A 57,414-nucleotide genomic window follows, 5' to 3' on the forward strand; every position below is an offset into this window, starting at 1 on the left:
ACCGCGGCCTTCCCGTCCACAGCCGGTTGGAGTTTTGCCAACGGCCTGGGTTCGGTGAATGCCACGAACCTGTTGGCGGCCTGGAAGAAGTTCAACGCCCTGCCGTAATCACATTGAGAGCATGAGCTTTCGCACCCCTGGCGACATTCGTCGCCAGGGTTTTTTTGTGGCTGGGTCGGTTAAGCGCCGCCCTGCTTTTCCCCCTCTCCCCGTTGGGGAGAGAGCCTGCCCCGGACGTGATCCGGGGGTTGGGGTGAGGGGCTGCGGTTGCGTGAAGATCCAGAGCTTCATCGATGGTTCCTTTGAAATCCATCGCGAGGCTGCCCCCTCACCTCAGTCCTCTCCCCAGCGGGGAGAGGAAGAAAAGCGCGCAGCTCAATCCTCTTCTTCCTCTTCTGCACCATCGGCCTTCCAATAACCGGTGGCACGAATCCACTCCTTCGGCACACCACATTCTTCCGCCAGGTACTTGCGCATCCCGCGCACCCGCCGTGACTCCGTCGCAATCCAATAGAACGTATCGCCCGGCCACGTCGGCAATTCACGCAAGGCCCGCTCCAGCAAGTCGCTGCTCGCACCGTCGGCACCTTCACGCTCAAGCCAAGTCACCGTGAACCGCGCCTGCGAACCTAGCGACTGGCGATCGGCGGCTTCAGGAATTTCCGCCAGCACGTGCACCTGTTTGTCCGCGTGCATCTCCTCCAGCCAACGGCCCATTGCGGGCAAGGCGGTTTCGTCGCCGACGAGCACATAGCGATCGAAATCTCCCGCAGCGATGAACGAGCCACGTGGTCCAGCGATGGCAATGCGTTGTCCCGGCCGGGCTTGCTCTGCCCAGGTCGAGGCGGGGCCATCGCCGTGGATGACAAAGTCGATGATCAGCTCGTTGCGCTCGGCATCGTAGTCGCGCGGGGTGTAATCGCGCATGGGCGAACGAAGTGCTCCGGCGGGAAATTCCGGTCCGTTCGGCCCTAGTGTCGGCAGTACCAGTTCGCCGTTTGCGTTTGGAATAAACAGCTTTACGTGGTCGTCAGGCCCCGCGCTGTGAAAGCCGCGCAGTTCCTCACCGCCGAAAACAATGCGTTGCATGTGCGGGGTGATGCGTTTCACGCTGAGTACTTCAACGGTGCGGCGCATCAGTGTATGTCGCACCATGCGATGTTCGTGCTGGGTCATCGGTCAATCCAGATCAAGTAGTAGGTTCATGCCGGTGTAGTCCGCTGTGGCAACAGGCGATAGCCAAGATGTCCGGCGATGTCGTGCAGCACGGCCAGCGTGCGCTCAATGTCGGGTGGTGCTGTGGCGGGCGAAATATCAGGGGGCGCTATTTCGGCCAGTCCCATCTGTTCCAGCGTGTGCAGAAAGTCCTGTACCTGCGCCACCATGCGCCGGATATCGCTGGCTGCATGTGCGGCGCTCGACATGCGTGCTTGACGCAATTGCCAGCGGATGCGGCCATGTGGCTGCACGTGTGCGTCGATCAATCCACGCTGTTCCAATTCGCGCAGGAAGCGATACACCGTGCCGATGCTGGTGCCGGAATGATGTGCCTGCGCCGCTTGCAGCAAAGGCACCGCATCACGGGCTTCAGTCTGCTCCAGCAGCGCATGAAGAATGGCATTGCGCGACGTAGTCAGCGCCAGGCCCTGCGCCTTGCAGCGCTGTTGCCAGATCTTTAGCGCATCATCGGGATCAGGTTTCGGTGTCATCCGGGCGACCCGTGGCGATCTCCGCGGCGGCGCGTTCAAGAATGGCCGCAACACGCTGCGCTTCAGCCTTGTTCCAATCTCCCGCACGCATCAACACGGCGTGCTTGAGTACGTGCATCGCCTTGCGCACGGCCAGCGGCAGCGACAGCTTGGCGATCAGGCGGGCACCGTGCCTGGTGCGCTCGGTCATCGCCTCCACCGCAGCGCGGTTGGTATTGAGAAAGGCGCGGCCCTCGTCGGTAATCGCGTACTGCTTGCGCCCGCCTTGTTCGCTTTCTACCGAGGCGTGGCCGATTTCTTCGAGCATGGTCAGCGTGGGATACACCGCGCCGGGGCTGGGCGAATACTGGCCGTGGAACATGTCCTCGATGGTGCGGATCAGTTCGTAGCCGTGACGCGGCTGCTGCTCGATCAGGGCCAGCAGCAGCAGCTTCAGATCGCCGTGGCCGAGCAGGCGCCCGCCACCACGCCGCCCGCCGCCCTGCAAGCCGTTCCAATCGCTGAAAACATCACCATCGTGATGGTGGCCATGCCGTCCGCGCCGGCCGTGGAATTCGTAAGTGTCCCCGTCATAGCGGCTGCCCTCGTCCCAGCCCATGCCGTGCCTGTCATGGTGGCGGTGCATGAACCGGTGGAACAGGTGGTGCCTGTGCATGACATAACTCCGATATATCGAAATGCGTGCCGAAAAAGATATATCTAAATTATATCGTTTACAAGCCCTGCCCTCGCTGGCCGGGCTAGGCACGGCAAGCTCTGGGTTGGCAATGAGGGGGGTGGCCACGAAAACCGCGCCGACCCGGCACGGCGCCGGGCGGCAGAAAAGGGGTGGAACGGAGACGGAGGCCTTCCTCGCTGACGGAGGAATCGCCTCGCGCGCTTCTTACCTGGCGTTGGCGCAGACCATGACGGTCAGGGCTAGCCGCCATCGGTGCGATAACGCACCAGCGCATCGCCAAGCATGTCCTTCAGGGGATCCAGATAAGGCGCGAACTTCGTCCACTGGTCGAGGCCGTCGCGGAAGATCGGCTGGCGTACCTGTTCGGAGCTCGCGGTGCGCACACTGCGTGCGGTCTTGTGAAATTCCAGGCATGCCGGTTCGAACGGCAAGCCGCAAAAATCGAGTATGCGCCGCACATTGCTTTCCAGGTCATCGACCACGTCTTCGTGATACACACGCAGCACGCGGCCTGGCAGTACTTCATCCCAGTGCTGCATCAGGTCGAGATAGGTGCGGTAGTAACGCGCGATGTCCTCGATGCTATAGGTGAATTCCTGCCCGCTGGCGAACAGTTGCTTGAAGTTGCTGAAGCAGCAGGCCATCGGTTCGCGCCGCGCATCGATGATCTTTGCGTTGGGCAGCATCAGGTGGATCAGGCCAAGGTGCCGGAAGTTGTTCGGCATCTTGTCGATAAAGAAAGGCTTCCCGCCGCGATAGATACGCGTGTCATGCAGGTATTTTTCGCCCAGCCTGCGGAAGTCCTCCGGCTGCATCTCGGCCAGCACGCCCGGGTAGCGCGGATCGGCCAGGTTCGGATCGCGTCCTTGCAGATCGAGCACGATGCGGGGAATGTCGGCCAGTTCCTGCGTGCCTTCCACCAGCGAGTGCGAGGCAAGAATCTGTTCGAGCAAGGTGGATCCGGCGCGGGGCAAGCCGACGATAAAAATCGGGTCCGGGCTTGGATCGCCGGCATCCGCCCTGCTCGCCAAAAAGTCGCGGATGCAGATGTCGATCTGCCGCTGCGTATTGGTCTCGATGATCTCCGGGCGATAACGGCTCTCGGAACGCTTTAGCGCGTTGCCCTGCTGGTAATAGCGCCACGATTCGGCGTGGTCACCACGATCTTCGAATGCCTTGCCCAAGGCGAAACACAGGTGACAACGATCGACCAGCGGGGTGGCCGGCGTCGCTTCCTCGCTACACATGCGGGCGATTTCATCGTCCGAGAAGCGGTAGGTCTTGAGATTGGCCAGGCTCCAGTAGGCATCGCCAAAGTTGGGGCGTGCAGTGGTCGCCGCGCGATAGGCGTCGATGGCATCGGCCTGACGGCCCTGGGTCTTGAGCGAATGCGCAAGCGACAGATGCAGATCGGCCGCGCCGGGCAGCACCTGCAGAAGCTGCTGGTAGAGCGCGATGGCGCGATCGTGTTCGCCCAGTCCAACGCTGGCACTGGCGTACAGCGTGCGGTAGTCGAGATGATCGGGTTCAAACGCGAGCAGCTTCTCGATCTCCTCGCAGGCGCGCTTGTACAGGTGCCGCTCGAACAGCACGCACGCATAGTCGTAGCGCGCCGCGCGATAATCCGGCGCGATCTTCAGCACCGCTTCGAGCAGCAGGTCGGCGTCGTCAAGCACGTCGCGCGCCAGCCCGATCCGGGCGAGCAGGCGCATCGCCTCCACATCGTTGCCGGCCTTGAGCAGATAGGCGCGGATGATCTGCTCGGCAGGATCGAGTTCGCCATCCGAAAAATGGCTGGTCGCACGCACGACTTCGGGTGCCAGGCGCTTGAGCGTGGCGACATGCGAGGCGGCAGTCGCCGCGTTGGCGGTATCGCCGGTCATGCGGTAAAGACCTTCGAGCAGATTCCAGCTCGATGGCAGCGCCGGGTTGATGTTGACCGCGTGCAGCAGTGCGTCGATCGCGCGCGGCGCATCGCGCAGTACGACGTAGCAGTGGCCACGTTCTTCATGCAGACGGCTGTAACGGGGATGGTACTGTTCCATCTGCGCCAGCGTCTGCAAGGCGTCGTCGATCTGCCCCAGGTAACGCTGAGCACGCGCCATGAGATAGAGCGCCTCGTAATGACCCGGTTCCTCGGCCGCCAAGGCCTGGGCGGCTTGCAACGCCTGCGCGTGCAGGCCGTCCTGATGCAGTTGGCGTGTGCGCTGGAGTTCCTGCGCCACGGAGGTGGAAACGGGGTCGGCGGCCGCGCTGCTCATGGGTGATCAACAACCTTAAAAAAGAGGGTGGGCTTGCGCCCACCCGAATTCTACTGACCTGCCTGCGGAGAAGGCAGGTTAGAACTTGAAGCCGACCTTCACCCCCAGCACGCGCGGACGGATCGGCACTTCCGACTCGATGAACTGGGCCGAAGACGTGAACACGCTGGCGTGGTTATTGGTCAGGTTGGTGCCGTAGAGCGATACATCCCAGTTGTCCTTGGCGACGCCGATCGACGCGTCGACGGTGGTGTAGCCGGCCTGCAGGTAACGCAGTTCTACCGTGGTGACGTCGGTTACACCGGCTCCGCTCGGATAGGTGGCCGGCTGGTTGTACATCGAGCCGGTACGGTTGAAGCCGGCCTGCGCGAATGCCTTGAAGCCGCCGTTGAACGTCCAGTCATAACGCAGGCGCATGTTGTACTGCGAGCGGGGCGAGAACGCGGGCACGCTGCCAATGTTGCCGAACGGATTGGCGAACGGCGATACGTCGCCAACGGCTCCGGTTTCGACGATGCACGAGTTGTAGCCAGCGGATCCCGGAATATTGTTCACCAGACACGGCGAGTTGGTCTGCTTGGCATGGTTGAGCGAACCCGCGCCGATGATCGACAGGCCATCGGTAATCTTCCCTTGGAATTGCACCTCCAGGCCATCCACCTTGTAGTTCGGCCCATTGACCGCGAAGGTGGTGTTGCCCAGCACCAATGGGTTGAAGAACTGCATCTGTACGTTGTCCCAGCGCATGTCATACGCGGAGGCATTGAACAGCAGGCGGTCATCAAAGAATGTGGATTTGAAGCCGATTTCGTTGTTGGTCAGCGTATCGGGCGCATAGCTGATCGGCTTCTGGTACTGCGGCTCGCCGTCGAGTTTCGCCACTGCGGACGTCGTGCGGTTGAAGCCGCCCGGACGGAAGCCTTGCGAGAAGGTGTAATACAACATCATGTCCGGCGTGATGTGCCATTCCAGGTTCGCGCGGCTCTTAAAGCCGTGATACGTGGTGTGGTAATTCATCACCGTGTCATTGCCCACGTACGTACCGTTGGGCACGTCCACCTGGGCGGACGTCGTATAAAACTCGGTGCCGGTCTGCCACTCGGAGTAGTGGTAATAACGTGTGCCTGCGGTCGCGGTCAGGACATCCGGGATGATGTCATATGACATCGAGCCGAACGCGGCCTCCTGCTTGTAGCCACGCTCCGCGTTTTCGCCGAAAGCCGTGCCAGCGGGGAGTACGACACCCGGCGAGGACTCCGCGACGGCCACGCATGGATTACCGCCGGCAAGGGCGCTGGCGAGGTTTTGCGGTGTACAAGACGGAATCGTGTTGTAGTTGAACCGCATGTGGTCGTCGATATTGAAGTCTTCATAATACAGACCACCGATGACACGGAAGCGATCGTCTTCCGGCGTGCTCAGCCGCAACTCGTGGCTCTGGTGCGTGCTGCCTACTTGGTCGTTCCAATAACCGGCTGGCGAATAGCAAACCGGCTTGCCGGCGCTGGACAGTCCCGCCGAGGTGCCGGTGCATTGGTAATAAATGCCGCCTGCGCTGCGCGAGTAGTTGGTGTAGTCCTGCTGCTCGCTGATGCGGCGATTGGTATAGCCACCGGTGTACACCACCGAGAGGTCGCCGATTTCGCCGTTCAAAGTCCAGGCGCTGTTGGTGTCATGGTCGTTGTTCCAGGCCGGCACGAATGCGGTGATCTGGTTGACGCCAAGCGGTTGGCCGTCCGAACCGACCGGGTAAGTCGAAGATTGGCCCTTGGCGTCCAGATCCTGGTAGCTCTCGGCGAGCAGGAAGTTCCAGTCGTCATTGATCTTCCACAGTCCGGACAGGCGCGCACCCTGGGTATCGACGGGATTCCAGTCGTTCTGCGCCACGGAGTAATTGTTGAAAACCGAGGTACCGCCGGCGGCCACGTAAGGAGCCATCGCGCCGCCACCGTCGGTGGGCTGGCGGGTGAACGTGCTCGGCACGTTGTCGATGTAACCGCCCTGATGATCGTTGTAGATCACGCCGCGTACCGCAAACGTACCGGGAATGATCGGCAGGTTGAGCACTGCGTTGGCCGAATTGTTCGGGCCACCGCCAGCGGTCACGCCGGCGCTGGCTTCGGCGCTGCCGCTGACTCGGGTCAGATTCGGCTGATTGGTGATGTAGCGCACCGCACCGGCTTCGGCGCCACCACCGAACAGCGTGCCCTGCGGGCCTTCGAGCACTTCGACGCGGTCCATGTCGACCATATAGATGTCGAGATTGCGCGCAGGGAACTGCATCGACTGGTCGTCCAGATAGACGGCCACATTCGGGAACGGTGCGATGGTCGCGCTGGACTGGTTGCCGAGGAAACCGGTGCTGAGGCCGCGCATGTAGATGTTGCCCTGGCCTGGACCGTTTGCGGCAAAGGTCACGTTGGGCAGGTATTTGATGAGGTCGTCGAACGACGTGATGTTCAACTGCTGCAAGGTGCTGGCGGTGAACGCTTGCAGCGTGATCGGAACGTCCTGCATGTCCTGCGCCATGTGCTGCGCGGTTACCGTCACCGTACCAAGCGTGGACGCATTGGACGTATTCGGTGCGGCCGGCTGCGCCGCCGGTTGATTGGCTGCAGCAGGTTGATTGGAAGCCGGTTGAGTTACTGCAGTCGGCTGATTTGCTGGCGCGGGTTGCACAGCATCATCCGCGTAAGACACGCGGGTGACCGCAAGCGCGGCCAGCACCGCGCAAGTGATTGGATTGATCTTCAAGACTATTTCCCCCGGGGTGTGGTAGGTGCGCAACACCAGCACGACTGCCTGATGCTGTTTTAAGAAGCAGGCTAGGGGACAGCGATGAAACGCTTATGACGTCGTCTAGTCAACTTGCGCAGCTGTCTAATAGACATCGTGTTGCGTGCCGACTGTCCCTGAAACGGCGCGCGTACTTTTGTGTTTTCGCATGACAGCGTGATGTCGGGAAAACTTGTAATCGATGACATTCACTGCACGTCTTCGTGCACTTGCCTACGCACAACAAGAAGCTGCTGATCGCTCGTCGTGCCCGCGAAGAATGCTGCGCAAATAACGTGATTTTATGCGCTGGCGAGCTTCTACAGATGCTTATCGATATCAGCTACTTATCGATATCACTGCGATGCAGCGCGATCACGTTATGAAAAAAGCGACTTTGAAAATCCGCTGTCATCGCAGAAACAGAAGCATCGAATAGCAGGCGATCGTGTGCGCTTATCGTTTCGCAACGTTCAAGAATTTTTTGTTGCACATGCCCGCCTGCATAAATCCGCGCGACGGGCTTGCTGATGATTGAAACAATTAGAACGAACGCTGCCCGTTCACCCACACGTTGCGCACGATGGGCAAACCGTCTGCGACACGCATGCGCACCACATCGGCACGCTTGCCGGTCTTGAGTTCACCGCGATCTTCGAAGCCCAACGCCCTGGCGGGGCTGCTGCTCACCGTTGCCATCGCACGCGGCATCGACCAACCTGCTTGTGTGTGCAGCAGGAACGCGCCATGCAACAGGCTGGCCGGCACATAGTCGGAGGACAACATGTCCAGACGATCACTGCGCGCCAGCTCCAACGCAGAGACGTTACCCGAGTGCGAGCCGCCGCGTACCACGTTCGGTGCACCCATCACGGTGGTAAGGCCGCGGGCATGCGCTGCGTCTGCCGCTTCTTGCGTGGTGGGAAACTCCGAAATGGTCACGCCAATGCGCTTGGCGTGCTCCACCTGCTGTGCATCGGTATCGTCGTGGCTGGCCAGCACGATATCGCGGCCTTGCGACAGCGCGAGTACGGCGCTCTCGTGCCTGGCGCTGTAAAACGCCTGCTGCTCGGTACGACGCTTCACCACGTCGGCGAATTCGTCTTCGGTCCAGCTCATGTGATGCTTGCTGTAGTACTTGCGGTACTGTTGCAGATCACGGAACTGGCGCTGGCCAGGCGTGTGGTCCATCAGTGAAATCAACCGCACGCTGGTGTGATCCAGCAACGGCTCCAGGATCTCGAGCAGGCGCGGATAAGCCAGTTCGCAACGCAGATGGAACCAGTGATCGGCGCGCAATGCGCCGCTGCTCTGACCCGCAAGAATCGCGTCGTAGGTGCTGCGCAAGGTTTCGATGCGCACACTTTCTTCTTCCAGGTCGCCCACCGACAACGCGTCGAACACCGTGGTGATGCCGGCGGCGACGACCTGCGCATCGTGCGTCAGTACGGCGGGCAAGGATGGCCACAGCACACCGGCGCGCGGCATCAAGTGCTTTTCCAGATTATCGGTGTGCAGCTCGATCAAGCCGGGAATCACGTAATCCCCTTCACAGTCGATCGCGCCCGGCGCTTGCGTCGAACCTTCTTCAACCAGGCGGATCAGTCCGTTGCGGGCGATCAGCGTGCCGTGGATAACGCTATCGTCGAGCACGATGCGCGCATTGGTGAGTGCTAAATCGTTCATGGGTATCTCTGCGTAAAAGATTAGGCAGCTGGATCAGGCGGCTTCGAGGGCTTGCATCGGAAACAGACGGGTGGCGATCTGGTCGCGCATGTCTTCGTCATGGAAAATGCCGAGCACGGCGGAGCCGGCGGCGCGGGCTTCGGTCAACAGTTCCGCCACCACGGCACGGTTGTTGGCATCGAGCGACGCGGTGGGCTCATCCAGCAACAGAATCGGGCGCGGCACGATCAAGCCCCGGGCAATGTTCACCCGCTGCTGCTCCCCGCCGGAGAACGTACCCGGTGGGAGTGACCACAGGCGTTCCGGCACGTTCAGGCGATGCAGCATCTCACTCGCCCGCTGCCGTGCGAGTTGCGGGCTGGCACCGGTCTGCAGCACGGGTTCGGCCACGATATCCACTGCCGGCACGCGCGGAATCACGCGCAGAAACTGGCTAACGTAACCCAGCGTGCGGCGACGCACATCCAGTACTTCGTGCGGGCTGGCCTTGGCCAGATCCAGCCAGCGGCCGTCATGCCGCACATGCACCGCGCCGAAGCTCGGCCGATAGTTGGCATAAATCACGCGCAACAAGGTGCTCTTGCCGGCACCGGATGCACCGGACAGCACCACGCATTCGCCGGCATGCAGACGCAGATCCAGCCCACGCAATACGTTCAGACGTGCACCGTGCTGATGGTGCAATTCAAACGACTTGCTAAGGTCGCGCAGTTCGAGCATCAAGGCGGCGGTCATGTGGTCAATACCGAAGAAACGAGCAATTGCGTATACGGGTGTTGCGGGTCATCAAGAATCTGATCGGTGAGGCCGGTTTCGACCACACGGCCGCCTTGCATCACGATCGTGCGTGCCGCGAGCAGGCGCGCCACGGCCAGGTCGTGCGTCACCATCACGGCGGCCAGCCCCAGTTCGTTCACCAGCCGGCGCAGCAGATCGAGAATGCGCGCCTGCACGGATACGTCGAGGCCGGCGGTTGGTTCGTCCATGAACACCAGGCGCGGTTGGGTCACCAGCGTGCGGGCAATTTGCAGGCGCTGCTGCATGCCGCCGGAAAAGCCGGTCGGGGCGTCGTCGATCCGTTCCGGATCGATCTCCACCCGCTCCAGCCAGCTGCGCGCGATGCCGCGCAACTGGCTGTAATTGCGCATGCCCAAGGCCATCAGGCGTTCTGCGACATTGGCGCCGGCGCTCACGTTGAGACGCAACCCGTCGCGTGGGTTCTGCGTGACGAAGCCCCATTCTTCGCGCGCCAACCGGCGGCGGTCGGCTTCGCTGAGTGCATTCACGCTGAGCCACTGGCCATCGCGCTGGCGGTAGCTCACGCTGCCGGAGGTCGGCGCAAGCTGCGCGGCGACGGTGTTGAGCAAGGTCGATTTGCCGGAACCGGATTCACCCACGATGCAGAGCAATTCCCCCGGATGCAGATCGAAGCTCACATCCTCGCAGCCGATGCGCGTGCCGTAATGACGGCTGAGGTTGCGTACTTTCAGCAAAGCGCTCATGCCTGCGCCTCCGCCCTGCGCTGTCCGCAGAAATCGGTATCGGAGCAGACAAACATGCGTGTGCCGCGATCGTCGACGATCACTTCATCCAGATAGCTCTCGCCGGAGCCGCACAGTTCGCACTGGTGTTCCCACTGCTGGATCTCGAACGGATGATCGTCGAAGGCCAGGCTTTCCACCTCGGTGTACGGCGGAATCGCGTACAGGCGCTTCTCGCGCCCCGCACCGAACAGCATCAGGGCCGGCGATTGATGGAGCTTGGGGTTATCGAACTTCGGAATCGGCGAGGGCGAGGTGAGAAACCTGCCGTCAACCCGTACCGGGTAGTCATAACTGGTGGCGATGTGCCCGTACTGGGCGATGTCTTCGTACAACTTCACGTGCATAAGTCCGTAATCGGCCAAGGCGTGCAAAGTGCGCGTCTCGGCTTCGCGGGGTTCCAGCGTGCGCAGCGGTTCGGGCTCGGGCACCTGGAACACCAGGATCTGATCTTCGCGCAAGGATGTTTCAGGAATGCGGTGGCGCGTCTGGATAAGCGTGGCGTCGACGGTGCGTTCGGTGGTGGCGACGCCGGCGACGCGGGCGAAAAAGCGGCGGATATTGACCGCATTGGTGGTGTCGTCGGCGCCCTGGTCGATCACTTTCAGCACGTCGTCCGGCCCGAGCAAGGCCGCCGTGACCTGGATGCCACCGGTGCCCCAGCCGTAGGGCAAGGGCATCTCGCGGCTGCCGAATGGCACCTGGTAGCCGGGGATCGCCACTGCCTTGAGCAATGAGCGGCGCAGCATGCGCTTGGTGTCTTCGTCGAGGAAAGCGAAGTTGTAGGTCATGGGAAGTGCTTTGCTCCCTCTCCCCTCCGGGGAGAGGGTTGGGGTGAGGGGACAACGTGCGAAATAGCTGAGTCTTTGCGGGACATCGGCTCAGAGGGTTCGTCGCTGCGATGGAGTGCTTGGCGAGGTTGGCCCCTCACCCCAACCCTCTCCCCGAAGGGGAGAGGGAGCAGAGCGCGTCGCTGTGTTGACGTCGGCGTCATGACTGCTGACCCCCGACAGCGCTCAGGAGCGGTTCGTCGGAGTCAGCGGCGTGCTGCGCCGCCAGCGTGCGCAACAACGACAACTCCGCCTGAAAATCCACGTAATGCGGCAGCTTCAAATGCTGCACGAAGCCGGAGGCTTCCACGCTGTCCGAATGCGACAGCACGAATTCCTGATTCTGCGCCGGGGCGTAGTTCGGTTCGGCCAGCTCATCGCAGCGCAGGGCGCGATCCACCAGCGCCATCGACATCGCCTTGCGCTCGCCTTCGCCCATGCACAGACCGTAGCCGCGCGTGAACTGCGGCGGCAGGCCATTGCCGCCATGGAACTGGTTGATCATCTGGCATTCGGTCAACGTGATGCTGCCGATCTCGATGGCGAAGCCCAGTTCTTCCGGACAGACCACCACATCCACTTCGCCCATGCGGATTTCGCCGGCGAACGGATGGCTTTCCGCGTAGCCGCGCTGGGTGGAATAGGCCATGCCGAGCAGGAAGCCTTCGTCACCGCGCGCGAGGTTTTGCAAACGTGTGGCGCGATCGGCGGGAAACATCAGCGGTTCGCGGGTCAGGTCGACCGGTTCTGGATCGCTGCCCGGCTCGATGCGTTCGATCAGCGCTTCGGCATCCAGCAGATCCAGCACGCGCGGCATCGGAGAAGCCAGCGGCGCATCGGCAAGGACGGCTGCCGCGGGCGGGGTGGCGCCGAAGTCGAGCAGGCGCTGTGTGTAATCGTAAGTCGGGCCCAGCACCTGCCCGCCCGGGATGTCCTTGAAGGTACCGGATACGCGGCGGCGCACGCGCATCGCGCTGGTATCCAGCGGCAAGGTGTAACCAAAGCGCGGCAGAGTAGTGCGATAGGCGCGCAGCAGGAAGATCGCTTCCAGCATGTCGCCGGCCGCCTGGCGGATGGCCAGGGAAGCCAGTTCTTCGTCGTATAGCGAACCTTCCTGCATGACGCGCGCCACACCCAGGCGCAGCTGTTCGCGAATCTGCTTCAGGGTCAGCTCCGGCACGGCGGTATCGCCGCGCCGCGCTTCGGCCAGGTGTTCCAGCGAACGGGCAATCGCCTGCTCACCGCCTTTGACGGCAACGTACATTCAACCCTCCAGTAAACGGGTCGTGCGCGGCAGGCCAACCACCTGCTGCCCGGCCACGAAATACACATCGATGCCTAGCGGCAGTTGCGGCGCCTGGGCAGTGCGTTGTTGCCAGAAATCGCCGGGCAGACCATCGATCGCCAGCGTTTCGCTAGTGCGGATGCCCGGGCCGGCGAATCGGGTCTGGCCGTCGGCGCGGAATGCGCTGACCTGCATGATCAAACTCGCCGAACGATCCGGATAACGCAGGTCGCCGCGCGCAAACGCGTCCAGCGGCGGCATCGAAACGGGATCGGTGATCAGCGCGAAATCGGCATCCTGCGGTTTGTCCACCCGCTTCAGGCCGGTGTGGAATTGCAGATGGCGCACAGCCTCCCCCTCCGGCTGTTGCAGCCAGACGGTGGTGGTGGCGTCACACAAGGTCAGCAGGATGGCCATCGCGGCCGGCGCAATCGGCGCGGGCGCAGGCGGCAGTACTGGCAACGCGCGCGGCATGGCCGGCCGGGCCATGGCCTGCAGCAATTCGCGGAAGCTGCGCTGGCTGTCGAAAACCGGATGAGCAAACGCCGCCAGCATCACTCGCCCCGCACCACGGTGAAGAACTCCACCTTGCTCGCCGCCGCCCTGCGGCTGGCCTCGTCGCGGCGGCGGTCCAGGGCGCGGCGCAGCGGCTCGATCACATGCAGGCGCAGCGGCACCTGCTGTTGGTCGTCTTGCAGCATCGCATCGGCCAGCGCCGCCAGCTCGGCGTGCCGGGTGTTGCTGCCGCGCACCCAGGCGTGGCCGATATGGTCCCCGGCCTGCACGCTGCAGCGGGTGACGGTGATCTCGCCGAAATTGAATTGCGGACCGGTGCCGCCGATCCTCCCGCGCAACATGTACAGGCCGGTCTGCGCCGGGCGCAGCCAGGTCAGGTCGGCCGGCGGGGCGAAGGCATCCATCGCCGCGGCCAGGTCGGCCGGATCGGACTGCGCCAGCAACGACATCCATTGCGGGCGCGCCAAGTGGGGGGAGGTGTCCATGGGTGTTCCTAGGCTTGTCACAAATGTCTAGTTATCTAGACAGACCTGGGCGTGAGGGGACGCCCGTTGGGTACGCATTCCAGCAGCCCAGCGTGGTGCTGCCATGACGACGAATAGACAGGTTGAGGACGTGGTATGAGCGAGATCGAACGAGGACGGGGTGTTGCGCTGTGGAGCCAGATCAGCGGCATCCTGGCTGCCGATATCCTGAAGGGCCGGTTGCGCCAGGGCGAACAGCTGCCTTCGGCGCAGGAGCTGGCCGAGCGTTTCAACGTGAACCGCCACACCGTGCGCCGCGCGATCGCCGCGCTGGAACAGCGCAACCTGGTGCGTACCGAACAGGGGCGCGGCACCTTTGTGCAGGAACACACGCTGGACTACCCCATCAGCCGGCGCACGCGCTTTACCCAGAACATGCGCAATCTCAATGTCGAAGCCGACATCGAGATACTGGAAGACCATCGCGAAGTGCCGCCGCCGCAGGTCGCGCAGTCGCTGGGCCTGGATCGCCACGAATACACCTACCGGATCGAGACGATCAGCCGTGCCGACGGCCATATCGTCGACTACAGCACGGCGTATTTCCCCGCCGCGCGCTTTAACGGTTTGCCATCCGTGTACCGGCGCCTGTTGTCAGTCACCCGCACGCTGAACGAATTCGGCGTGACCGATTACGAACGCAAACACACCCGCGTATCCGCGCGCCTGCCCGACGCCACCACCGCGCGGCTGATGCAACAGCCGGCGAACCGTCCGGTGCTGTACGTGCAATCGATCAACGCCGACCCGCGCGGTGTGCCGGTACAGTATGGGATCACGCGTTTTTCTGGCGATTGGGTGCAGTTGGTGCTGATGGCGGAACAGTAGAGCGTAGGGACTGAGGAGAGAGTGGATGAGGAGTGAGAAGTGAGAGAAAGCCAAAGCGGCATCTTGTTGCCACGTATACCCTCTGCCCATTGCTCTTCCTCTCACTTCTCACCCCCAAAGCTAGGAGTGAGTGAATAGGAGTGAGGAGTGAGAGAAAACCAAAAGCCGCCCTGTCTCCCTGCATACCTTCTGCTCATTGCTCCACCGCTGTTCCTCTTACTTCTCACTCCTCTCCACTCTCTCCTAAAACATGCGTTACGCGATCTATTTCTGCCCCGCAGCAGGCACTGCGCTGGATATGTTTGGGCGTGAGTGGCTGAGTATCGCCGCCTTGCCGGGGATCGAACCGGCGCGCCTGCAGGGCTTGCTGGCGGATGTGCGGCGCTATGGCTGGCATGCGACGCTCGGCGCGCCGTTTGCCTTGGCGGATGGGAAACGCTACGAGGATCTATGTCGCGAAGTGGCCGGGATCGCGGCACGGGTGGCTCCGTTCGAACTGCCGCTCGCGCTGGATCGCCTGGCTGGTTTCCTGGCCTTGCGTCCATCGGGCGACGAAGCGGCCATCAACGCACTGGCCGGACATTGTGTCCGAGATCTGCATGTGCTGCGTGCGCCCTTGAGTGAGGCCGCGCGCCAGCGGCGCGGCGCTGGTCTGGACGATGTCGAGCTCACCCTGCTGCACCGGTTCGGCTATCCCTACGTGCTGGAACGTTACCGATTTCACATAACTTTATCGGCGCGCGCTACGCCCGATGAAGAGCGGGTTTTGTACGCATGGCTGTCACCTAAGCTGGCGACACTGCCGCCAGCACGGATCGATGCGCTCACCATCTGTCGCGAAAACGAGCCTGGAAAAGATTTTGAACAGCTCGAACGTATTCCGTTGAGCGGAGGACAAGCGGTATGAAGGCGGGTCAGTTGTATTACGTGATGGGCCCATCAGGTGCCGGCAAGGACAGTGTGCTGACCTGGGTACGCGAGCACGGCGTGGCGCATGGCGTGCTGTGTGCGCACCGTTACATCACGCGCCCCGCGCATGCCGGCGGCGAGAATCATGTCGCGTTGAGCGAAGAGGAATTTCAGTTGCGTGAACGGCGCGGGCTGTTCGCGCTGACCTGGCAGGCGCATGGCCTGCACTACGGCATCGGCAGTGAAGTCGCGCACTGGCTGGCGCGCGGCGCGGATGTGCTGGTGAACGGTTCGCGCGGTGCCTTCGAGCTGGCTTGCCAGCGCTTTCCCGCGTTGCGGCCGGTGTTGATTACCGCCAGTGCGCAAGCCATCGCCGGACGGCTGGCGGCGCGCGGGCGGGAAAGCGAGGCCGACATCGCGGCCAGACTGGCGCGGGTCGATGCCTATCCGGTGCCGGATGGCAGCATGGTGATCCATAACGACGGTTGCCTCGCCGACGCCGGTTCGAGTCTGTTGCAGGCGATTCGCGCTGCGCATTGACTGAGTACCCGGGCTTGCCTCACCCGCTTTGCTCCCTCTCCCCGCCGGGGAGAGGGTTGGGGTGAGGGGTCACGGCTTGCCTGAACATTCCTAAACACATGAAGTGCTTTGCTTCGGTGTTCGTCGCACAATCGTATATTGCGCAAGATTGACCCCTCACCCCAGCCCTCTCCCCGGAGGGGAGAGGGAGCAAAGCTACTGATTCTCCCTACATGTCGAACCGCTTCATCCCTGTTCGTCACCCTATACAGGCACCTGCTTCCCGACCCTCTGCACCGCCACAGCGAGGAGAGCAACGATGAGCACCGTCCACCTGGTCCCCGCGGCCGAACTGATCCAGCGCAACCACCACACCCTGCCCAACGAGAGCGCCGCCTATCGCGCCGCCCGCAACGAGCTGCTACGCGAGGAAATCGAACTGCGACGGCACATCGAACGTGTCGCCGAGCAACGCCGCGCCCTGCCGCCAGGCGGCGAGGTGACCGGCAACTATCGTTTCCAGAGTGAAGACGGCCACACCGTCGATTTCGCCGGCCTGTTTGGCGACAAGCAGACCGTGCTCGTCTACAGCTACATGTTCGGGCCGCAACGTGAACGGCCCTGCCCCATGTGCACGTCGATGCTCAGTGCCTGGGAAGGCGAGGCACGCGATATGCAACAGCGCATGGCGATGGCGATGGTGGCCGGCGCGCCGATGGAGCGCCTGCTGGCGTTCAAGCGCGAACGCGGCTGGCATCATCTGAAGTTCTATACCGACCTCAATGGCGACTACAGCCGGGACTATCACGGCATCGCGGCCGATGGCAGCGATATTCCGGCTTTCAACGTATTCACCCGCCGCGACGGCATGATCCGCCATTTCTGGAGCTCTGAAATGGCCGATGACATGTCCGATCCCGGCCAGGACCCGCGCGGCGCGCCGGATCCCATGCCGATGTGGAACGTGTTCGACATGACGCCCGAAGGGCGCGGCGGGAACTGGTACCCCAAGCTCGATTATCCGGACTGACAACCCCGGCCGGGCATGCAGCGAGCCTGCGTTTCGACTCAGGCCGCTGCCGGCACGGCGATAGGCGCCTTCGAGCGCCGCGCCTTGTCATGGAAGTACAGCGCCGACACCAGCGTGATCAGCATGCCGATGCTGGACAGTGTCATCACCGTATCGGCGTAGAACGACGCCCAGGACAGATGCATGCCGCCGAATTCCTTCACCAGGATCACCGCGACGCTGCCCATGTAACCGCTGCTGTCGGCGATATACATGATGAAGCCGACATTGCCGCCCACGCGGAAGGTGGCCAGCATGCGTTCAAAGAAAGTGGCGTTGTACGGCACGTAGGCCAGGTACAGACCGAAGCCGGTCAGGCCGATCCAGCCCAGCGGATCGATCATCGCGTGGTTGTGCATCCAGGTGGCCAGCACCGCGATGGCAAAGCCGCCGAAGATCAGCACGTGGTTGAGCATCAGCGCTTTGAGGTTGTCGCGCACGATCATGGTGAAGGCGGTGATGATCAGCACGGCGATGGCAATCGGTACTTCGGTTTCGGTGAACACGGAAGCATCACCGCCGCGGCCCAGATCGCTCCAGATTTCCGCGGCGAAGTTGTCGCGGAAATCGCGGGTCACGGTCAGCGCGATATAGGCCATGACGATCATCGCGATGCCGGGCAGGAAACGCGCGAGGAAGGCGCGGCGCGTAGCGGCATCCATCGGCACGCGCATGCTGCGCGCGGCGACATCGGCGGCGTCCGGCCCGGGCAGATGTTCCAGGATCCAGGTCGACAGGCACAGCGGTGGGATAAACAGCATGCCGGTGGTGAACGGCATCCAGAACTCGCTGACATGCCAGCGCATCATCAGCCACATGCCGACCGACTTCACCACGCCCGAGCCCACGATAAAGCTGGCGCACATGAATGCGCCCATCATCTCCGTACCGCGGCGACCTTCCAGATAGCCGAAGATCACGCCCCACACCATACCCAGCGGCAGACCGTTGAGGAACAGGAAGGGAATGTTCCAGGGCGCCGGGGTCAGCGCGAAGCCGAGCAGCGCGATCCATGCAAAGCCGATCAGTTCGGCCAGCGTACGTGCGCGCCGCTGGCGCTGGATTTCCGCGATCCAGGTAATGCCGCGCACCTTGCTCAGCATGTAGCCCATCACCTGCGCGATCACCAGCCAGACCTTGTAATCGATGCCGGCCAGATGCAGGCCGTCGAACGACGCAGCCGTGAACGGCTTGCGGAACGCGTACATCGACGCATAGGCCAGGAACGCGGCCGATCCGGCCAGCACATTGATCGCCATGGGATGGCGACGGATATCGGATATACGCGACACGAAAAAACCCGCCAGAGTCAGCCGATGCGGCCGTGTCGGCAGGGTGAAGGGCGCAGGTTACAGCGGCATGGCGATCGCTAGCCGCCGGACCGCCGGCGTCTAAGCGGCAATTTCCTGCGCGAAGCCGGCGATGATGACCCGCGGCCAGCGTTCGAAGCGGGCGTCGTAGTTGTCGAACACGCCCGGACCGACGGGGCGTAGAGCCGGGTGTCGGTCAGGCGGGAGCCCGAGACCATGCTGGCGCCATCGCAATAGCGAAGCAGGGTTTGGCGCGATTTCGCCCATAGGCTGCCGCCCATTCCGGCCACGTCGCAGGTTACGGTTGGTGCTGAAAGGATTCAGCCCTCGACCAGTACCTGGGTGGCCGAGTCATCCACCAGGTCCCGCTTGTTCTTGAAGCGCCAGTAGAGCGTGGGCGCCCTCACACGCGAAACGAGGCTATGACATCTCATCCGATACCTTGCTGCTGATTCGACCGGATGGCTACGTTGGTCTCGTAACGAAGGACAAGGCGCCCACACCCATCGCGTCTTATTTGCAGACTTGCCTGCCGCAGGCTCAATAATCCACGGCGTCCACACTGCTGTGCCTGGATACGACCATCGACGCCATGCTGCGAAACGCCAGCACGGCTACGACCAGCAACAACAACACCGCGATCAGCGATGACAAATGCAGGCCTCGCACGATCTGATCGTTGCGATCGCCCGCCAATGCGCCGAACAGGGCCACGCCCATTGCACCGGCAGCTTGTCGTGCGGCGTTCAGTACACCCGACGCCGTACCTGAAGCTTCCTTTTCCACCGCCGAGAGCACGGTCGTCGTCATCGCCGGAACTCCGAGCCCCATGCCCAGCGGCAACAGGGCGAATGCCGGCAGCATCAGCAAGTACGGGCTGCTTGCACCAAGCAGCAGGAACAAACCGAAGCCCGCGGCATCGATCAGGGCGCCCAATACCATTGGCAGGCGCGCGCCGACTTTTCCCACCAGCCAGCCGCTGAAGATATTGACGCCGAAGAAGGTGGCGGTAAGTGGGAGGTATGCCAGGCCGGTATGCAAGGCGCTGTAGCCAAGCACGCGCTGAAGATAAAGGCTGAGCAGGAAGACGATGCCGTAGTAAGTGAAGTTCATGATGATGCCGTACGTGACGGCCATGCTGAATCCTGGCGCTTTGAAAAAACGCAGCGGCAGCATCGGCGCAGGACTGCGCGATTCGACCAGCAGGAACAGGGGTACGGTGATCAATATCGTGATCACGCAGCACAGCACCAACGGATGCGTCCAGCCCAGCGGATGCGCCTCGATCACCGCCATGGTGAGTCCCGTCAACGCCAGGATGGCCAGCAGTTGCCCGGGCAGATCGAAATGCCGATGCCGTGCTTTGTGCTCCGTTTCCGGTACGCGCAACGTGAGCCATGCGCCGAACAGGCAGACCGGCACATTCACGAAGAAAATGCTGCGCCAGTTGGCGATGCTCATCAGCAAACCGCCGACGATAGGACCCGCAGCAATCGTGATGCTGCCGGCCGCCGTCCACCAACCCACCGCACGGGCGCGCAAGCTGTGTTCGTGAGCGGTGGCGTGACTGAGCAGGGCGAGTGAACACGGCATCATCGCGGCCGCCCCCAGGCCTTGCAGGGCTCTGCCGATAATCAGCGTCACGGTGTCAGTCGCGCAGCCACACAGCATCGAAGCGAGGGCAAACATCGCCATGCCGCCGAGATAGACCCGGCGTGCGCCAAGCCGATCGCCGAGGTAGCCCATGCCGAGCAGCAGCGCTGCAAAGGTCAGTGCATAGGCATCCACCACCCACTGCAGGCCGGCCACGCCGGTATGCAGATCATTGGCCATGTGCGGCAAGGCGACGTTGACGATGGTGACATCGAGTTGTACCAGCGCGAAGCCGAAACTCGTCGCGGTAGTGATGCGCGCGATGCCGCGGTGAAAAGATCGCTGGTTCATCACCAATCAGGTCTGGCGGGCGGATGGTTGAAGCTTATGGCGCTGCGATGATGGATATTTTGTTGTGGGACGTAATATCCGGATTTTGTTCAGGGTAAAGGACTCCGCTTTTCCTCCGGGGCACGCGGGGAGAGCACATGGATGTGCTCGGCTATGAGGAGCGAGGAGAGGACCGAGGTGAGGGGTCAACCTCGCGAAGAGCTTTGCAGAAATAGCAGGCGCAGCTTTGAAGATCACCGCAAGCGCGGCCCCTCACCCCAACCCCCGGATCAAGTCCGGGGCAGGCTCTCTCCCCGGAGGGGAGAGGGAGTAGAGCGCGAGATCGCGTTAGTGGGCAGCCGTGGGCTTCACCCAGGTTTCGAACAACTCATCGATACGGCGGTATTCGTCGTACCACGAATCGGCGTGTTCGAATTCGTGTCGCTCCAGCGGATACACCGAGATCCAGAAGTTCTTCTTGTGCAGTTCGACGAAGCGTTCGTACAGGCGGACGGAGTCGCTGGCCATGACGTTGTCGTCGATCAGGCCGTGGTTGATCAGCAGCGGATCGCGCAGGTTCTCGGCGTAGGTGATCGGCGAGCTGATCTTGTACGCCTCCGGATCGAGCTGCGGGGTGTTGAGGATGCCGGAAGTGTACTGGTCGTTGTAGGTGATCCAGTCAGCCGGCGGACGTTGCGCTGCGCCGGCGGCAAACTCGCCCGGTGCGCGCAGCAAGGCCATCTCGGTCATGAAGCCGCCGTAGCTGCCGCCATAGATGCCTACGCGCTTCGGATCGACGCCGTGGTTTTTCACCAGCCAGGCCTTGCCGTCGAGCAGGTCCTCCAGCTCGGGATGGCCCATCTGGCGATAGATGGCGGTGCGCCAGGCGCTGCCATAGCCTTGGGATGCGCGGTAATCCATATCGAGCACCACGTAACCCTGTTGCACCAGCAGGTTGTTGAACAATTGCTCGTGCTGGTAGTAAGTGGCCGATTCGGTGACATCCTGCAGATAGCCCGCGCCATGCACAAAGATCACCGCGGGACGCGAGGACGCGGCGTCGGTTTCATTCGCGGGTCCATAGTATTTGGCGTAGATCACGCCGGCACCGTGCGATGACGGCACCTCGACGATCTTCGGCTCGATCCACGCGTGCGCGGTGAAGCCCGGCTTCATGGTGTTGGTGAGTTCGCGCGATGTACCACCTTGCGCACTCTGCACCGCCAGCTGCGGCAACACGTAGGCGGACGAATGCAACACGGCAAGCTGATTGCCATCGGGCGATAGTGCGAACTGATCCATGCCGCCGTACTGGGTGACACGGCTCAAGCTGCCACCGCTCGACGGCACGCGATACACGTCATAGCTGTACGGCGCCACCTGGTTGGTGCGCAGGTAAAACCATTTGCCGTCGTTGGAAAGCTGCGGTTCGCTGACTTCGAACTTGCCGCTAGTCAGGGCCTTGGCCGCACCATCCAACGGCTTTGTATAAAGCTGGGAGTAGCCGGCTTCCTCACTGAGGTACCACAGCGTGCGGTTGTCCTTGAGCCAGCCGAAATCGTTGAAGACCCAGTTGATCCACGCATCGTTGTGCAGACGATGCTGCGGCACGAACGCGTGCTTGCTGAAATCGATGGTGGCGATCCAGCGATCCTTGTTGTCGATGGAAAGAAATTCCAGCGCGACGTTGCTTCCATCGTCGTTCCACGCGATGCCCGCGGTGCCGCTATCCATGCTGTACATCGTCACGGGGCGCACATCGGGCGCCTTCAGTGCCTTGGCTTCGTCGTCCTTGCCGGCCTTTTCGAGCGCGGCGACGGTTTTGCCGCGGATCGCCTTGAGCGGATCGTCCTTGATGCCGGGAAGGTTGTCGGTGGAGAGCGGGTATTGCTTGTGCGTGCTCAGATCGAGCAGCAGCACCGACTGCGGCGCCGGATCATTGCGGCCGACATAGGTGCGCGCATCTTCGGTTTCGGTGTAGCCCGATTCGGTGACGTAGTGAACCACGTACGGCGCTTTGCCATCCTCGTAATGCGCCGGTTGCGTCACCACCAGCATCCAGCGACCGTCCGGCGAGAGCTCGGTATCCACGGCCTGCACTTTGTCGCCGAGATAGAACGGCAGCGGCGCACGGGTGGGATCGCCCGCAGCCAAGGCTTCCTGGTCCGCGTGCAGGGCATCTTTGTCCTGCTTGTTTTGGCGCAGCTCCTTGAACAGGTCGAGCTGTTGCTGTTCCAGCGTGGAAGGCTGCTTGGCCTGCGGATCGTCGGTGAATTTCAACACCGCTGCGGGCGAGGTGACGCCGCTGGCCAGGTCATAGATGTACCAGTTGTTACCGTCGCGGAATTGCAGCGAACGGCCATCGCCGGAAAACTGCGGTGATGATTCCGGCTGCGGGCTGCGCGTCACCTGCACGCGCCGGCCGCTGGCCAGATCGACCAGGAAGACATCGCCATGCAGGATGAAGGCGGCATGCTGGTGCGCGCGGTCATATACCGCCGGGCCTTCCGCCTGGGCCATGGCCGACGGAGCGAGCCTGGTGCTCTGGCCGGTGGCGGGATCGACACGGTAGAGGTCATGCACCGGACTGCCGTCGCGCTTGAGGCTGTAATACAGGTTGCGGCCGTCGACGCTCCAATACGGATTTTCCACCGCCTGACCCATCCAATCCGGATTGGCCATGATGGTTTCCAGATCAAGCGGTTGCGCACTCGGCGCGGTTTCTGCTGCCACGGGCAGGACGGAAAAGGCTATGAGACCGGCAAGCAGCAGGCGGCGCATGGATCGCTCCGTAGTCGAAAACCGGTCAGCATAGCCAAGCGCGCCGGTCTGGCAAGCGCCAAGGGTCCCGTTCCTTGGTATGCCGCGCGCGGTTTAGGCTGGGAGGCCAGCCGCACATCCTTGCGGCATAGAAGGAACCCATGCCTATGCATTCCTTATTGCGTCGCCTGCCTGTTCTTGCCCTGGCTGCGGCCGTTGCCGCGCATGCCAGTAACGCATCACCACCACCCGCTTCGCCTGCGCATCCCGCTTCCAGCAGCTTGCACGGCGTGACGGTGGACGATCCTTATCGCTGGCTGGAGAACCCGCAGGATCCGGCCGTGCAAGCATGGATCGCCGCGCAGAACGCCCATACCGAAGCCGTGCTTGCCGCCATGCCCGACGGCAAGGCGATGAATGCGCGCGTGCAGCAGCTCGCGATCACTTCGACCACGCGTTCTTCGCCGTTGCTGGCCGGCGGCACGCTGTTCTACATGCAGGAAACACCGCCGCAACCGCAGCCGCAACTGATGGCGCAGGCCTGGCCGAATGGCAAGGCGCGCGTGCTGGTGGATCTCAATGCGAATGAGGGCAATACCGCCATCACCGGTTACTGGCCGTCGCCGAGTGGCCGTTATCTGGCGTACGGCACCGCCGAGGGCGGTAGCGAGCTGACCACCTTGCATGTGCTGGATGTCACCACCGGCAAAGCATTGAGCGATGCCTTGCCATATGCCGGCGGTGGTACCACGCCGGAGGGCGTGGCCTGGGACGCGGACGAGCACGGCTTTACCTATGTGCGCTTCCCGCTGCCGCCCGCGGGCAAGGAAGTGCGCCAGTTCGATGCGGCGCTGGTGCATCACGTGATCGGCCAGGCATCGACATCCGATCGCGTGGTGTTCGGCCAGGCTTATTCGAAAGCGGCCGAATATCGTTTGCTCACCTCGCCAGGCGCCAGGCAGCTGGCCGTGCTTGCCAACGTGGGCGACGGCGGTCCGGCCGAGGTCTATCTGCGCGAAGGCACCCGCTGGAACAAGGTGCTGGGCGACGAGGCCAACGTACGCGGCGCCAGCTGGGTTGGCCAGCGCCTGCTCGTGACCAGCTTTGCCGATGCGCCGCGCGGCAAGGTGCTGGCGATCGATGCGCAAGGCAAGGTCAGCACGGTAGTGGCGCAGCGTGATGGCGCGCTGCAAGACGTGGAGCCGGTCGCCGGTGGTTTTCTGGTGACACGCAGCTGGGGTCCGGACTGGTGGGTAGAGCAGTACGACGCACAAGGCCAGTTCGTGCGCCGCGTCGGGCTGCCGGAACATGATATCGGCGTTGAAGGCATCGCCTCCGATGAGGGGCAGGATCACGCACTGATCACCTACGGCGGCTGGACCCTGCCCTCGCGCTGGGCCGACTTCGATGCAAAGACCGGTACGGTGAACACGGTGTTCGAAGTGAAGCCCGCCGGTGATTACAGCAAGGTTGAGGTGCAGCACGTCGAGGGCGTGTCGAAGGATGGCACCAAGGTGCCGGTCACGGTGTTGTCGATGCACGGCATCACGCCCAATGGCCAGCGCCCGACCATTCTCTACAGCTACGGCGGCTTCGATATTCCGATCGCCCCGCACTTCGTCGGTCCGGAACTGGCCTGGCTGGAACGCGGTGGCGTGCTGGCCTTCGCCAATATCCGCGGCGGCAATGAATACGGCGAGGATTGGCACGCACAGGGCCAGAAGCTGCACAAGCAGAACGTCTTCGACGATTTCCATGCCGCGGCGTTGGCGCTGCTCGATACACATTGGACCGACCGTCAGCATCTGGGCATTCTCGGCGGCAGCAATGGCGGCCTGTTGATGGGCGCGTCGCTGGTGCAACATCCGGGTGACTATCGCGCGGTGGTGTCGCTGGTGGGCATCTACGACATGATTCGCCATGAAACGGATTTCGCCAATGGCGCTTACAACGTCAGCGAATACGGCTCGATCAGTGACCCGGCGCAGTTCAAGGCCACGCTGGCCTATTCACCGTTGCAGAACGTGAAGCCGCATACCGCGTATCCGGCGGTCTTGATGACCACCGGCGCCAACGATCCGCGGGTTGCGCCGTGGCAGTCGCGCAAGTTCACCGCAGCGTTGCAGAACGCCACGAGCTCGGATCAACCGATTCTGTTGTTGACGCGCATGAATGCCGGGCACGGCATCGGTGCGCCGTTTAGTCAGCGGGTGGGAAATACGGCGATCCTGCTGACGTTCTTCGCGCAGGAGCTCGGCCTGGCTGCGAAGTAGCGTGTCGTGCTGGCTTGCCCCGGACTGGGTCCGGGGTAAGCCAACATGTTCGCGCGGGTTTTGTTGGGTTACGCTGCGCTGATCCCATCTACGTAGTTGCACCATGAGCCTGCTTCCTGCTGTTGAAAACGAAACCGCCGCCAGCCCTACCTACAGTGTGATCTGGCTGCATGGCCTGGGCGCGGATGGGCATGACTTCGCCCCGATCGTGCCGGAGCTGGTTTCGCCGCAATGGCCGGCGTTGCGCTTCGTGTTTCCGCATGCACCGGTACGCCCGGTGACGGTGAACGGCGGCATGCCGATGCGGGCCTGGTACGACATCTATGCGTTCGACCTGGTGGCACGCCAGGATGAAGCAGGCATGCGCGCATCGATCGCGCAGGTGGAAGCCCTGATTGCCCGCGAGCAGGAACGCGGGGTGCCGAGCGAGCGCATTCTTCTTGCGGGTTTTTCACAGGGCGGTGCGATTGCCCTGGCCGCCGGTCTGCGTCATGCGCAGAAGCTGGCGGGCATCATTGCCCTGTCCACCTACCTGCCGCTCGCCGGTTCGCTCGCTGCCGAACGCAGCGCGGCCAATGCGGCGGTACCGATCTTCTGGGGACATGGCACGCTGGATCCGGTGGTGGTCCTGCAACGCGGCCTCGACTCGCGCACTGCCCTGGAAGCGCTTGGCTACCACGTGGCATGGCATACCTATCCGATGCCGCATGCGGTCTGCCCGGAGGAAATCGTGGATCTGCGCCACTGGATCGGCGAACGCCTGCGCTGAAACCCTTCACGGCTGCGGGCATACTGCGCGCATGCCGGAACCGACTGTCAAAGCGCCAAGCCAACCGCATAGTCCGCTGCCGGATTTCTGCAGCCTGCCGGTGATTTCCGCCTTGCTGGTGGTCGGTGCGCTGTGCGTCACGCTGGCCTGGCTGGCTCCGGAGAGCACCCGTGGCTGGCGCGGCTTCAGCGTCGGCATGCTGTTTGTGGAATGGCTGGGACTGGTGACCGGGGTGGCGCTGTGCAAGCTGCGTCCCTGGTTGCTGCGTCTGCCCGGCTTGTTGCCGTATGCCGGTGTATGGGCGGTGATGGTGCTGATCGTGACCATCGGCAGCTTGCTGGCGCAATGGATGGACCGGGTGCTGGACATGCAGATGATCCTCAGCGCACAGAGCGCCTTCGTGCGCGACAACGCACTGATCGCCGCCCTGCTCGGCGCGGCCATGCTGCGTTATTTCTACGTACTGGCCGAATGGCAGGCACGCCTGGCGGCGGTGGCCCACGCCAAGGTGGAGGCCTTGCAGGCGCGCATCCGTCCGCACTTTCTGTTCAACAGCATGAATACGGTCGCCGCGCTGGTACGGGTCGATCCGGTGGCCGCCGAGCGTACCGTGGAAAATCTTTCGGAACTGTTCCGCGCCGCCCTGGGACAGCACGACACGCATACCGCCACCTTGGGCGAGGAACTGCAACTGGTTGATCGCTACCTGGCAATTGAACAGTTGCGCCTCGGCGATCGCCTGCACGTGCGCCGTGAGTTTGATGACCTGCCGAGCGAGGCATCGCTGCCCCTGCTGCTGTTGCAGCCGCTGGTGGAAAACGCGGTGCGCCACGGCATCCAACCCTTGCGCGAAGGCGGCGAAGTGATCCTGCGCGTCAGGCGCGAAGACGGCATGATGCTGATCGAGATCGACAACCCGCTGGCCGACGCACCGAGCACGGGTGGTAGCGGTCACGGCCTGAACAACGTGCGCCAGCGCGTGGCTTATCACTTTGGTACACGCGCGAATGTGGAAGCGGGGCCGCAGCAGGGCCGCTTTGTAGTGACATTGCGTTTGCCGGTGGAGATACGCCATGCGCGTGCTGATCGTCGATGACGAGCCACTGGCGCGCGCGCGCCTCGCGGCCTTGCTGGCCGAGTGTGAGGATGTCGACATCGTCGGCAGCGTCGGGGATGGCGAAACCGCGCTCGCGGTGTTGTCCGAAACACGTCCCGATGTGCTCCTGCTGGACATCAACATGCCCGGTCTGGACGGCAAGGCCCTGGCCGCAAAGCTGGCAAACCGCCAGCGACCGCAAATCGTCTTCTGCACGGCCTATGAAGCACACGCCGTGCATGCGTTCGACCTCGGCGCCGCCGATTACCTGCTCAAGCCGGTGCGCGTAGAACGCCTGCGCGATGCACTCAAACGTGTGCGGCAGCGGCTGGACACGCAACCACGCGAGCCGACCGGCTGGTTGCATGCGCGCGTGCGCGGCGAACCGGTGCGCATGGCGCTGGATGATGTGATCTGCCTGCTGGCGGAAGAGAAGTACGTCATCGCGCGTCGCCATAGCGACCAGTTGCTGCTCGACGAATCGCTGCGGCAGCTGGAAGAAACCTATCCCGATCAGCTGATTCGCCTGCATCGCAATTGCCTGGTTCCCGCCCATCGCCTGGTCGGACTGAAGACACTGACCGATGGCCGTGTGCTGGCTCGTCTGGCCGGTACGGATTTCAGCCCGGAAGTAAGCCGCCGCAATTTGCCCACACTGCGCAAGCTGCTGCGCATGGGCTAAGCATCCTTAAGTGCGCCACAATAGCGTCACCCCAACCCCTCCGGAACTGCCATGACGCCCTCGACTCTGCGCATCGCCACGCGCAAAAGTGCGCTCGCACTGTGGCAAGCCGAACATGTGGCGGGATTGTTGCGGGCAGCGCATCCGGGGCTGCGGGTGGAACTGGTACCGCTGTCGACGCGTGGCGATGAAATTCTCGACAAGTCACTGGCTACGATCGGTGGCAAGGGGCTGTTCCTCAAGGAACTCGAAGTGGCGATGCTGGAAGACCGCGCCGATCTGGCCGTGCACTCACTGAAAGATGTCCCCTCCGAACTGGAACCGGGCTTTGCGCTGCCGGCGATCCTGCCGCGCGCGGATGCTGCCGATGCGTTCGTGAGCAATGACTACGCCGAGCTGATGGCGCTGCCACATGGTGCGCGGGTGGGCACATCGTCCTTGCGCCGGCAGGCACAACTGCGGGCGGTGCGGCCCGATCTGACCTTGCTCGACCTGCGCGGCAACGTCGGTACCCGCTTGCAGAAACTCGATGCCGGGCATTACGAGGCGATCCTGCTCGCCTGCGCCGGCCTGGAACGGCTGGGCCTGCACGACCGCATCCGCAGTCGCCTCGCCGCACCGTCGTGGCTGCCCGCACCAGGCCAGGCCGCCATCGCGATCGAGGCGCGCGCGGATCAGCCCGCTGTGCTGGAAGCACTGGCGGTGCTCGACGATGCCGACACGCGCCTGGCGGTGACCGCCGAGCGCGCCATGAATCAGGCGCTCGGTGGCAGTTGCACCGTGCCCGTCGGCGCATGGTGCACCGTAGCCGAACGTGGCCTGCATCTGCGCGGCATGGTGGGCGATGTGAGCAGCGGACGATTACTGATCGCTGAAGACAGCGGCACCGTGGATGATGCGCTGGCCCTGGGTGACAAGGTGGCGCAAGCGTTGTTCGCGCAAGGTGCCGAAGCGCTGCTTGGCCGCTGATTTTTTATCCGCGCACAACCCCGGGTGCAGTCAAGAAAAAAACCTCCCGCGCTTGCGCGCGAAGAGGCTTGAAAGAATCAACTGCGTTGTATTTGTTTTCGATCAGAGGTTGTAGACCAGGTTGGTCGTGGCCAGCGTATCGGTGCGACGAATGCCGGGCAGCACTTCGCTGTTGTGACGCACCTGGAAGCCGACCTTGATCGACAGCTTCTTGGTCATGCTTACCGCCAGGCCTGCATCGTTCTGCAGGTAGGTGTTCTTGGTACCGGCTTCGGTGAGGAAGGTGTCGTCGAATGCCGTGTTATCGGTGAGGCGGTACTTGTAGTTCACCAGGCCACGCGCCACGGCTTCGCTTTGTTGCGGCTCCACCAACGGCACCGTTTCGCCGTTAACGGTCTGCGTGCCGGTGGCCGGCTGGTACTCGGTATAACCGGGACCGATTTCCACCGAGAGCTGCGTGCGATCGGTTTTCAGCGCCAGGTAGCCGTAACCGACCGACACGGTGCCCTGCCAGCGATTGGCGGCGAAGTCGTCGTGGTCGTAACGGAATGCGGTCACAATGTAGCTGCGCGGATCAAGCTTGTAACCCGCCGATGCGCCCACGTCGTAGCGATCAGCCGTGGTATCGAACTGCTTGGCCGAGGTGCCATTGGGTTCGGTGACGGTCACCTGACCCTTGTTGCGCAAGGCATCCAGGAAGAAGTTGTTCTTCCACTGGTCCGTTTCCTGATTCAAGGTCAGCTTTGCGTTGATGTTCTGAGAGCGGGAATTGCCGGTGGTCGAGGCAAAACCCACCTCACCCGAACCGGTCCACTCTCCGGAAGCGGTCTGCGTGCCGGAGGAGGTGTCCTGTGCCTGGGCAGCGAAGGTGGCCAGGGTGGCGAAAGCCAGACCGGTCATCAGGATGTATTTCATCGCTGTGTCGTCCTATTGTTAAAAAGCCGTTGAACGCGCCACTTTAACGGCACGGCTTGAATCTTTAGTGAATATTTAGATCGGTCTTAAAGGATCGGTCTTAGAGCCGATCGCGCGGCCAGAGCGGTTCAGGTTCCACTGAACGGGCCAGAGCGAAGCGCGTCAGGGCGAAGTCGTACAGCCACAGCTCCAGACTTTTGCCGATGACGCAGGCGGTTGCCGCAAAAAAGGCCAGCCAGCGCCCGCCAGGAACGGTCGGCACCAGCAACAGGCTCAGACAGGGCATCACCCAGATGAAGATCGCGGCGAGAAACCGCCGGGACTGCAAGCCATGCGCGCTGCGCTGGTATTCGCCCAGCGCGGGCTCCCGCAAGGATTGCCAGCCCAGCCCGTCGACCAGGCCAAGCAGCATGGCCATCAGCAGCAGGCCGATCCCCAGCGGCAGGGGCTCGACATCGCCGCCGGTCAGGTTGCCCTGGAAGATCACGCACACCCATAACCACAGGCCACCGCCATACCAGGCCGAGAGCACGCGGCTGACTGGCAGCTGGATCGCGATGCCGGCCTTGCTGGCCAGGCGGCGGGTGCGATAACCGTAGGCGCTGGTGATCAGGCACGAGAAGCTGCATACCAGCAGCGCCACGCTGACCAGCCGCGTGGCCCAGAAGGTTTCATTGCCGCGGGCAAGGCCGGCCAGGCCCAGCATGGGCAGATAGGTGGCCAGGGCCAGCAAGGCCTCGCGGGTGGGCCGCTGGCTCGTTCCGATCCGCCAGCCATGCCACTCGGGCATTGCCCGCAAGCGCAGGCAGCCCGCAACCAGCCCCGCACTCACGAAGATGCAACCAAGGGACAACGGGACCAGCGCATCGCCACGGCCGGTGCTGTAGACGCCCAGGGACAACGCCAGGGCAAGCAGCATCCACAAGCCATAGCCGCAAAGGGCCAGGGCCTCCAGAAGCATAGGCGCCAGACCCATCGGTGGGGTGTCCTGGTCGCCGTTAACCGGGTGCGATGATTGGGGCGGTTTCACCATAAGGACCGGGGAAAGTCCACACGCACGCTTGCGGGCGTCACGTAGCATGCTCATGCTACACAAAACCTGCTGCCGAACGTCGACATGGATCGCTACGAGCGCATTCTTACCCTGCACCGTCTGCTGAAATCGGCCCACTACCCGGTGCCGTTGCCCAGGCTGATGGACGAGCTTGAGTGCTCGCGTGCCACGCTGTACCGCGATATCGCCTTCCTGCGCGATGCGTTGGGGGCGCCGATCGAGAGCGCCGGCGGCGAGCACGCGGCCTTCCGCTACGAGGCCACCGAAGGCCAGCGCTTTGAGCTGCCCGGACTGTGGCTGACCTCGGACGAGCTGGCCGCCCTGCTGGCTTTGAACGAACTGATCGGGCGCAGCGGCCCCGGCGTGCTGGCCGGGGCGCTGGCTCCGTTCAAGGCGCGCATTGAAAACCTGCTTTCGGACAAGGCCAGCGGCAAGGCGCTGCCGGTCGAACGCATCCGGGTGATTCCCTGGGGTGAACGCAAGCTGGACCAGCAGGCTTTCCGCATCACTGCCGGCGCCGTGCTCGATCGTAAGCAACTGCGTTTCCTGTACCGCGCACGCACCACCAATAACGAAAGCCGCCGCACGGTGTCGCCGCAGCGGCTGACGCACTACCGCGACAACTGGTACCTGGATGCCTGGGACCATGATCGCGAAGCCCTGCGCAGCTTTGCGGTCGATCGCATTGCCGAACCGCACACCCTGGAAACCTCAGCCACCGACGTGGCAGAAAACGATCTCAATGAACTGTTGGCCTCCAGCTACGGCATCTTCGCCGGCAAGCCCAAGGCCTGGGCCACCATCCGTTTCTCGGCCCACGCCGCGCGCTGGGTGGCCGACGAGCACTGGCATTCGCAGCAGAAGGGCACTTGGCTGCCTGATGGACGCTACGAATTGCAGCTGCCGTATTCCAATTCGCGTGAGCTGTTGATGGACATACTCAAGTACGGCCCGGATGCGGAAATCGTGGCCCCGCTGCCGTTGCGCGAAGAGATGAAGATCATGCTGCAACTCGCCTTAGGCGGATATCAGTAATCCAACGCCTAGGGCCTGTTAGCACTATTGGCGTAGCCCGCGTTGCCGTGGAGTGGTCGTCAGGTGGTAGTGCGCGGCGCAGGCTTGGCTGGCTGCCAAGGCAAGCCGCGCGCTGCCGCATGGCGGCCACTCCTCGGCAACCCGAAGGGCCGGGTCTGTTTGCCCACCATCCGGCGTCATCGCTCGGTCGTGTACCGACGTACACTCCTTCACTCTTCCTTGGCTGGCGCGCAAACAGCTCCCGGCGCTGGCCACGCCAATAGTGCTAACAGGCCCTAGTATCCCGCGCTACCATGCCGTGGATGGCTGTCATCGATCCCCGACACGAAACTGCTGCCAAGGCAAAGCGTAAACCGACCATTGCGCTGGCGCTTGGCGCAGGCGGCGCCAAAGGCCTGGCGCATATTGGCGCTATTGAAGAGCTCGAAGCGCAGGGTTTTCAGATCGTCGCCATCGCCGGTTGTTCGATGGGTGCGCTGATCGGCGGTATTCACGCCATGGGCAAGCTCGATGTCTATCGCGACTGGATCTGCTCGCTGGACAAGTTCGACGTGCTGAAACTGGTCGACTGGTCGTTTTCCTTTTCCGGTGGCGGCCTGATCAAGGGCGAGAAAATCATCGGCACCTTGATGGAATTGATTGGCGATATCAGCATCGAAGAATTGCCGATCGCGTTCACTGCCGTCGCCACCGATATCGAGAGGGAACGCGAAGTATGGCTGACGCGCGGTTCGCTGTTCGATGCCATTCGCGCCTCCATCGCGATACCGACGCTGTTTCGTCCGCACGCCATCGATGGACGCCTGTTGGTCGATGGCGCATTGCTCAATCCCGTGCCCGTCACGCCGTTGATTCGTGATCCGGCTGATTACCTGGTGGCGGTAAGCATTGACGGACCCGCCGATACAAACCTGCCGGTGGAAATGTCCGCCGGCGATACCGCCGGCAAGCGCGGCATCGGCCGTTTGCTGGGCCGCTTGTTGCCGGGCGGCGAAACGAAACCGCTGGATCCGAAAACGCACGAACCCGGCGCGCTGGAACTGTTGGGACAGTCGATGGATCTGATGCAGGCCAATCTCTCGCGCTTGCGCCTGGCGGCCTATCAACCGGATCTGCTGGTGCAACTGGCGCGCAATGTATCGAGCGCATACGAGTTTTATCGTGCGCGCGAATTGATCGAGCTGGGCCGCGAAAAGACCCGCGCGGCGCTGGCAGCGTGGAATCCCTGAAAAGCCGTGCGTTGGGAATACATGCACGGATCGTTGGGTTAGACGCGATGCTTCTACTTTGGCGCCGTCCCGGCGAAGGCCGGGACGACGCGGTACAGTGATCGCAACGCAGCTGAGCGCAAAGTCCTATGCGCGAACGATTCCCGATTCAGGCACTAACGCACCCATTCACCTTGATCCAGCTGTCCAGGTACATCTTCAGCGCCACGGCCTGATTGTGTTCCTCGTCTTTCGCACCATAGAGCAGCGTGACGCGATGTCGTTCAGCCTGGACGACCAAGGGTCGCCAGAAGGTTCTGCGTGCGTCCAGTTCACCGGCGTAACGATGACGAAAACACTCCCAGCGAGCGGGATCATGGCCAAACCATTCGCGCAACGCCGTGCTTGGCGCCAGTTCGCGGGCCCAGATATCCAGGGCCGCGTCTTCTTTCTTCAGGCCTCGCGGCCATATGCGATCGACCAGCACACGATAGCCATCCGACTTGGCGGCGGGCTCGTAGACGCGCTTGACAGCAATACTCACGGACGGTCTCCCGTACGGAACTACGACCTTTGAGCATACGCCTTCAAGGCGAGGAGTGAGTGAAGAGGAGTGAGGTGCCAGAGAAGGCGGCCCCCTCACGCACTCCCGGTGCTCACGCTTCCTCGACGCTGGTGACCTTGGCGCGGCGCATCAGCCATGCGACCCCGCGCAGATCCGCCACGCCCACCCACAAGCGGTCGAGCATGCCGTACTTGGAGGTGCCCGCCGTGCGCGGACGATGTCCCACCGGCACGCTCTGGCTGCGGAAGCCCGCACGCTTGACCAGCGCCGGCAGATAGCGGTGCATGTGATCGAAGTACGGCAGGCGCAGGAACACCTCGCGCTCGAACAGCTTGAGGCCACAGCCGGTATCGGGCGTGTTATCGCGCAGCATGCGCGAACGCACCGCGTTGGCGATCTTGGAGGAAATGCGCTTGTTGAAGCTGTCCCGGCGCGTGGTGCGCCAGCCGGCAAACAGCTTGAAATCCGCTTCGGCGGCATCGCGCGCGGCGAGCAGCTTGGAAATATCGGCCGGATCGTTCTGGCCGTCGCCGTCCAGGGTCGCCACCCACGGCGCACGCGCGGCGCGCACGCCATTCCACACGGCCGTGCTCTGCCCGCTGCGGTTCACATGGTGCAGCACGCGCAATTCCGGATAGCTGGCTTTCTGCGTGTTCAACACCGCCCGGCTGTCGTCGCTGGAATCGTCATCGACATAGACGACCTCGAAATCCACCTTGCCGCGCAGGGCGGCAGCGATTTCGGCGAGCAGCGGCGGGATGTTGTCGCGTTCGTTGAAGACGGGCACGACGACGGAGAGTTGCGGCATGAAAGAAACCCCGGATTGCGATATGGACGCCTGGTTGCGCCAGCGTAAGGTTCAAAAATTGCGGGATGGAGGCAGCAAGAGCTTAGGAGAGAGTGGAGAGGAGTGAGGAGTGAGAGAGAGCAGATCAGGAGCGGGAGGGCTTTTCCTCTTACTTCTCGCTCCTCTCCACTCTCTCCTCGCTCTGCGCTCTGTCATCGCATCTTGCCAAGAATCCCTTCCAGCTCGTCGTTGCTGTGATAATGGATCACGACCTTGCCGCGGCCGCCGCGGCCGTGCGCGACTTCCACCTTGGTGGCGAAGCGCTCTGCCAGCTCGCGCTCCAGCGCGTCGATATTCGGATCGCGCGCCGGGGCGCTCTTGGCCTTGCCCTTGGGCGCGGTCTGCGCCTTGCGGGCGGCGTCTTCCAGCTCGCGCACGCTCCAGTTGTTGCGCGCCGCTTCCAGCGCCAGCGCTTCGGCATCGCGCTCGGGCAGGGTAAGCAGGCAGCGCGCATGGCCCATTTCCAGCTTGCCGTCGTCGAGCAGGCGTTTGATCGAGGCCGGCAGGTCGATCAGGCGCAGCATGTTGGACACTGCCGCGCGTGAGCGGCCTACCGCATCAGCGGCCTGCTGATGGGTCAGATCGAAGTCGTCGATCAGACGCTTGATGGCGTCGGCCTCTTCCAGCGGTGTGAGGTCCTGGCGCTGGATGTTTTCGATCAGCGCCATCGCCGGCACGGCGACTTCGGGTACGTCCTTCACCAGCGCCGGAATCTCGCTGAGCTGGGCGCGCTGAGCCGCGCGCCAGCGGCGTTCGCCGGCAATCAGCTCATAGCTGTTCTTGCCGATGGCGCGCACGACCACCGGCTGGATCAGGCCCTGGGCCTTGATCGAGGCGGCCAGCTCGTCGAGTGCTTCGTCGTTCCAGTGGCGGCGCGGCTGGTATTTACCGGGCTGGATGTACTGGATCGGCAGCGCACGCAGCTCGCCTTCCTGTTCGATCACGGATGGAGTGTTGGTGTCGCCACCGCCGAGCAGGGCGTCGAGTCCACGTCCCAATCCACGCTTTTTAGCCGCTGACATGCTTAGAGCCTATTCATGATCAAGATGTGCCGAGGCTTCCAGCGGTTCCTCGGGAGCGTCGCCGTGCATGGCATGCAGCGCGGCCACCGCCGCCTGCGAACCCCGTTCACGGCGGATGATCTCGCCGGCGAGCCCGATGTAGGCAATCGCGCCGCGCGAGCTGCGGTCGTAGAGATGAATCGGTTGACCGTGGCTGGGCGCTTCGGCCAGGCGCACGTTGCGCGGGATGATCGAACGCAGCACTTTGTCACCGAAATGCTGGGTGAGCTGCGCGGATACTTCGTTGCCGAGGTTGTTGCGCACGTCATACATGGTGCGCAGCAAACCTTCGATTTCCAGCTGCGGATTGAGGTGCTGGCGCACGGCTTTGACCGTGTCGAGCAAGCTGGAAAGACCTTCCAGCGCAAAGTATTCGCATTGCACGGGAATCAGCAGACCGTCCGCGGCAGTCAGCGCGTTGACGGTAAGCAGATGCAAGGTGGGCGGGCAATCGACCAGGATGGTGTCGTACTTCTGCGCGACTTTCCCCAGTTGTTCCTTCAAGCGGTTTTCGCGCGCGAACGCATCCATCAGCTTGAGTTCGGCGGCAGTGAGGTCGCCGTTGCCGGGCAGCAGGTCGTAGTGCGCTTCGGTGTTGACGATGGCCTGCTCGATCAACGCTTCGCCCAGCAGAACTTCGCAGCCGCTGGGATGCGCCTCGTGCTTGTTCACGCCCGATGCCATGGTCGCGTTGCCCTGCGGGTCGAGATCGACGAGCAGCACTTTGCGCTTCGCTGCGGCGAGGGCTGCAGCGAGGTTGACAGCGGTAGTGGTTTTGCCGACGCCTCCCTTCTGGTTGGCGACAGCGATGATACGGGCCATGTTTCGTCCGGTACCGTGAGTGTTAGTGAAAGCGGCTAGATTACCAGCCCGCCCGCCCAAGCACGACGAGATGACGCTCCGCCGCACCTAGTCCGGGCACGTTCAAGGTGTGAATACCGTTTACTTTGAAGCCATCCGGGACTCCGGGCAGCTCCTCATCCGGCGACTTGCCCTTCATCGCCAGCCAGATGCCCTGCGGCGCCAGCAGGTGCCCGCCCCAGGCCAGCATGTCGGCCAGACTGGCGAAGGCGCGGGCGGTCACGCAATCGAATTCGCCTTCCACCTCTTCCACCCGCGCTTGCACGGCCCGAACGCCTTCCAGCTTCAGCGAGCGGATGGCCTCGCGCAGGAAGCGCACCTTTTTCCCGTTGGAGTCGACCAGCAGTATCTGCCGGCCGGGCGCAGCGATGGCCAGCGGAATACCCGGCAGGCCCGGGCCGGTGCCCAGGTCAGCCAGCGACGCGCCTTGTACGAACGGCAGGATCGCCAGCGAGTCGAGCAGATGGCGAGTGATCATCTCGCCCGGCGCGCGGATCGCGGTGAGGTTGTAGGTGCCGTTCCAGCGCTCCAGCAGTGCCTGGTAATCCAGCAGACGCGGCACCGCTTCCGCGGGCAGCGACAGGCCGAGCGCATCGATGCCCTGTTCGAGCTGGGTTTGCAGGGCGCGGCGATCGGTCATCGGTGATCCGTGGCGTGAGTGGTCGGCCAGTATCCGGACCTGCTGCCCTGGATACCAGCACCCCAATAAAAGAAGACCCGCCGAAGCGGGTCGATACTTTCTTAGATTCCCCTGTGCCGGTGCTTTCTCAGGCAGCCTGGCGAATACGTTGAATCAGGCGGCTTCCAGTTCCACGCGGGTGATCATCACGCCGCGCTCGCGCAGATGCTGGTTGAGGCTGGATTTGAGCCGGGCAGCCACTTCGCGGCGCGCATCCTGCTGATTGGCCGCCACGTCGGCGTGCAGCGCATCCAGCACACCGCGGCGGATCAGCTGGTCAGCCTGCTCGATCACGGCATCGGCGCGCTCGGGTTCGAGCACCTGCCAGTAGACCGTGCCGTGCAGCGATTGCGCGTCGGAAACATCGAAGCGCAGCGTGCGGCCGCCCAGATCAATGCGATGTCCCACCCGGTCCACCAGCGGCACCACCACATGGGTACCCGGCTGCAACAGGCGAACCGGCTTGCCGCGGCGATAAAGACTGTGAACCTGACCGGCCGGCACACGCTTCACGGCCACCGCCGCGAGGGCGGGAAGGGCAACGATCAGGCTGAGCATCAGGATGGTCATGATCTGTTAAAACAGCTATTTAGCCACGGTTTCTGAAATTTTCACGAAGCAGGATTCTACAGGCATGTGAACCCGCTTGGATTAATCTTTATTTAACGACGAAATTCCCCAGCTCGCAATCCCGTGCTGTTAACCGCTTTTAACGGTTTTCCTTGGCAGAAGTGGTGCATCGTTCGTGCCACGCCCCCTGAACGAACATCGCCCTGTCGATATCACTATCGGCAGGGCGATGGGTCGGCTAAAACGCGGCGGATTTCAGAACTTGCCGGCGCGGAAATCGGCGATGGCCTGGTGGATCTGCTCGGGCGTATTCATCACGAACGGCCCATAGCGGGTGACCGGTTCCTGCAACGGCTGGCCGGCCACCAACAGCACCCGGGCGCGGTTTTCACGGCCTGCGAGGCGCACGCTGCCGCCCTTGGACAACACCGCCAGTTCGCTGCGCGAAAGCTTTTCGCCGGCGACCTGGGCGTCGGTTCCATCGAACACATAGGCAAAGGCGTGATGGTCCTCCGGCAAGGGAATCTCCACGCTTGCACCCGCTTCCAGCGCAATGTCCAGATACACCGGCGCGGTGACAATCCCTGACACCGGACCCTCAGCGTCACCCAGGCGGCCAGCAATGACCTTCACCGTCACCCCGTTGGCCGGATGCACCACGGGAATTCGTTCAGGATCAATGTCCTGGTAGCGCGGCTCGGTCATCTTGTCCTTGGCCGGCAGGTTCACCCACAGCTGGAAGCCCCACATCAGGCCATCTTCCTGCTGCGGCATTTCCGAATGCAGGATGCCGCGCCCGGCGGTCATCCACTGCACGCTGCCGGGCTTGAGATCACCGCGGTTGCCCTTGTTGTCGCCGTGCTGCATGTGGCCGGCGAGCATGTAGGTGACGGTCTCGAAGCCGCGATGCGGATGCTCGGGAAAACCGGCGATGTAGTCGCCCGCCTGATCGGAACGGAATTCGTCCAGCAGCAGGAACGGATCAAGCATGTCCAGGCCCGGCTGGCCGATGATGCGCTTGAGTTTCACTCCCGCACCGTCGGAGGTGTCGGTGCCGCGAATGCGGCGGCGGATGCTGCGCTCGGTCATGGTTTGCTCCTGTCAAAAGGATCTGGAGCACATGATGGTTCTGTTTGTGTGCGCACCCAAGTGGGGCCATACGAACAGACTGTTTCCTACCTACCGAAGATGGCGCCTGCTCACCGCAAAACGCTGTTGAAAATGGAAGGGTTTCCTGTCCTTTTTCAAATACCCGAGCTGATCAGAACCGGATTGGGCGTCGTCGAAACAAGCACCAACGCGCTGACGCGCGGCAAACATCGGTGGTCTGTGACGATCAGCGTGCGCTCGGCGCGCAGCTCCTCAATGCACCCAGTGTCCGCTGCGCTGACGCGGCGGGCCGGGCTGCTCCTTCTTCGACTCGCCCGCATGATCGAGCGCGTTGATTTCCGCTTCGGTGGCGGGATGCTCGTACCAATAGTGATTCACCGCGACCAGCACGGCCGGAAGCTGGGCCAGGCAGTCGTCGTAGTCTTCTTCACTGAGTTTTTCGAATTCGGCTTCGGCGCTGAGAATGCCCTCGTCCACCGCCAGCGCCATCACCGGGCCGAGCAATTCCATCAGCGAGGGATCATCGGCGAGACGTTTTTCCCACAGGCCAGCGCGCAGATCGATGCCGCGACTGAAGCCTTCGCACCAACCGGCGGCCGACAGGGCCGGGCCCGTTTCAGTCTCCACTTCGCCCAGGATCGGTTCGTAGGCGTCCACATCGAGTTCGGCACTGATCGAATCGTTGAGCTTGGCGAGCAGGGCCAACACGCGATTGCCCTCGTTCTCGTCCTCGAACGGCTCGTGCAGCACTTCCGGCAGCCACTCCTCGGGCAGCACCTGCACCGGGCCCACGCTGATGGCGCTGAGCAAGCCATGCACGCCGTCGAGCAGCAGATGACCATCCTGGGCGTGTGCGCGCAGGTAATGATCGAGCTCGTCGAGCTCGTTATCGTCCAGCGAGCTGGGCCAGTCTGCCTTGGTATTGCTTGTCGTCATCAGATATCCAGGTCCACCGTGACCGGGGTGTGGTCGGAAGGCCGCTCCCAGCGCCGCGGTTCGCGGTCGATGGCGGCAGCCCTGGCCGACGATTTCAGGGCATCGCCTAGCAGGATCAAGTCGATACGCAAGCCCATGTTGCGCCGGAACGCCCCCTGCCGGTAGTCCCACCAACTGTAGTGGCCAGCCTCCGTTTCAAAAAGCCGGAAACTGTCGTGCAGGCCGAGCTCGGTGATGGCTTTCAGGGCCGCGCGCTCGGGTGGTGAGCACAGCACCTCTTCGCCCCAGCCGACCGGGTCGTACAGGTCACGGTCATCCGGGGCGATATTGAAATCCCCCAGCACCACCAGTTTGGGATGCCGCTGGATTTCTTGCGCCAGGAAAGCGTGCACGCGTTCCAGCCAATGCAACTTGTACGTGTATTTCTCGTCACCGACGGCCTTGCCGTTGACCACATACAGATCCACGACGCGCACGCCACCGATGGTGGCGGCGAGAATGCGGCGCTGCGGGTCGTCCAGTCCGGGGATGTCGGTGATGACATCCTCGAAACTGAGGCCACTGTCATTGCGCGCCAGGATCGCCACGCCGTTGTAGGTTTTCTGGCCGGCGTAGATGGCTTGATAACCGGCCGCAGCGAGCTCGTCGACGGGAAACTTATCGTCTTCCAGTTTGGTTTCCTGCAGCCCCACCACGTCCGGCCGCGCGTCCGCGAGCCATTGGGTGAGGTGCGGGATGCGCACCTTGAGCGAATTGACGTTCCATGAAGCGATTCTCATCGGTCGATTGTAAGGGATGCAGGTTACGGCCACCGGACCGGGCCGCCGCCCGTGCTTGACCAAGCCCCGTGTGCAGCGGGTGCCATCCTGCACATTTGCGCGCCCCGCCCGGCCTGCTAGCGTGACCGCCTTACTGTGTCTGCGGATTGCCACCATGCTCAAACCAGCCCGCCTGCTTTTGCCTTTGCTCACTGCCCTGCTCGCGCCGATCGCAGCAGCCGATACCCATACCGCCACCACGGATCCGCGCATCGAGTCCCTGCTTACTCAGCTGGACAAGGTTCGCGATATCAGCGGCGTGGCCCTGTCGCCGGACGGGCGGCAACTGGCCTGGGTGGTGGATACGAACGACAAGCCCGGCATCATGCTGGCCGATGCGAATGGCCAGCATGCGCACAGCATCGGCCTGGCCACCAGCCCGGGCACATGCAGCGAAGATGGGCTGGCCTGGGCGCCGGATTCGCGTCATCTGGCCTTTCTATCCAACTGCGACAGCACGCACGCGTCCATGGGCGGCAAGCAACCGGACATCTATGTGCTCGACACGCAGTCGCACGACAAACCCGTGCGCATCTCGAACCTGAGCGGCTATGTGCATGCACTGAGCTGGGCACCGGATGGCAAGTCCCTGGCCTTCCTGTATGTGGAGGGCGCGACCCGCCGCGCCAGCGCGTTGGCGGCGGCGAAACCACTGGTCGGCGAAGTCGGCGTGGAAGGTATTGAAGTGCAGCGCGTTGCCACCCTGCCTGCAAAAGGCGGCGCCTTGCAGCTGGTGACGCCGGCCGACAGTTACGTCTACGAATTTAGCTGGGCGCCCGACAGTCAGCGGCTGGCTTACGTGGCCGCACCGCCGCCAGGTGACAACAACTGGTGGATTGCGCAGTTGTACGTACAGACGGCGCAGGCCGGTGCAAGCCGCACGGCGGTGGTCGATCCCCGCACCGTGACCGGGCCTTTGCATGGCCTGCAGATCGCCGTGCCACGTTGGTCGCCGGATGGATCGCGCATCGCCTTCATCGGCGGACTGATGAGCGACCAGGGCGCGACGGGCGGCGATCTCTACAGTGTTGCATCCAGTGGCGGCGCTCCGGTCGATCTGACGCCCGGTATCCACGTCACGCCGGCATGGTTCAGCTGGAGCACGCCGCAATCGATGCTGGTCAGCCAGGTCAGCAGCGGCAAGATGCAGGTGGCCGAATATGCGGTGGAGGCGAATCATGCGCAGCAGCAGCGCGTGTTGTTCACTGCGCCGGGTTCGATCGGGGATGGCACGGCCGAAGCCGCCCTGTCGCTATCAGCGGATCATCACCAGATAGCGTTCGCGCAATCTTCGTTCGACGTGGCGCCCGAAGTGTATGCCGGCTCGGTAGACGCACAGATGCCAGCTGCGGTCACCTCCATCAATGCGGGTCTGAAGCCGAGCTGGGGCAAGGCGCAATCGGTGGAATGGACCAACGAAGGATTCCACGTGCAGGGTTGGTTGCTGTATCCGGCCAACTACGATCCGCACAAGCGTTATCCGATGATCGTCTACATCCACGGCGGTCCTTCGTCCGCGGTGGTGCCGCATTGGCCCTCGGGCGGCTACGGTGCCGCACCGTTCTCCTCGCTCGGCTACTTCGTCTTCATGACCAATCCGCGCGGCAGCTTCGGTGAGGGCGAAACCTTCGTGCAGGCCAACCGCAAGGATTTCGGCTACGGCGATCTGCGTGACACGCTCACTGGCATCGATGCCGTGGAAAAGCTGGCGCCGGTGGATGACCATCGTCTTGGCCTGACCGGCTGGAGCTACGGCGGCTTCATGAGCATGTTCGTGCCCACGCAAACGCAGCGCTTCCGTGCCGTGGTGGCCGGTGCCGGCATTGCCAACTGGCAGAGCTATTACGGCCAGAACCTCATCGATCAGTGGATGATTCCGTTCTTCGGCGCTTCGGTATATGACGACCCGGGCGTGTATGCGAAGAGCTCGGCGATCAACTTCATCAAGAAGGTGAAAACGCCGACCTTGATCGTGGTGGGCGAGCGCGATGCAGAATGTCCGGCACCGCAATCATTCGAGTACTGGCATGCATTGCGCGCACTGGGTGTGCCGACATCGCTGGTTGTGTATCCGAATGAAGGACACCATTTCTACAATCCGGCGCATCAGCGCGACGTGTTGCAGCGTGCGTTGAACTGGTTTGAGAAATATCTGCCGCCGCAGTGAGTGGGCGGTAAAGTACCGGTGAGATTGCGCAAGAGTGGCCCCTCACCCCAACCCTCTCCCCGAAGGGGAGAGGGAGCAACGCACGCAACGCTCAAAATAACTCGCCCTGAGGCGATGGCTCCCGTGGCGGAGTAAAGCGCGAAGTGTCCAGCTGCAATTCGCGCGCACGGCCGAAGCCGTGACGGCGACAGGCCATCTCAAAACGTCGACGCAACAGTTCCGCAAAGACGCCCTGGCCACGCATGCGTGTAGCGAAATTGCTGTCGTAATCGCGGCCCTGATTCATTTGCTGCACCAGGCTCATCACATGGGCGGCGCGTTGCGGCATGTGCAATTGCAGCCATTCGCGGAACAGACTCTTCAGTTCGTAGGGTAAGCGCAGCACCGTATAGCCGGCACACGAAGCGCCGGCGATAGCCGCCTGCTCCAGCACCGCTTCCATATCACGGTCATTCAGCGCAGGAATGATCGGCGCCACCAGCACGCCGACCGGCACACCCGCTTCAGTCAAAGTGCGGATGACCTTGATGCGCCGGTGCGGTGCGCTTGCGCGCGGTTCCAGTTTCGCTGCGAGATGGTTGTCCAGCGAACTGACCGATATGAACACCTGCACGAGGCGTTCGCGTGCCATCGGTACCAGGATGTCCAGATCACGCTCTACCAGCGCGTTCTTGGTCACGATGGTGCAGGGGTGATGGCATTCGGCCAGTATTTCCAGCGCTGCACGCGTCAGTCGCCAGCGCTTTTCGATCGGCTGATATGGATCGGTGTTGCTGCCGATATTGATCGGGTTGACCACATAGCTAGGCTTGGCCAGATCAGAGCGCAATACCTCCGCCAGATTGGTCTTGGCGCGCAACTTCGTTTCGAAATCGAGGCCGGGTGACAGGTTGAGATAACTGTGGCTGGGGCGCGCAAAGCAGTAGATGCAACCGTGCTCGCAACCGCGGTAGGGATTCATCGCCTGGCTGAAATAAATATCCGGCGAATCGTTGTGCGTAATGACGCTGCGCGCGCATTCTTCGGTGACTTCGGTGCGCGGGCGCGGACGATCCTCGTCGAGCACGGCGTGCTGCCAACCATCGTCCTCCGCGTGGTGGCGGATGGTCTCGAAGCGTCCTTCGGGATTGGAGGCGGCGCCGCGGCCTTTGAATGCGTGAGGAAGATCAGCCATCGGCTGATCATGCGCGCGAACGATCTCAAACGGCGCGACACTCACGGTTGCGTGGCGTTGCGCAATCGTTGCCCCAGCCAATCCGTCATCGCGGCGAGCGGATAATTCTGTTCGAGCTGGCGATGCATTTCGTCGAAAACCGGCGGCGAGATCGTCCAGCCCAGCGGCAATGGATAGTTGCCCGGACACAGGCGCAGATGCCAGAGCACGTCGCCATCATCGGGATCGGCGGCATGGATATGCAAGGATGAAAGCAGTTGTGCACGTGCATATTCACCACGCGCCTCGCGCGTATCGAGCAGCGCAACGAGAGGTGCCGTCGCTTCGCCGTAGTTCGTACGTTCGGTGGGCCTGGGGACCCGCGCACAATTTGCAGAATAGAGCGGCAAGGGTTGAGCCGGATCGTGCGCATCAACGAAATCGTACAGGCTCGGATCGTTGCTGATGTGCAGGACAATGATCTGCAGGGGTTGTCCTTGTTGTGCGGCGATGCTGCGCAAGCGGTGAATGATCTCGCGCAAGGTCGTCGTACCGGAATTTTCGAAGTAACCGCCGTCGACCAATTGGAAGCCGGCGGGTGATGGCGCGTTTTGTGCGACCGCTGTCTGCAAGGTCCCGGCCGGACTCAGGTAAGTGAAACGCGCGCTGTTGAGCACCACCTCACTTAAAGGAATGCGCGGATCCAGCCAGCGCGAGCCATCGTAGGCCGTTGTCCACGGGCTTTCAGCAAACGGGCGGAACGGATCCTGCACGAATCGCCAGCCCTGGCCCACGGTGGTGCTGTTGAGGAACAGGGCCGGCACATCGACATTGACCGACCCATCAGCGTGCTCGTAAAGCGAGGAAAACGGCTGTGCGAAGGCGTTCACGCCCTGCTCTTCCGCGGCCTGTTCCCAGGCGCGCGTGAGCGCGCGACCACGATCGTCAAACAAGGCGCCTGGAAGCCAGCGTTGCGTGAAATCGACAAACCACGCATTGGCCACCAGCGGTGCAAGAAAGTCGTGATTGAGCATGCGCTCGGTGCGCAGCTGAGCCGCATCGCCCGTAGCCGGCGCGAATTGCAGCGCTGCGACGTAAGCAGCCAGACCCAGGCTGCCACCCGATACGCCGCTGCCGGCGAAGAAGTAGCGCTCGAACCTGGGTTCGCCACCACTCGGAGGCAAAGCCTGATCGATCAGCGCGGTGAATCGGCTCAGCACCATGGCGGTCCACACGGCGCTGCGCAAACCACCGCCTTCACTCGACACCATGATTACCGGGCAAGCGTGTTGCGGTATGCAGCGGCTTTGCAGCCACGCCTTGGCGTAAGTGTCGAAGTCGGGCCGATGGTCAGCCGGTGGCGGCGCCGGCCGTTGATGCGTGGTCATCGACGGGTATTGGCGCACGCGATGGTTATCGTTGAGATGCAGGGCGTGCAGACTCACTGCCATCAGCATCAGCAGGCTGAGCAGGGGGATGCCCCGGCGGTCGGCGAGCATGCACAGGAATCCGCCGCTCATGCAGAAAAAACTGCCGGTAATGAGCAGCACGGCGAGGGAGCCCACACCATCGAACTGGCGCGGCTGGATCACCACCAGCACCGTCATCAATACGTTCAAGATCAGCGTTGCGAGGAAGATGCTTAGCGGCACCATGCCCAGCACCGTGATTGACTCTGAACTCGACACCATGGCGTGAGGCGAACGCCAGGTTCGCGGCAACCATCGCCATCCGATGAAGAGCATGAACATCGCCGCGGCTTCCACCAGCAGACCCGTGATGCGCAGGTCGCGCCGGTGACATTGGGCGACGGTCATGCAGGTCGCATGGATTGTCCCTTGCAAGGTCACCCAGTACCCGAACAGCACCAGCAGCGGCACCAGGGTGCCCAGGATGCGCGGAATCCACTTACGCAGGGGTGCCGCACGCGGATCCTGCAACGCAGGCCAGCGTGGATAAATCAGCCGGTAAGCGTTGTGCGCGGTGTACCAGATGGCCAGTCCGGCGATCGCGCTGGTCGCCAGCAAGGAGACATAACGGGCGCTGCTGGGGTCGGCCCAGATGGCGATCAGAAACAGCTCGCTGGCCTGATCGACGTTGCAGATCACTACCGTTGCAAACGCAAGTACCAGCAGGGAAACCCTGATCGGTTTGCAATGGTCCAGCCCGATGGCCAGCCAGCCGAAGACGTCCAGGAGCGTAAATCGCGGCCGTTTCGCGGCCGCGCCGGACGGATTCTGGTCAACCATCGCACCGCTTCCCCCGCATGGCCTGATCGCTTGCTCATATTAGGCCAGGCGCGTGCGGGGCTGGTGAGGACGTCGCAGTTCCCGCAATCGGTCGGCGCTATGATCGTCGCCAAACTGCAGCTTTGATCTCGAGGCCCGTCATGCGGTGGCTACTGCTGTTCGCGACGCTGTTGTCCTGGGTGCTCTCCTTTACCCGTCACAGTCCGGGCGCGCTGGACTTTTGGTTGCTCCTCGGCCTGGCAGGTATCGTGGCGACGGCGCTGGCATTTGCACAGGCACGCATCGAGGCCAACGCACGACCCGAGCCAAGCATCCAGCTGATGCGCAGCCAGCAGCAGCAAAAGTCGTCACAGGACTAATGTTGCACTGCAGCTTTGGCGGTTTAGCCACCCGAACGCTACACTCCAGCGGTTGAGACATTGCACAAAAGATGTGATGCGGTTTTTCACTGAGTGCGCTCCCGGATGATCGGCGAGCAGGAGGCAAACATGTCAAAGGTCTATCCGGTCGATCCCGCATTCGCCGCCAAGGCGCATCTACGCAAGGCAGACTACGAGCGTCTGTATGCCGAATCGGTCAAGGATCCCGAAGGTTTCTGGGGCCGTATCGGCGAGCGCTTGGAGTGGTCGAAGAAGCCGAGCAAGATCCGCGACGTCTCCTTCGATCCGAAGGACCTGCATATCCGCTGGTATGAAGATGGCCTGCTCAATGTCTCGGCCAACTGCCTGGACCGTCACCTGGCCACGCGCGGCGACAAGACCGCGATCATTTTCGAAGGCGATGACCCGAACGAATCGCGCCACATCAGCTATCGCGAGCTGCACGCCGAGGTATGCAAGTTTGCCAACACGCTGAAGCATCTTGGCGTGGTCAAGGGTGATCGCGTGGCGATCTACATGCCGATGATTCCGGAAGCCGCGGTAGCCATGCTGGCCTGTGCCCGCATCGGTGCCGTTCACTCGGTGGTGTTCGGCGGCTTTTCACCTGACTCGCTGGCCGGTCGTATCGCCGACTCTACTGCAAAGCTCGTGGTTACCGCCGATGAAGGCGTGCGTGGCGGCAAGAAGATCTCGCTCAAAGCCAATGTCGATGCCGCACTGGAGCGGCCGGGCACGAACAGTGTGGAGACGGTTGTCGTGGTGCGCCGCACCGGTTCGGCCGTGCCGATGCAGTCGCCCCGCGACCGCTATTACCACGTGCTGATGGACGGGCAGTCTGCCGATTGCCCGCCGGAGCCGGTCGAAGCCGAGCATCCGCTGTTCATTCTTTATACCTCCGGTTCCACCGGCAAACCCAAGGGCGTGCTGCACACCTCGGGTGGCTATCTGGTCTATGCCAGCTTCACGCACGAGATGATCTTCGACCTGCGTGAGGATGACGTTTACTGGTGTACCGCCGACGTTGGCTGGGTCACCGGACATAGCTATGTGGTGTATGGCCCGCTCGCCAACGGCGCGACCACGGTGATGTTTGACGGCGTGCCGAACTATCCGGATTTCAGCCGCTTCTGGCAGGTGGTAGACAAGCACAAGGTGAGCCTGTTCTATACCGCGCCCACGGCGATCCGCGCCTTGATGCGCGAAGGCGAGGCGCCGGTGAAGAAGTGCTCGCGCGCCAGTTTGCGCTTGCTCGGCTCGGTCGGCGAACCGATCAACCCGGAGGCCTGGGAGTGGTATCACCGCGTGATCGGTGACGAGCGCTGCCCGATCGTCGACACCTGGTGGCAGACCGAAACCGGCGGCATTCTGATCACGCCGCTGGCCGGCGCGATCGACACCAAACCCGGTTCGGCCACGTTGCCGTTTTTCGGCGTGAAACCTGCGGTGGTCGATGCAGGTGGCACGGTACTGGAAGGTGCGTGCGAAGGTAATTTGCTGATCACCGATTCCTGGCCGGGGCAGATGCGCACGGTCTATGGCGATCACGAACGTTTCATCGACACGTACTTCAAGGCCTATCCGGGCAGCTACTTCACCGGTGACGGCGTGCGTCGTGACGAGGACGGCTATTACTGGATTACCGGCCGCGTCGACGACGTGATCAACGTCTCCGGCCACCGGATCGGTACCGCCGAGGTGGAAAGTGCGTTGGTGGCGCATCCGAAGGTGGCCGAGGCTGCGGTGGTCGGCTGCCCGCATGAGATCAAGGGCCAGGGCATCTACGCCTATGTCACGCTGGTCGCCGGCGAACAAGGTAGCGACGAGCTGCGCAAGGAGCTGATTGCCTGGGTGCGCAAGGAAATCGGTCCGATCGCCACGCCTGATTATCTGCAGTGGGCGCCGGGTTTGCCCAAGACCCGTTCGGGCAAGATCATGCGCCGCATTCTCCGCAAGATCGGTGAGAACCAGCCCGACCAGCTCGGTGATATTTCAACCCTGGCTGATCCGGGCGTGGTGAAGAATCTGGTCGATGAACGCTTGATTCGTTGAAACGTTCCTTGCAGGACGCCGCCGCTTGTATCGCGCGGCGGCGATCCGGCAGCATGTGGGGATGCGCACTACTCTCGGCCACGACGTCGCCGGCATCGTTTCCAGCCTGGACGAGGAATGCGTTCACGTCTGGCTGCTCAACTATCGAAAATCACAGCGGCGCGAACCTCTGCAGGCCTTGCTGGGTGTCTATCTCGGCGTCCCTGCCGAGGCGGTCGTGCTGACAGCTGGCGAGCACGGTCGTCCGGAACTCGCACCACCCTGGAACGCCGTCCTACATTTCAATTGGTCGCACAGCGGGGACAAAGCCATCATTGTGGTGGCGCGGGGACTCGTTCCCGGCATCGACATCGAGCGTGTGCGGACACGCCCACGATCCGGGGAGTTGGCCGAACGTTTTTTCCATCCCGACGAAGCTGCGAAGCTGTCCGCGCTGGAAGAGCCCCGGCGCGAATTGGCCTTTCTGCAGCTCTGGACAGGCAAGGAGGCGGTGCTCAAGGCACTGGGACGAGGCGTCGCCTTTGGCCTGCACCGCCTGCACTTGAGCGTGGAGTCAGGCAGTTCAGACCTGATATGGCTGGATGGCGACGATGCGACTCAATGGCAGTTGCAGCGCCTTGACGTAGACCCTGATTACATTGCCAGCGTGGCCTGGCGCGGACCGCGTCGGGTCATTCACTTCTGGACACTTGCCGAGCGCGGCTGAACGGCGCACTGTGTTCGGCCCGACACATACCTTCCGATCCATGACCCTGCTCAGCGTCAATCTCAACAAGATCGCCGTACTGCGCAATTCGCGTGGCGGCGATGAACCCGACATTGCACGTGCCGCCATCACTTGCATCGAAGCAGGTTGCGGTGGCATCACCGTGCACCCGCGTCCCGACATGCGTCATGTACGACCTGATGACGTACGCACATTGTCCGCATTGTTGCGCGGACGCGTTGAATACAACATCGAAGGCAATCCGTTTGCCGCGGCACGTGGAGATTATCCCGGCCTGATCGCCTTGGCTCGCGAGGTGCATCCAACCCAGGTAACCCTGGTGCCGGACAGTGATGGGCAGATTACTTCCGATCACGGCTTCGACCTCGCCAATGATGCCGAGCGATTACGCCCGTTAGTCGCTGAATTACGGGAACTCGGCTGCCGCGTCAGCCTGTTTGTGGATCCCGGCGCACATGGCTTCGAACACGCCGTGGCCATCGGCGTGGAGCGCATCGAAATCTACACCGGCCCATATGCCGAGGCCTTTGATGAAGGCGATGCCGCCGAGCAACTGGCTCTGTGCGTGGATACCGCGCGGCGTGCGCAGCAGGCGGGTCTTGCGGTGAACGCCGGACATGATCTTAGCCAGGCGAACCTGGGCACCTTGCGCGTGGCGATTCCCGGTCTTGCCGAAGTGTCCATTGGTCACGCGTTGATTGGCGAGGCTCTGTACGAAGGCCTGGCTAATACGGTGCGCAACTACCTGCAAATTCTGCGTTGAGGATATAGCCGTCTAGACGGCTCTTTGAAAACAGAAACCCCCGCTTGCGCGGGGGTTCTGCGGGTAACGCCTGACAGTGATTGAACTGCTCCGATTCAATCGCTGTGATTACTGCCCATTGCTGTCGGTGAAACCGATCTTGTTCAGACCGTAGCTTTTCGCATCGGCCAGAACGCGGGCAACGACCTGATAAGGCACCTGGTCAGCCGCATCAATCTGCACTTCCGGCTGATCCGCTTCGCTCTTGGTCGAAATGACCGCGATCTGCGTCTTCAACTGCTGTTCGTCCACCGGGGTGTCGTTCCAATAGAACGCGCCGGACTGGTCGATCTTCAGGTGAATCGGCTCCGGCGGATTAGTCGGAGGAATGATATTCGGATTCGGCTGCGGCAAGTCGATCTTGACCTTGTGGGTCATGATCGGCGCCGTGATCATGAAGATGATCAGCAGCACCAACATCACGTCGACCAGCGGCGTGACGTTGATGTCAGCCATCGGGCCCTTGCCACCGCCCATACTAAATGCCATGGCTGATCACTCCTTACCGGTGGTCATAAAGCCGACGTGCACCATGCCGGAGCCCTTGGCTTCACCGAGCACCTTGCGGACAATCCTGAACTCGGTGTCCTTGGCGGCACGGATTTGCAGCTCGGGCTGCGGCGACATGGCTGCGAACACCGCGAACTTCGACTTCAGTTCGGCATCGGTAATCGCATTCGAGTCGTCATTGAGGTACATGCTGCCATCTTCCTTGATGGCCAGATCCATCGGCGGAGTCAGCGGCGGCGTATCCGTGGTTTTCGGATTTGCCGTCGGCAGGTCCACCTTGATCCGGTGCGACATCAGCGGTGCTGTGATCATGAAGATGATCAACAGCACCAGCATCACGTCAACCAGCGGCGTGACGTTGATTTCCGACATCGGCGAGCCGGACTCGTTTCCGGAGCTCATCGCCATGGGTCAATCCTCACTTCTGGGTCGGAGCGACGCCTTCGACACGCGCGCCGGTAGCGAAGAAGTCGTGCAGGTCGTGCGCGAATTCGTCGAAGCGGGCGTAGGTCAGGCGGTTCGAACGGGTGAAGAAGTTGTAGGCAAGCACGGCCGGGATAGCGGTGAACAGACCGAACGCGGTCATGATCAGAGCTTCACCCACGGGGCCCGCCACAGCTTCCATCGAAGCGTTACCGGAAGCGGCGATGCGGATCAGCGCGTGGTAAATACCCCACACCGTACCGAGCAGACCGATGAACGGTGCGGACGAACCGACCGTGGCGAGCAGGGTCATGCCGCCTTCCAGACGCAGGCTCTCGCGAGCAACAGCCTGACGCAGGGCGCGGTCGATGAATTCCGAGCGGCTCAGCGATTCGGCCAGGCGGCCGCCGCTGGCGGAAGCCTGCTGGTGGTGGGCCACCGCGGAAGCAGCATCCAGAGCGATCTTCGAGAAGGGTTCGCCCTTGGGCTGGGCTTCCAGCTCGCGGATTGCGTCCTGGGTGGAGTTATTGGACCAGAAGCCGTTGATCACGCCATCGGCGCGGCCACGGACCATCGAATTGCGGATGGCGTTGGCAATGATGAAGTACCACGAGGAGAACGACATCACCACGAGTACCACGAACACGATCCACCCCAGAAAATCGAAGTTGTGGAGCAGGTCGTGGAAGCCCATTTGTTGCATGGCCATCGCATTGGCGTTGCCACCCAGAGCCGGAGCGGCGGCATCGGAAGCAGGAGTCTGTTGGAACATAAACGCTACCCTTGGAAGTCAGGCGTGAACTGTAACTGTAATAGGTATTACAGCTGGTTGAGATTGAAGTTGACGGGTACGCGTACGTAACCTTCAACCTTTTTACCGTTTTTGATTTCTGGATTGAAACGCCATTTCTGGGCCGCTTCAATTGCCGCACGATCAAGTTCGTGGAAGCCACTGGACTGGTCGATCTTGATGTCCTTGGGCGTGCCATCCACGGCCACCAGAATCATCAGCGTTACCGTGCCCTCGTGCCGTTGGCGAATAGCCTGCGGCGGATACTTGGGCTGCATGCGGCTGTTGTAACTGATGTCCTGGCCCGCCTGGATATCCGCTGGCGGAGCCGGCGGCGCAGGCGGTGCAGGCGGCGGTGCCGGCTGCGGATTGTTCGACACTTCCTGCACAGCCGGCGGCGGTGCCGGCGGCGGCGGAGTCGGCGGCGGGACCACCTGCTGGACGATCTTCGGCGGCGGCTGCTTCGGCGGTTCCGGCGGCGGCGGCGGCGGCGGGGGAGGCGGAGGCGGCGGCTCGATGAAGTTCACCTGCACGATCTTTTCTTTCTGAACTTCCGCCGTTTTCGGGGGCGCCATCGGCGCGATCAGTATCAGGAAAGCAAACGCATGCAGCGCGATGGCTACCGCCAGCGCCCATGTGCGCCCCCAACTGAACGGCTTAACGCCGGTATCTTCGTTACTTGAGGCCATCTGTCGCTTTCAATCAGGAGCTAGTCAATCGGAATGACGTGGTCGCAGCATCCATCGGCAAAGCCGTTCCCAAGAGGGTGACATTTGCCACTGGACATTGCGGGAAAAGTCCAACGGTACAACAGCACATGGCGTTTGTATAGCTTTCGTGTAGGCCTTGGACGACAAACGAATAGACGTCCATCTGCTTCACGTACACAAACGCCCGTGCTTATAAATCAATTGCCAATGTTGGCGTCCTTAAGCCACTTCTTGGCCTGTGCAGCGGTCTCGGGGTCCTTTTCCGCTTCCAGAACGGCATCGGCCGCACCAGCCTTGTCCTTGAGGCCGATATTCGCCTGGGCGAGCGCCATGTAGGCCTTGCCCGTGTGCTTCACACCCTTGCTGATGGCCTGCTGCAGCATCGCCTTGGCTTCGGTGTACTGATTCGCCATCACGTAGGCGACACCAGCCTTGTAGGCGGGTTCGCCATCGCTCGACGAGGGAACCGCCTTCTGATACGCCGCAGCGGCATCGCTGTAGTTCTGGCCAATCATGTTGGCATCGCCCATCAGCATGTAATTCGCCGCGCTAGGCTTCACGATGCCCTTGGTGATGCCTTCCTGCAGCACCTGCACGGCTTTGTTGGTGTCCGTGCTGGGATCCTGGTTGCTGTCGCTCTGCGCATCATTCATGTAGAGCTTGGCCATCGTGATGTAGTCGTTTTCATCAAACGGAATTTTGCCTTCGCTATGCGTCTGCTCCAGCAGTTTGATCGCGTCTGCAAAATTCTGCGTCTGGATGTCCAGGCTCAGCGCGTTGTGGAAGCTGGTGGGGTCAGTCGGCGATGCGCTGGCTGTCTGCTTGGCGAGTGCAGCCGCTTTGTCCTTCTGTCCGGAATCGTTGTAGGCAAGGATCAGCAATTGATTCCAGCCCGGATTGGGCGTCTTTGTCATCGACTGTGCTTTCTGCAGCGCAGCGATGGATTCCGGATATTTCTGCAGGCGGTAATAAGCTTCGCCTTCGAGTCCGTAGGAGTCGGCCGAATCGCTCTTGCCTTCGGAGCGCCACTTTTCGACCTGATCGATCGCCTGCTGATATTGCTGGTTGAGCAAATAGAACTTGGCGAGTTCGAACTCGAGCGTGAAGTAAGCGTCGTTCGGCAACGTGCCGTTGGCGAGCGCCTTTTGCAACTTGTCGATACCACCCGGTAGATTTTGGTTCAGTGCATCGACGCGAGCCAGTCCCTGCAGCGCCATCGCTTGCGCGTATTTGCTCTTGCTGTTGTCGATGATCGGCTGCAGCAGCTGCGCAGCCTTGTCCTTGTCATTGGACTCCGCAGCTTGAAGGCCGTCATTGAGCGCCTTTTGTTCCTTCGCGTCGGTGAGGTCCAGCTTCGGTTCTTTGCGGGTCGCATTGGGATACTGCGGAGCCGCTTTCTGCTGATCGCTCGACGACGAGTTGTCGCTCGCTAGCGCCGGAGTGCTTGCCAACATCAACGCAAACGCTGCGCCGGCCAGCATCTTCAGGGAAGCGTGTTTCATGGCGTTCCTCAAGTGAAAGGAGTCGGGTTTCACGCACATGCTGTGCGGGGGATCACTGAGATTAACCCGAGCCGACTGTCGATAACAAGTCGCACTGCCGCATGAAAGGCTTTTACAAATCAATAACTTATGACAAAAAGGCCATACGCGGCCGCATTTTTTATTACTTGACACGAATGCGGTGTGCTGTTCTCGTTTCCTGCGCGCCGCGGTCGAGCAAGCGCAGCAATATATGCATGCACTAATGCATTAGTGTGTCAAGCGGCATTGAGTTCGGCCCGGATGTACTCCGGGCCGAAGCAAATCCGCATGCCGACATCAGATGTCGAGGTTGGCAACTTTCAGCGCGTTCGCTTCGATGAAGTCGCGCCGCGGTTCGACGGCTTCGCCCATCAGCATCGAAAACATCTGGTCAGCCGCAAAGGCGTCTTCGACCCCTACCTGCAACATGCGGCGGGTCTCGGGGTTGACCGTGGTTTCCCAGAGCTGCTCAGGGTTCATTTCGCCGAGGCCTTTGAAGCGCTGGATGCTGCGGCCCTTCTTGGCCTCATCCAGCAACCAGCTGCGGACTTCTGCGAAGCGCAACACGCCACGCGAGGCATTGCCGCGACGGACAACAGCGTCGGCGTGAATCAACCCCGCCAGTTGCTGGCTGATGGTGAGAATCGGACGGAATTCCGAACCGCTGAAGAACGGCTGCGGCAACAGCCAGGTGTGGCTGAGACCATGCTGGTCACGCACCACCTCGATCGCCGCCGGGTGCTCGCCATCCGCCGGACGCAGCGAGAGCCGGTAGCGCGGTTTGCCCAAGCCGCTCGCGGCCAGGTTGTGCGCGACGGCGTCCAGCCAGGTTTGCATGGCGGCTGGATCGTGCCAATGGTGAGCGTCGATCGGAGCGAGCTCAAGCATCGCGGTGAACACGTTGGCGTCAAAGCGGTGGCCTAGGCGTTCGATCTGATCCAGCGCGAGCTGGTAGTCGCGCAGCAGCTTTTCCAGCGCTTCGCCGCTGATCGGCGGCGCTTCCGGGCTGTACGTCAGTTCTGCATTGTCGAGGGCGCTGGAAATCAGGTAGGCATTGAGCGCCGCGTCGTCTTTCAGGTAGAGCTCCTGCTTGCCCTGCTTCAGCTTGTACAGCGGCGGCAGGCCAATGTAGACGTGGCCTCGCTCGATCAGATCAGGCATCTGGCGGTAAAAGAACGTCAGCAACAGCGTGCGGATGTGCGAGCCGTCGACGTCCGCGTCGGTCATGATGATGATGCGGTGGTAGCGCAGCTTGTCGGGGTTGTAGTCCTCTTTGCCGATACCGGTACCCAGTGCGGTAATCAGGGTGCCTACTTCAGCGGAGGAAAGCATCTTGTCGAAGCGTGCTTTTTCCACGTTGAGGATCTTGCCCTTGAGGGGAAGCACGGCTTGCGTCTTACGGTTGCGGCCTTGCTTGGCCGAACCGCCTGCGGAGTCACCCTCCACCAGGAACAGTTCGCACAGCGCAGGATCCTTCTCCTGGCAATCTGCCAGCTTGCCTGGCAGGCCAGCGATGTCCAAAGCGCCTTTTCGCCGGGTCATTTCGCGCGCTTTACGCGCGGCTTCGCGGGCGCGGGCGGCATCAACCACCTTGCTGGCGATGGCTTTCGCTTCGTTCGGATGCTCGAGCAGGAACTCGCCGAGTTTTTCGTAGACCACCTGCTCCACCACGGTTTTCACCTCGGACGAAACCAGCTTGTCCTTGGTCTGGGAGGAGAACTTGGGATCAGGCACCTTCACCGACAAAACCGCGATCAAACCTTCGCGCATGTCGTCGCCGGAAAGCGTGACCTTGGCGGTTTTGGCCAGGCCTTCCTTCTCGATATAAGCCTGAATCGCGCGCGTCAGCGCCGCACGGAAGCCGGTAAGGTGCGTGCCGCCATCGCGCTGCGGGATGTTGTTGGTGAAGCAGAACATCGTCTCCTGGTAGGAGTCGGTCCATTGCATCGCCAGTTCGACCGTGATGGCGTCCTGCTGCGCGGCGAGGCTGATGACATTCGGATGCAGCGCCGTTTTCAGCTGGGCCAGATGCTGCACGAATGAACGGATGCCGCCTTCATAGGCAAACGTGTCATGGCGCCCTTCCCCGCGCTCGTCGTACAGATCAATGGTGACGCCCGAATTGAGGAAGGCCAGCTCGCGCAAGCGCTTGGCCAGCACGTCGTAGTGGAATTCGATGTGGGTGAAGGTCAGCGGGCTGGGCAGGAAGCGCACCGTGGTACCGCGGCGGTCAGAGGGTCCCACCATCTTCACCGGATAAAGCGGCTCACCCAGCGAGTATTCCTGCTGATATTCGTGGCCGTCACGGTGGATGGTGAGCCACAAATGCTCACTCAGCGCGTTGACCACCGACACGCCCACGCCGTGCAGGCCGCCTGACACCTTGTAGGAATTCGCGTCGAACTTGCCGCCAGCGTGAAGCACGGTCATTACCACTTCCGCAGTGGAACGCCCCTCTTCCGGGTGCATGTCGACCGGGATACCTCGGCCGTTGTCGATGACGCTGACCGAGCCATCGTCGTGGATGGTCACGATGACGCGGTCGCAAAAGCCAGCCAGAGCCTCGTCGATGGAGTTATCCACGACCTCGAACACCATGTGGTGAAGGCCGGTGCCGTCATCGGTATCGCCGATATACATGCCCGGGCGCTTGCGCACCGCTTCCAGACCTTTGAGTACCTTGATGCTGTTCGAATCGTAGGATGCGTTCATGCAATAACCATGTCCTGACGCCTTATTCCGCCCGGTGCGGCGCCATGGGAGCCGGGCTGGATGCAACCCTCTAATTATAGCAGGGGTGTGAACCGGCCCTGTTCCACGTGGAACAACCTGTTTGGGGCTTGTTCCAAGGGCTTTGGCATCTCGGTCCCGGTAATCAACACCTGGGCCGGGGCGGCCAGCAGGCTTTCAACGACCGATGCCTGGTGGGCGAGATCAAGCTCCGACGCCAAGTCGTCGAGGCAGATAATCGGCCATTCTCCGCGGTGATCCGCGTCCAGACGCGCCTGGGCGAGCAAACAGGCCAGCGCGACCAGCTTTTCCTGTCCCCGGGAAAGGTGCTCTCTTTGGGGAGCCTGCGCAAACGACAAAGACCAGTCTGCCCGGTGGACGCCCGAGGTCGTGTGCCGTTTCGCCTGATCCCGGGCGCGCTGCATGGCCAATGTCCCGGCAAGATCCTCCCCTTCCGGCCATCCAGGACGATATCGCAGCTCCACGTCCCCGAGTTCGCCCAGGAACAACGAGGCTTGCTCCCTCACATAGGGCAGCAGCGCATCGAGGTACCGCCGGCGCCATTGATCGATCTGCGTGCCCGACCGAGCGAGCTCCTGCTCCCAAGGACCATACAGGTCTTCCGAGAC

At 62.2% G+C, this 57,414-nt stretch carries 53 protein-coding genes (2 of these 53 running past the window's edge); 18 read left to right on the plus strand and 35 right to left on the minus strand.

Annotated elements, in window-relative coordinates; genetic code table 11:
• Positions 1-108, plus strand: the final stretch of a protein-coding gene (locus ISP19_RS02530) for a S53 family peptidase (protein WP_204679414.1). It extends 2,178 nt beyond the left edge of the window; the window shows 108 of its 2,286 coding nt (coding positions 2,179-2,286); its start codon lies off the left edge, out of view; it ends in the stop codon at positions 106-108.
• A 267-nt stretch (positions 109-375) separates the two neighbouring features.
• Here the strand turns inward: ISP19_RS02530 and ISP19_RS02535 are convergent, their stop codons facing one another.
• The 12 genes from ISP19_RS02535 to phnG form a co-directional block, all read right to left on the minus strand.
• Positions 376-1,176, minus strand: a complete 801-nt coding sequence (locus ISP19_RS02535; protein ID WP_204679415.1) for a siderophore-interacting protein — start codon at positions 1,174-1,176, stop codon at positions 376-378.
• A 26-nt stretch (positions 1,177-1,202) separates the two neighbouring features.
• The gene (locus tag ISP19_RS02540; protein ID WP_204679417.1) at positions 1,203-1,709 is read right to left on the minus strand and encodes a transcriptional repressor; all 507 of its coding nucleotides are present in this window, start codon (positions 1,707-1,709) and stop codon (positions 1,203-1,205) included.
• Positions 1,693-2,364: a PadR family transcriptional regulator gene (locus ISP19_RS02545; RefSeq protein WP_239556419.1), complete on the minus strand. Its 672-nt coding sequence runs from the start codon at positions 2,362-2,364 to the stop codon at positions 1,693-1,695. The genes ISP19_RS02540 and ISP19_RS02545 overlap by 17 nt, the downstream gene beginning before the upstream one ends.
• 263 nt (positions 2,365-2,627) lie before the next feature.
• The gene (locus tag ISP19_RS02550; RefSeq protein WP_204679419.1) at positions 2,628-4,649 is read right to left on the minus strand and encodes a tetratricopeptide repeat-containing sulfotransferase family protein; all 2,022 of its coding nucleotides are present in this window, start codon (positions 4,647-4,649) and stop codon (positions 2,628-2,630) included.
• 78 nt (positions 4,650-4,727) lie between these two features.
• Complete coding sequence (locus ISP19_RS02555) at positions 4,728-7,403, minus strand: TonB-dependent receptor (protein WP_204679421.1); 2,676 nt, start codon at positions 7,401-7,403, stop codon at positions 4,728-4,730.
• 564 nt (positions 7,404-7,967) lie between these two features.
• Positions 7,968-9,110 (minus strand): alpha-D-ribose 1-methylphosphonate 5-triphosphate diphosphatase, encoded by a 1,143-nt coding sequence (locus ISP19_RS02560; protein WP_204679423.1) that lies wholly within the window; start codon positions 9,108-9,110, stop codon positions 7,968-7,970.
• Between the two features lie 33 nt (positions 9,111-9,143).
• Positions 9,144-9,845: a phosphonate C-P lyase system protein PhnL gene (gene phnL / locus ISP19_RS02565; protein ID WP_239556421.1), complete on the minus strand. Its 702-nt coding sequence runs from the start codon at positions 9,843-9,845 to the stop codon at positions 9,144-9,146.
• A complete protein-coding gene (phnK, locus tag ISP19_RS02570) occupies positions 9,842-10,612 on the minus strand; it encodes a phosphonate C-P lyase system protein PhnK (protein WP_204679426.1) in 771 nt (256 codons plus the stop codon). Before phnK ends, phnL begins: the two co-directional genes overlap by 4 nt.
• Complete coding sequence (locus ISP19_RS02575; protein ID WP_204679428.1) at positions 10,609-11,442, minus strand: alpha-D-ribose 1-methylphosphonate 5-phosphate C-P-lyase PhnJ; 834 nt, start codon at positions 11,440-11,442, stop codon at positions 10,609-10,611. The genes phnK and ISP19_RS02575 overlap by 4 nt, the downstream gene beginning before the upstream one ends.
• A gap of 199 nt (positions 11,443-11,641) precedes the next feature.
• Positions 11,642-12,745, minus strand: a complete 1,104-nt coding sequence (locus tag ISP19_RS02580) for a carbon-phosphorus lyase complex subunit (protein ID WP_204679430.1) — start codon at positions 12,743-12,745, stop codon at positions 11,642-11,644.
• Positions 12,746-13,321, minus strand: a complete 576-nt coding sequence (phnH, locus tag ISP19_RS02585; protein WP_204679440.1) for a phosphonate C-P lyase system protein PhnH — start codon at positions 13,319-13,321, stop codon at positions 12,746-12,748.
• Positions 13,321-13,767, minus strand: a complete 447-nt coding sequence (phnG, locus tag ISP19_RS02590) for a phosphonate C-P lyase system protein PhnG (protein ID WP_204679442.1) — start codon at positions 13,765-13,767, stop codon at positions 13,321-13,323. Before phnG ends, phnH begins: the two co-directional genes overlap by 1 nt.
• A 135-nt stretch (positions 13,768-13,902) precedes the next feature.
• On the opposite strand from phnG, the gene phnF reads away from it, so the two are divergent.
• The 4 genes from phnF to ISP19_RS02610 all read left to right on the plus strand — a co-directional run bounded on the left by phnF (position 13,903) and on the right by ISP19_RS02610 (position 17,092).
• Positions 13,903-14,634, plus strand: a complete 732-nt coding sequence (phnF, locus tag ISP19_RS02595) for a phosphonate metabolism transcriptional regulator PhnF (RefSeq protein ID WP_204679444.1) — start codon at positions 13,903-13,905, stop codon at positions 14,632-14,634.
• 250 nt (positions 14,635-14,884) lie between these two features.
• Positions 14,885-15,541 (plus strand): DUF1045 domain-containing protein, encoded by a 657-nt coding sequence (locus tag ISP19_RS02600; RefSeq protein WP_204679446.1) that lies wholly within the window; start codon positions 14,885-14,887, stop codon positions 15,539-15,541.
• Entirely contained in the window at positions 15,538-16,083 is a 546-nt protein-coding gene (gene phnN, locus ISP19_RS02605; RefSeq protein WP_204679448.1) for a phosphonate metabolism protein/1,5-bisphosphokinase (PRPP-forming) PhnN, read from the plus strand. Before ISP19_RS02600 ends, phnN begins: the two co-directional genes overlap by 4 nt.
• A 298-nt stretch (positions 16,084-16,381) precedes the next feature.
• Complete coding sequence (locus ISP19_RS02610) at positions 16,382-17,092, plus strand: DUF899 family protein (protein WP_204679450.1); 711 nt, start codon at positions 16,382-16,384, stop codon at positions 17,090-17,092.
• A gap of 38 nt (positions 17,093-17,130) precedes the next feature.
• Here the strand turns inward: ISP19_RS02610 and ISP19_RS02615 are convergent, their stop codons facing one another.
• Positions 17,131-18,423, minus strand: coding sequence for a DUF5690 family protein (locus tag ISP19_RS02615; protein ID WP_284384789.1), 1,293 nt, complete (start codon positions 18,421-18,423; stop codon positions 17,131-17,133).
• A 460-nt stretch (positions 18,424-18,883) separates the two neighbouring features.
• On the opposite strand from ISP19_RS02615, the gene ISP19_RS21665 reads away from it, so the two are divergent.
• A complete protein-coding gene (locus tag ISP19_RS21665) occupies positions 18,884-18,988 on the plus strand; it encodes a hypothetical protein (protein WP_446682151.1) in 105 nt (34 codons plus the stop codon).
• Here the strand turns inward: ISP19_RS21665 and ISP19_RS02620 are convergent.
• A complete protein-coding gene (locus ISP19_RS02620) occupies positions 18,982-20,385 on the minus strand; it encodes an MFS transporter (protein WP_204679452.1) in 1,404 nt (467 codons plus the stop codon). The genes ISP19_RS21665 and ISP19_RS02620 overlap by 7 nt on opposite strands.
• Positions 20,386-20,712: 327 nt before the next feature.
• The gene (locus tag ISP19_RS02625; RefSeq protein ID WP_204679454.1) at positions 20,713-23,145 is read right to left on the minus strand and encodes a S9 family peptidase; all 2,433 of its coding nucleotides are present in this window, start codon (positions 23,143-23,145) and stop codon (positions 20,713-20,715) included.
• Positions 23,146-23,285: 140 nt separating this feature from the next.
• Between ISP19_RS02625 and ISP19_RS02630 the strand changes: the two genes are divergently transcribed.
• From ISP19_RS02630 to hemC, 5 genes are all read left to right on the plus strand, one after another.
• On the plus strand, positions 23,286-25,397 hold the full coding sequence (locus ISP19_RS02630; RefSeq protein ID WP_204679456.1) for a prolyl oligopeptidase family serine peptidase: 2,112 nt from the start codon (positions 23,286-23,288) through the stop codon (positions 25,395-25,397).
• 103 nt (positions 25,398-25,500) lie between these two features.
• Entirely contained in the window at positions 25,501-26,166 is a 666-nt protein-coding gene (locus ISP19_RS02635) for an alpha/beta hydrolase (RefSeq protein ID WP_204679458.1), read from the plus strand.
• A gap of 31 nt (positions 26,167-26,197) precedes the next feature.
• On the plus strand, positions 26,198-27,262 hold the full coding sequence (locus ISP19_RS02640; RefSeq protein WP_204679460.1) for a sensor histidine kinase: 1,065 nt from the start codon (positions 26,198-26,200) through the stop codon (positions 27,260-27,262).
• Positions 27,240-27,944, plus strand: coding sequence for a LytR/AlgR family response regulator transcription factor (locus tag ISP19_RS02645; protein WP_204679462.1), 705 nt, complete (start codon positions 27,240-27,242; stop codon positions 27,942-27,944). The genes ISP19_RS02640 and ISP19_RS02645 overlap by 23 nt, the downstream gene beginning before the upstream one ends.
• Positions 27,945-27,995: 51 nt before the next feature.
• Positions 27,996-28,913: a hydroxymethylbilane synthase gene (hemC, locus tag ISP19_RS02650; RefSeq protein ID WP_204679477.1), complete on the plus strand. Its 918-nt coding sequence runs from the start codon at positions 27,996-27,998 to the stop codon at positions 28,911-28,913.
• A 102-nt stretch (positions 28,914-29,015) separates the two neighbouring features.
• Here the strand turns inward: hemC and ISP19_RS02655 are convergent, their stop codons facing one another.
• Positions 29,016-29,828 carry a DUF481 domain-containing protein gene (locus ISP19_RS02655; protein ID WP_204679479.1) on the minus strand — a complete coding sequence of 271 codons (813 nt, stop codon included), beginning with the start codon at positions 29,826-29,828 and terminating at the stop codon, positions 29,016-29,018.
• A 100-nt stretch (positions 29,829-29,928) separates the two neighbouring features.
• Complete coding sequence (locus tag ISP19_RS02660) at positions 29,929-30,804, minus strand: hypothetical protein (protein WP_204679481.1); 876 nt, start codon at positions 30,802-30,804, stop codon at positions 29,929-29,931.
• A gap of 141 nt (positions 30,805-30,945) precedes the next feature.
• On the opposite strand from ISP19_RS02660, the gene ISP19_RS02665 reads away from it, so the two are divergent.
• Positions 30,946-31,917 carry a helix-turn-helix transcriptional regulator gene (locus ISP19_RS02665; protein WP_204679483.1) on the plus strand — a complete coding sequence of 324 codons (972 nt, stop codon included), beginning with the start codon at positions 30,946-30,948 and terminating at the stop codon, positions 31,915-31,917.
• Between the two features lie 302 nt (positions 31,918-32,219).
• Positions 32,220-33,146: a patatin-like phospholipase family protein gene (locus tag ISP19_RS02670; RefSeq protein ID WP_204679485.1), complete on the plus strand. Its 927-nt coding sequence runs from the start codon at positions 32,220-32,222 to the stop codon at positions 33,144-33,146.
• Positions 33,147-33,294: 148 nt separating this feature from the next.
• Here ISP19_RS02670 and ISP19_RS02675 read toward each other — a convergent pair whose 3' ends face one another.
• From ISP19_RS02675 to xth, 9 genes are all read right to left on the minus strand, one after another.
• Positions 33,295-33,669, minus strand: a complete 375-nt coding sequence (locus tag ISP19_RS02675; RefSeq protein ID WP_204679487.1) for a DUF488 domain-containing protein — start codon at positions 33,667-33,669, stop codon at positions 33,295-33,297.
• Between the two features lie 112 nt (positions 33,670-33,781).
• Entirely contained in the window at positions 33,782-34,498 is a 717-nt protein-coding gene (locus ISP19_RS02680; protein ID WP_204679489.1) for a glycosyltransferase, read from the minus strand.
• Between the two features lie 191 nt (positions 34,499-34,689).
• Positions 34,690-35,559: a ParB/RepB/Spo0J family partition protein gene (locus ISP19_RS02685; protein ID WP_204679491.1), complete on the minus strand. Its 870-nt coding sequence runs from the start codon at positions 35,557-35,559 to the stop codon at positions 34,690-34,692.
• Between the two features lie 9 nt (positions 35,560-35,568).
• Positions 35,569-36,420 (minus strand): ParA family protein, encoded by an 852-nt coding sequence (locus tag ISP19_RS02690; RefSeq protein WP_204679493.1) that lies wholly within the window; start codon positions 36,418-36,420, stop codon positions 35,569-35,571.
• A 40-nt stretch (positions 36,421-36,460) separates the two neighbouring features.
• The gene (rsmG, locus tag ISP19_RS02695) at positions 36,461-37,099 is read right to left on the minus strand and encodes a 16S rRNA (guanine(527)-N(7))-methyltransferase RsmG (protein WP_204679496.1); all 639 of its coding nucleotides are present in this window, start codon (positions 37,097-37,099) and stop codon (positions 36,461-36,463) included.
• 153 nt (positions 37,100-37,252) lie between these two features.
• Positions 37,253-37,708 (minus strand): SPFH domain-containing protein, encoded by a 456-nt coding sequence (locus tag ISP19_RS02700; protein ID WP_204679498.1) that lies wholly within the window; start codon positions 37,706-37,708, stop codon positions 37,253-37,255.
• A gap of 255 nt (positions 37,709-37,963) precedes the next feature.
• Complete coding sequence (locus tag ISP19_RS02705; protein ID WP_204679500.1) at positions 37,964-38,797, minus strand: pirin family protein; 834 nt, start codon at positions 38,795-38,797, stop codon at positions 37,964-37,966.
• A 273-nt stretch (positions 38,798-39,070) separates the two neighbouring features.
• Positions 39,071-39,754, minus strand: a complete 684-nt coding sequence (locus tag ISP19_RS02710; protein ID WP_204679502.1) for a YecA/YgfB family protein — start codon at positions 39,752-39,754, stop codon at positions 39,071-39,073.
• Positions 39,754-40,533, minus strand: a complete 780-nt coding sequence (gene xth, locus ISP19_RS02715; RefSeq protein WP_204679504.1) for an exodeoxyribonuclease III — start codon at positions 40,531-40,533, stop codon at positions 39,754-39,756. The genes ISP19_RS02710 and xth overlap by 1 nt, the downstream gene beginning before the upstream one ends.
• A 154-nt stretch (positions 40,534-40,687) precedes the next feature.
• Here xth and ISP19_RS02720 point away from each other — a divergent pair, with 154 nt between their 5' ends.
• Positions 40,688-42,739, plus strand: coding sequence for a S9 family peptidase (locus ISP19_RS02720; protein WP_204679506.1), 2,052 nt, complete (start codon positions 40,688-40,690; stop codon positions 42,737-42,739).
• Positions 42,740-42,830: 91 nt separating this feature from the next.
• Here the strand turns inward: ISP19_RS02720 and ISP19_RS02725 are convergent, their stop codons facing one another.
• Complete coding sequence (locus tag ISP19_RS02725) at positions 42,831-43,913, minus strand: PA0069 family radical SAM protein (RefSeq protein WP_204679508.1); 1,083 nt, start codon at positions 43,911-43,913, stop codon at positions 42,831-42,833.
• Positions 43,914-43,954: 41 nt separating this feature from the next.
• Positions 43,955-46,141, minus strand: coding sequence for a hypothetical protein (locus ISP19_RS02730; protein ID WP_204679510.1), 2,187 nt, complete (start codon positions 46,139-46,141; stop codon positions 43,955-43,957).
• 140 nt (positions 46,142-46,281) lie between these two features.
• Between ISP19_RS02730 and ISP19_RS02735 the strand changes: the two genes are divergently transcribed.
• From ISP19_RS02735 to ISP19_RS02750, 4 genes are all read left to right on the plus strand, one after another.
• Positions 46,282-46,500 (plus strand): hypothetical protein, encoded by a 219-nt coding sequence (locus ISP19_RS02735; protein ID WP_204679518.1) that lies wholly within the window; start codon positions 46,282-46,284, stop codon positions 46,498-46,500.
• A 129-nt stretch (positions 46,501-46,629) separates the two neighbouring features.
• A complete protein-coding gene (gene acs / locus ISP19_RS02740; protein WP_204679526.1) occupies positions 46,630-48,570 on the plus strand; it encodes an acetate--CoA ligase in 1,941 nt (646 codons plus the stop codon).
• Positions 48,571-48,631: 61 nt separating this feature from the next.
• Positions 48,632-49,276 carry a 4'-phosphopantetheinyl transferase family protein gene (locus tag ISP19_RS02745; RefSeq protein WP_204679533.1) on the plus strand — a complete coding sequence of 215 codons (645 nt, stop codon included), beginning with the start codon at positions 48,632-48,634 and terminating at the stop codon, positions 49,274-49,276.
• A 40-nt stretch (positions 49,277-49,316) separates the two neighbouring features.
• On the plus strand, positions 49,317-50,060 hold the full coding sequence (locus tag ISP19_RS02750; protein WP_204679535.1) for a pyridoxine 5'-phosphate synthase: 744 nt from the start codon (positions 49,317-49,319) through the stop codon (positions 50,058-50,060).
• A gap of 108 nt (positions 50,061-50,168) precedes the next feature.
• On the opposite strand, the gene ISP19_RS02755 is transcribed toward ISP19_RS02750, so the two are convergent.
• The 7 genes from ISP19_RS02755 to recF form a co-directional block, all read right to left on the minus strand.
• Positions 50,169-50,588, minus strand: a complete 420-nt coding sequence (locus ISP19_RS02755; protein WP_204679537.1) for an ExbD/TolR family protein — start codon at positions 50,586-50,588, stop codon at positions 50,169-50,171.
• 6 nt (positions 50,589-50,594) lie between these two features.
• Entirely contained in the window at positions 50,595-51,017 is a 423-nt protein-coding gene (locus tag ISP19_RS02760; protein WP_204679539.1) for an ExbD/TolR family protein, read from the minus strand.
• A 10-nt stretch (positions 51,018-51,027) separates the two neighbouring features.
• A complete protein-coding gene (locus ISP19_RS02765) occupies positions 51,028-51,804 on the minus strand; it encodes a MotA/TolQ/ExbB proton channel family protein (protein WP_204679541.1) in 777 nt (258 codons plus the stop codon).
• A 47-nt stretch (positions 51,805-51,851) separates the two neighbouring features.
• Positions 51,852-52,511 (minus strand): energy transducer TonB, encoded by a 660-nt coding sequence (locus ISP19_RS02770; RefSeq protein WP_204679543.1) that lies wholly within the window; start codon positions 52,509-52,511, stop codon positions 51,852-51,854.
• A 218-nt stretch (positions 52,512-52,729) separates the two neighbouring features.
• Positions 52,730-54,034 (minus strand): tetratricopeptide repeat protein, encoded by a 1,305-nt coding sequence (locus tag ISP19_RS02775; RefSeq protein WP_239556423.1) that lies wholly within the window; start codon positions 54,032-54,034, stop codon positions 52,730-52,732.
• Between the two features lie 318 nt (positions 54,035-54,352).
• Positions 54,353-56,767 carry a DNA topoisomerase (ATP-hydrolyzing) subunit B gene (gene gyrB / locus ISP19_RS02780; protein ID WP_204679545.1) on the minus strand — a complete coding sequence of 805 codons (2,415 nt, stop codon included), beginning with the start codon at positions 56,765-56,767 and terminating at the stop codon, positions 54,353-54,355.
• Positions 56,768-56,841: 74 nt separating this feature from the next.
• Positions 56,842-57,414, minus strand: the 3' portion of a protein-coding gene (recF, locus tag ISP19_RS02785; RefSeq protein WP_204679547.1) for a DNA replication/repair protein RecF. 507 nt of this gene lie beyond the right edge of the window; the window shows 573 of its 1,080 coding nt (coding positions 508-1,080); its start codon lies off the right edge, out of view; its stop codon occupies positions 56,842-56,844.

Source organism: Dyella flava, from assembly GCF_016904955.1.
Classification (GTDB): Bacteria; Pseudomonadota; Gammaproteobacteria; order Xanthomonadales; family Rhodanobacteraceae; genus Dyella_B; species Dyella_B flava.

Bases quoted from the DNA above. Each gene is read 5' to 3' on its own strand.
- ISP19_RS02535 (WP_204679415.1), bottom strand. From the start codon at position 1,176: ATGACCCAGCACGAACATCGCATGGTGCGACATACACTGATGCGCCGC.
- ISP19_RS02540 (WP_204679417.1), bottom strand. From the start codon at position 1,709: ATGACACCGAAACCTGATCCCGATGATGCGCTAAAGATCTGGCAACAG.
- ISP19_RS02545 (WP_239556419.1), bottom strand. From the start codon at position 2,364: ATGCACAGGCACCACCTGTTCCACCGGTTCATGCACCGCCACCATGAC.
- ISP19_RS02550 (WP_204679419.1), bottom strand. From the start codon at position 4,649: ATGAGCAGCGCGGCCGCCGACCCCGTTTCCACCTCCGTGGCGCAGGAA.
- ISP19_RS02560 (WP_204679423.1), bottom strand. From the start codon at position 9,110: ATGAACGATTTAGCACTCACCAATGCGCGCATCGTGCTCGACGATAGC.
- phnL (WP_239556421.1), bottom strand. From the start codon at position 9,845: ATGACCGCCGCCTTGATGCTCGAACTGCGCGACCTTAGCAAGTCGTTT.
- phnK (WP_204679426.1), bottom strand. From the start codon at position 10,612: ATGAGCGCTTTGCTGAAAGTACGCAACCTCAGCCGTCATTACGGCACG.
- ISP19_RS02575 (WP_204679428.1), bottom strand. From the start codon at position 11,442: ATGACCTACAACTTCGCTTTCCTCGACGAAGACACCAAGCGCATGCTG.
- ISP19_RS02580 (WP_204679430.1), bottom strand. From the start codon at position 12,745: ATGTACGTTGCCGTCAAAGGCGGTGAGCAGGCGATTGCCCGTTCGCTG.
- phnH (WP_204679440.1), bottom strand. From the start codon at position 13,321: ATGCTGGCGGCGTTTGCTCATCCGGTTTTCGACAGCCAGCGCAGCTTC.
- phnG (WP_204679442.1), bottom strand. From the start codon at position 13,767: ATGGACACCTCCCCCCACTTGGCGCGCCCGCAATGGATGTCGTTGCTG.
- phnF (WP_204679444.1), top strand. From the start codon at position 13,903: ATGAGCGAGATCGAACGAGGACGGGGTGTTGCGCTGTGGAGCCAGATC.
- ISP19_RS02600 (WP_204679446.1), top strand. From the start codon at position 14,885: ATGCGTTACGCGATCTATTTCTGCCCCGCAGCAGGCACTGCGCTGGAT.
- phnN (WP_204679448.1), top strand. From the start codon at position 15,538: ATGAAGGCGGGTCAGTTGTATTACGTGATGGGCCCATCAGGTGCCGGC.
- ISP19_RS02610 (WP_204679450.1), top strand. From the start codon at position 16,382: ATGAGCACCGTCCACCTGGTCCCCGCGGCCGAACTGATCCAGCGCAAC.
- ISP19_RS02620 (WP_204679452.1), bottom strand. From the start codon at position 20,385: ATGAACCAGCGATCTTTTCACCGCGGCATCGCGCGCATCACTACCGCG.
- ISP19_RS02625 (WP_204679454.1), bottom strand. From the start codon at position 23,145: ATGCGCCGCCTGCTGCTTGCCGGTCTCATAGCCTTTTCCGTCCTGCCC.
- ISP19_RS02630 (WP_204679456.1), top strand. From the start codon at position 23,286: ATGCCTATGCATTCCTTATTGCGTCGCCTGCCTGTTCTTGCCCTGGCT.
- ISP19_RS02635 (WP_204679458.1), top strand. From the start codon at position 25,501: ATGAGCCTGCTTCCTGCTGTTGAAAACGAAACCGCCGCCAGCCCTACC.
- ISP19_RS02640 (WP_204679460.1), top strand. From the start codon at position 26,198: ATGCCGGAACCGACTGTCAAAGCGCCAAGCCAACCGCATAGTCCGCTG.
- ISP19_RS02645 (WP_204679462.1), top strand. From the start codon at position 27,240: ATGCGCGTGCTGATCGTCGATGACGAGCCACTGGCGCGCGCGCGCCTC.
- hemC (WP_204679477.1), top strand. From the start codon at position 27,996: ATGACGCCCTCGACTCTGCGCATCGCCACGCGCAAAAGTGCGCTCGCA.
- ISP19_RS02655 (WP_204679479.1), bottom strand. From the start codon at position 29,828: ATGAAATACATCCTGATGACCGGTCTGGCTTTCGCCACCCTGGCCACC.
- ISP19_RS02660 (WP_204679481.1), bottom strand. From the start codon at position 30,804: ATGGGTCTGGCGCCTATGCTTCTGGAGGCCCTGGCCCTTTGCGGCTAT.
- ISP19_RS02665 (WP_204679483.1), top strand. From the start codon at position 30,946: ATGGATCGCTACGAGCGCATTCTTACCCTGCACCGTCTGCTGAAATCG.
- ISP19_RS02670 (WP_204679485.1), top strand. From the start codon at position 32,220: ATGGCTGTCATCGATCCCCGACACGAAACTGCTGCCAAGGCAAAGCGT.
- ISP19_RS02680 (WP_204679489.1), bottom strand. From the start codon at position 34,498: ATGCCGCAACTCTCCGTCGTCGTGCCCGTCTTCAACGAACGCGACAAC.
- ISP19_RS02685 (WP_204679491.1), bottom strand. From the start codon at position 35,559: ATGTCAGCGGCTAAAAAGCGTGGATTGGGACGTGGACTCGACGCCCTG.
- ISP19_RS02690 (WP_204679493.1), bottom strand. From the start codon at position 36,420: ATGGCCCGTATCATCGCTGTCGCCAACCAGAAGGGAGGCGTCGGCAAA.
- rsmG (WP_204679496.1), bottom strand. From the start codon at position 37,099: ATGACCGATCGCCGCGCCCTGCAAACCCAGCTCGAACAGGGCATCGAT.
- ISP19_RS02700 (WP_204679498.1), bottom strand. From the start codon at position 37,708: ATGACCATCCTGATGCTCAGCCTGATCGTTGCCCTTCCCGCCCTCGCG.
- ISP19_RS02705 (WP_204679500.1), bottom strand. From the start codon at position 38,797: ATGACCGAGCGCAGCATCCGCCGCCGCATTCGCGGCACCGACACCTCC.
- ISP19_RS02710 (WP_204679502.1), bottom strand. From the start codon at position 39,754: ATGACGACAAGCAATACCAAGGCAGACTGGCCCAGCTCGCTGGACGAT.
- xth (WP_204679504.1), bottom strand. From the start codon at position 40,533: ATGAGAATCGCTTCATGGAACGTCAATTCGCTCAAGGTGCGCATCCCG.
- ISP19_RS02720 (WP_204679506.1), top strand. From the start codon at position 40,688: ATGCTCAAACCAGCCCGCCTGCTTTTGCCTTTGCTCACTGCCCTGCTC.
- ISP19_RS02725 (WP_204679508.1), bottom strand. From the start codon at position 43,913: ATGGCTGATCTTCCTCACGCATTCAAAGGCCGCGGCGCCGCCTCCAAT.
- ISP19_RS02730 (WP_204679510.1), bottom strand. From the start codon at position 46,141: ATGGTTGACCAGAATCCGTCCGGCGCGGCCGCGAAACGGCCGCGATTT.
- ISP19_RS02735 (WP_204679518.1), top strand. From the start codon at position 46,282: ATGCGGTGGCTACTGCTGTTCGCGACGCTGTTGTCCTGGGTGCTCTCC.
- acs (WP_204679526.1), top strand. From the start codon at position 46,630: ATGTCAAAGGTCTATCCGGTCGATCCCGCATTCGCCGCCAAGGCGCAT.
- ISP19_RS02745 (WP_204679533.1), top strand. From the start codon at position 48,632: ATGCGCACTACTCTCGGCCACGACGTCGCCGGCATCGTTTCCAGCCTG.
- ISP19_RS02750 (WP_204679535.1), top strand. From the start codon at position 49,317: ATGACCCTGCTCAGCGTCAATCTCAACAAGATCGCCGTACTGCGCAAT.
- ISP19_RS02755 (WP_204679537.1), bottom strand. From the start codon at position 50,588: ATGGCATTTAGTATGGGCGGTGGCAAGGGCCCGATGGCTGACATCAAC.
- ISP19_RS02760 (WP_204679539.1), bottom strand. From the start codon at position 51,017: ATGGCGATGAGCTCCGGAAACGAGTCCGGCTCGCCGATGTCGGAAATC.
- ISP19_RS02765 (WP_204679541.1), bottom strand. From the start codon at position 51,804: ATGTTCCAACAGACTCCTGCTTCCGATGCCGCCGCTCCGGCTCTGGGT.
- ISP19_RS02770 (WP_204679543.1), bottom strand. From the start codon at position 52,511: ATGGCCTCAAGTAACGAAGATACCGGCGTTAAGCCGTTCAGTTGGGGG.
- ISP19_RS02775 (WP_239556423.1), bottom strand. From the start codon at position 54,034: ATGAAACACGCTTCCCTGAAGATGCTGGCCGGCGCAGCGTTTGCGTTG.
- gyrB (WP_204679545.1), bottom strand. From the start codon at position 56,767: ATGAACGCATCCTACGATTCGAACAGCATCAAGGTACTCAAAGGTCTG.